The 56,402-nt window shown below is 69.3% G+C and carries 52 protein-coding genes (1 of these 52 running past the window's edge); 19 read left to right on the top strand and 33 right to left on the bottom strand.

The features are described 5' to 3' along the window. The 4 genes from FFS10_RS08425 to FFS10_RS08410 form a co-directional block, all read right to left on the bottom strand. Positions 1-688 carry the 5' portion of a branched-chain amino acid ABC transporter permease gene (locus tag FFS10_RS08425; protein WP_137893503.1) on the bottom strand. The gene continues 236 nt to the left of window position 1, outside the view, so 688 of the gene's 924 nt are visible here — the first part of the coding sequence; it begins with the start codon at positions 686-688; its stop codon lies beyond the left edge, outside the window. Positions 689-752: 64 nt separating this feature from the next. Continuing rightward, complete coding sequence (locus tag FFS10_RS08420; RefSeq protein ID WP_137893501.1) at positions 753-1,943, bottom strand: ABC transporter substrate-binding protein; 1,191 nt, start codon at positions 1,941-1,943, stop codon at positions 753-755. A 58-nt stretch (positions 1,944-2,001) separates the two neighbouring features. After that, positions 2,002-2,778, bottom strand: a complete 777-nt coding sequence (locus tag FFS10_RS08415) for an SDR family NAD(P)-dependent oxidoreductase (RefSeq protein ID WP_249931210.1) — start codon at positions 2,776-2,778, stop codon at positions 2,002-2,004. 25 nt (positions 2,779-2,803) lie between these two features. After that, complete coding sequence (locus tag FFS10_RS08410) at positions 2,804-4,558, bottom strand: FAD-dependent oxidoreductase (protein ID WP_283957655.1); 1,755 nt, start codon at positions 4,556-4,558, stop codon at positions 2,804-2,806. Positions 4,559-4,685: 127 nt separating this feature from the next. Here FFS10_RS08410 and FFS10_RS08405 point away from each other — a divergent pair, with 127 nt between their 5' ends. Together FFS10_RS08405 and FFS10_RS08400 are read left to right on the top strand one after the other, a co-directional pair. Further along, positions 4,686-5,504 (top strand): IclR family transcriptional regulator, encoded by an 819-nt coding sequence (locus tag FFS10_RS08405; RefSeq protein ID WP_171016114.1) that lies wholly within the window; start codon positions 4,686-4,688, stop codon positions 5,502-5,504. 206 nt (positions 5,505-5,710) lie between these two features. Beyond that, positions 5,711-6,856, top strand: a complete 1,146-nt coding sequence (locus FFS10_RS08400; protein WP_137893498.1) for an NAD(P)/FAD-dependent oxidoreductase — start codon at positions 5,711-5,713, stop codon at positions 6,854-6,856. Positions 6,857-6,879: 23 nt separating this feature from the next. On the opposite strand, the gene FFS10_RS08395 is transcribed toward FFS10_RS08400, so the two are convergent. From FFS10_RS08395 to FFS10_RS08385, 3 genes are all read right to left on the bottom strand, one after another. Beyond that, entirely contained in the window at positions 6,880-7,506 is a 627-nt protein-coding gene (locus FFS10_RS08395) for a Crp/Fnr family transcriptional regulator (protein WP_137893496.1), read from the bottom strand. 104 nt (positions 7,507-7,610) lie between these two features. Further along, positions 7,611-8,561 (bottom strand): tripartite tricarboxylate transporter substrate binding protein, encoded by a 951-nt coding sequence (locus tag FFS10_RS08390; protein ID WP_249931209.1) that lies wholly within the window; start codon positions 8,559-8,561, stop codon positions 7,611-7,613. 37 nt (positions 8,562-8,598) lie between these two features. Then, positions 8,599-9,690: a tartrate dehydrogenase gene (locus FFS10_RS08385; protein WP_137893494.1), complete on the bottom strand. Its 1,092-nt coding sequence runs from the start codon at positions 9,688-9,690 to the stop codon at positions 8,599-8,601. Positions 9,691-9,791: 101 nt separating this feature from the next. Between FFS10_RS08385 and FFS10_RS08380 the strand changes: the two genes are divergently transcribed. Beyond that, complete coding sequence (locus FFS10_RS08380) at positions 9,792-10,700, top strand: LysR family transcriptional regulator (RefSeq protein ID WP_137893492.1); 909 nt, start codon at positions 9,792-9,794, stop codon at positions 10,698-10,700. A 12-nt stretch (positions 10,701-10,712) separates the two neighbouring features. Here the strand turns inward: FFS10_RS08380 and FFS10_RS08375 are convergent, their stop codons facing one another. The 4 genes from FFS10_RS08375 to gcl form a co-directional block, all read right to left on the bottom strand. Beyond that, positions 10,713-12,047 carry a glycerate kinase type-2 family protein gene (locus tag FFS10_RS08375; protein WP_137893490.1) on the bottom strand — a complete coding sequence of 445 codons (1,335 nt, stop codon included), beginning with the start codon at positions 12,045-12,047 and terminating at the stop codon, positions 10,713-10,715. 91 nt (positions 12,048-12,138) lie between these two features. Further along, entirely contained in the window at positions 12,139-13,074 is a 936-nt protein-coding gene (locus FFS10_RS08370; RefSeq protein WP_212744106.1) for a 2-hydroxy-3-oxopropionate reductase, read from the bottom strand. Between the two features lie 24 nt (positions 13,075-13,098). Next, entirely contained in the window at positions 13,099-13,899 is an 801-nt protein-coding gene (hyi, locus tag FFS10_RS08365) for a hydroxypyruvate isomerase (protein WP_137893488.1), read from the bottom strand. 11 nt (positions 13,900-13,910) lie between these two features. Continuing rightward, on the bottom strand, positions 13,911-15,692 hold the full coding sequence (gene gcl, locus FFS10_RS08360; protein ID WP_137893486.1) for a glyoxylate carboligase: 1,782 nt from the start codon (positions 15,690-15,692) through the stop codon (positions 13,911-13,913). Between the two features lie 111 nt (positions 15,693-15,803). Between gcl and FFS10_RS08355 the strand changes: the two genes are divergently transcribed. Next, on the top strand, positions 15,804-16,718 hold the full coding sequence (locus tag FFS10_RS08355) for a LysR family transcriptional regulator (RefSeq protein WP_137893484.1): 915 nt from the start codon (positions 15,804-15,806) through the stop codon (positions 16,716-16,718). Positions 16,719-16,840: 122 nt separating this feature from the next. Further along, positions 16,841-18,097, top strand: a complete 1,257-nt coding sequence (locus tag FFS10_RS08350) for a putative Na+/H+ antiporter (RefSeq protein ID WP_137893482.1) — start codon at positions 16,841-16,843, stop codon at positions 18,095-18,097. A gap of 10 nt (positions 18,098-18,107) precedes the next feature. On the opposite strand, the gene FFS10_RS08345 is transcribed toward FFS10_RS08350, so the two are convergent. The 7 genes from FFS10_RS08345 to FFS10_RS08315 all read right to left on the bottom strand — a co-directional run bounded on the left by FFS10_RS08345 (position 18,108) and on the right by FFS10_RS08315 (position 26,029). Then, on the bottom strand, positions 18,108-19,112 hold the full coding sequence (locus FFS10_RS08345; RefSeq protein ID WP_137893480.1) for a sodium:calcium antiporter: 1,005 nt from the start codon (positions 19,110-19,112) through the stop codon (positions 18,108-18,110). Between the two features lie 59 nt (positions 19,113-19,171). Beyond that, entirely contained in the window at positions 19,172-20,206 is a 1,035-nt protein-coding gene (locus FFS10_RS08340) for a BMP family protein (protein ID WP_137893478.1), read from the bottom strand. Positions 20,207-20,244: 38 nt separating this feature from the next. Then, positions 20,245-21,747, bottom strand: coding sequence for a nucleobase:cation symporter-2 family protein (locus FFS10_RS08335; protein WP_137893476.1), 1,503 nt, complete (start codon positions 21,745-21,747; stop codon positions 20,245-20,247). 800 nt (positions 21,748-22,547) lie between these two features. After that, entirely contained in the window at positions 22,548-23,522 is a 975-nt protein-coding gene (locus FFS10_RS08330) for a Bug family tripartite tricarboxylate transporter substrate binding protein (protein ID WP_137893473.1), read from the bottom strand. A 28-nt stretch (positions 23,523-23,550) separates the two neighbouring features. Continuing rightward, the gene (locus FFS10_RS08325) at positions 23,551-24,528 is read right to left on the bottom strand and encodes a Bug family tripartite tricarboxylate transporter substrate binding protein (RefSeq protein WP_137893471.1); all 978 of its coding nucleotides are present in this window, start codon (positions 24,526-24,528) and stop codon (positions 23,551-23,553) included. Between the two features lie 26 nt (positions 24,529-24,554). Continuing rightward, the gene (gene catC / locus FFS10_RS08320; RefSeq protein ID WP_137893469.1) at positions 24,555-24,833 is read right to left on the bottom strand and encodes a muconolactone Delta-isomerase; all 279 of its coding nucleotides are present in this window, start codon (positions 24,831-24,833) and stop codon (positions 24,555-24,557) included. 11 nt (positions 24,834-24,844) lie between these two features. Next, a complete protein-coding gene (locus FFS10_RS08315; protein WP_137893467.1) occupies positions 24,845-26,029 on the bottom strand; it encodes a muconate cycloisomerase family protein in 1,185 nt (394 codons plus the stop codon). Positions 26,030-26,154: 125 nt separating this feature from the next. On the opposite strand from FFS10_RS08315, the gene cynR reads away from it, so the two are divergent. Then, complete coding sequence (cynR, locus tag FFS10_RS08310) at positions 26,155-27,033, top strand: transcriptional regulator CynR (protein ID WP_137893465.1); 879 nt, start codon at positions 26,155-26,157, stop codon at positions 27,031-27,033. Positions 27,034-27,056: 23 nt separating this feature from the next. On the opposite strand, the gene FFS10_RS08305 is transcribed toward cynR, so the two are convergent. Further along, on the bottom strand, positions 27,057-27,821 hold the full coding sequence (locus tag FFS10_RS08305; protein WP_137893463.1) for an alpha/beta fold hydrolase: 765 nt from the start codon (positions 27,819-27,821) through the stop codon (positions 27,057-27,059). Between the two features lie 81 nt (positions 27,822-27,902). Continuing rightward, the gene (locus tag FFS10_RS08300) at positions 27,903-28,814 is read right to left on the bottom strand and encodes a polysaccharide deacetylase family protein (RefSeq protein WP_137893461.1); all 912 of its coding nucleotides are present in this window, start codon (positions 28,812-28,814) and stop codon (positions 27,903-27,905) included. 87 nt (positions 28,815-28,901) lie between these two features. Here FFS10_RS08300 and FFS10_RS08295 point away from each other — a divergent pair, with 87 nt between their 5' ends. Next, complete coding sequence (locus FFS10_RS08295) at positions 28,902-29,672, top strand: fumarylacetoacetate hydrolase family protein (RefSeq protein WP_137893459.1); 771 nt, start codon at positions 28,902-28,904, stop codon at positions 29,670-29,672. 47 nt (positions 29,673-29,719) lie between these two features. Here FFS10_RS08295 and FFS10_RS08290 read toward each other — a convergent pair whose 3' ends face one another. The 12 genes from FFS10_RS08290 to hydA all read right to left on the bottom strand — a co-directional run bounded on the left by FFS10_RS08290 (position 29,720) and on the right by hydA (position 41,830). After that, positions 29,720-31,123, bottom strand: coding sequence for an amidase (locus tag FFS10_RS08290; RefSeq protein WP_137893457.1), 1,404 nt, complete (start codon positions 31,121-31,123; stop codon positions 29,720-29,722). 10 nt (positions 31,124-31,133) lie between these two features. Next, positions 31,134-32,426, bottom strand: coding sequence for a TRAP transporter large permease (locus tag FFS10_RS08285; protein ID WP_137893455.1), 1,293 nt, complete (start codon positions 32,424-32,426; stop codon positions 31,134-31,136). Next, on the bottom strand, positions 32,423-33,034 hold the full coding sequence (locus FFS10_RS08280) for a TRAP transporter small permease subunit (RefSeq protein ID WP_137893453.1): 612 nt from the start codon (positions 33,032-33,034) through the stop codon (positions 32,423-32,425). Before FFS10_RS08280 ends, FFS10_RS08285 begins: the two co-directional genes overlap by 4 nt. Positions 33,035-33,099: 65 nt before the next feature. Next, positions 33,100-34,146 (bottom strand): TRAP transporter substrate-binding protein, encoded by a 1,047-nt coding sequence (locus FFS10_RS08275; protein ID WP_137893451.1) that lies wholly within the window; start codon positions 34,144-34,146, stop codon positions 33,100-33,102. 173 nt (positions 34,147-34,319) lie between these two features. Next, positions 34,320-35,216 (bottom strand): IclR family transcriptional regulator, encoded by an 897-nt coding sequence (locus tag FFS10_RS08270; RefSeq protein ID WP_137893449.1) that lies wholly within the window; start codon positions 35,214-35,216, stop codon positions 34,320-34,322. A 13-nt stretch (positions 35,217-35,229) separates the two neighbouring features. Then, a complete protein-coding gene (locus tag FFS10_RS08265) occupies positions 35,230-36,210 on the bottom strand; it encodes a Bug family tripartite tricarboxylate transporter substrate binding protein (RefSeq protein WP_137893447.1) in 981 nt (326 codons plus the stop codon). A gap of 13 nt (positions 36,211-36,223) precedes the next feature. Then, the gene (locus tag FFS10_RS08260) at positions 36,224-36,730 is read right to left on the bottom strand and encodes a nucleoside deaminase (RefSeq protein WP_137893445.1); all 507 of its coding nucleotides are present in this window, start codon (positions 36,728-36,730) and stop codon (positions 36,224-36,226) included. A gap of 12 nt (positions 36,731-36,742) precedes the next feature. Beyond that, positions 36,743-38,023 carry a TRAP transporter large permease gene (locus tag FFS10_RS08255; protein ID WP_137893443.1) on the bottom strand — a complete coding sequence of 427 codons (1,281 nt, stop codon included), beginning with the start codon at positions 38,021-38,023 and terminating at the stop codon, positions 36,743-36,745. After that, a complete protein-coding gene (locus FFS10_RS08250) occupies positions 38,020-38,544 on the bottom strand; it encodes a TRAP transporter small permease (protein WP_137893441.1) in 525 nt (174 codons plus the stop codon). Before FFS10_RS08250 ends, FFS10_RS08255 begins: the two co-directional genes overlap by 4 nt. Positions 38,545-38,569: 25 nt before the next feature. Beyond that, positions 38,570-39,577, bottom strand: a complete 1,008-nt coding sequence (locus FFS10_RS08245; RefSeq protein ID WP_137893439.1) for a TRAP transporter substrate-binding protein — start codon at positions 39,575-39,577, stop codon at positions 38,570-38,572. Between the two features lie 49 nt (positions 39,578-39,626). Further along, positions 39,627-40,394, bottom strand: coding sequence for an aspartate/glutamate racemase family protein (locus FFS10_RS08240; RefSeq protein WP_137893437.1), 768 nt, complete (start codon positions 40,392-40,394; stop codon positions 39,627-39,629). Further along, positions 40,391-41,830 carry a dihydropyrimidinase gene (gene hydA, locus FFS10_RS08235; RefSeq protein WP_137893435.1) on the bottom strand — a complete coding sequence of 480 codons (1,440 nt, stop codon included), beginning with the start codon at positions 41,828-41,830 and terminating at the stop codon, positions 40,391-40,393. The genes FFS10_RS08240 and hydA overlap by 4 nt, the downstream gene beginning before the upstream one ends. A 367-nt stretch (positions 41,831-42,197) precedes the next feature. Between hydA and FFS10_RS08230 the strand changes: the two genes are divergently transcribed. Both FFS10_RS08230 and FFS10_RS08225 read left to right on the top strand, forming a co-directional pair. Then, entirely contained in the window at positions 42,198-42,917 is a 720-nt protein-coding gene (locus FFS10_RS08230; protein ID WP_137893432.1) for a GntR family transcriptional regulator, read from the top strand. Between the two features lies 1 nt (position 42,918). Next, a complete protein-coding gene (locus FFS10_RS08225) occupies positions 42,919-43,584 on the top strand; it encodes an aspartate/glutamate racemase family protein (RefSeq protein ID WP_137893430.1) in 666 nt (221 codons plus the stop codon). Positions 43,585-43,593: 9 nt separating this feature from the next. Here the strand turns inward: FFS10_RS08225 and xdhC are convergent, their stop codons facing one another. Further along, on the bottom strand, positions 43,594-44,391 hold the full coding sequence (gene xdhC / locus FFS10_RS08220) for a xanthine dehydrogenase accessory protein XdhC (protein WP_137893428.1): 798 nt from the start codon (positions 44,389-44,391) through the stop codon (positions 43,594-43,596). A gap of 144 nt (positions 44,392-44,535) precedes the next feature. Here xdhC and FFS10_RS08215 point away from each other — a divergent pair, with 144 nt between their 5' ends. The 10 genes from FFS10_RS08215 (at position 44,536) to FFS10_RS08170 (ending at position 56,245) form a co-directional block, all read left to right on the top strand. Beyond that, positions 44,536-45,066: a hypothetical protein gene (locus tag FFS10_RS08215; RefSeq protein WP_502702710.1), complete on the top strand. Its 531-nt coding sequence runs from the start codon at positions 44,536-44,538 to the stop codon at positions 45,064-45,066. A 186-nt stretch (positions 45,067-45,252) separates the two neighbouring features. Continuing rightward, a complete protein-coding gene (locus FFS10_RS08210) occupies positions 45,253-45,918 on the top strand; it encodes a GntR family transcriptional regulator (RefSeq protein ID WP_137893426.1) in 666 nt (221 codons plus the stop codon). Further along, positions 45,915-46,859 carry an allantoinase PuuE gene (gene puuE, locus FFS10_RS08205; protein ID WP_137893424.1) on the top strand — a complete coding sequence of 315 codons (945 nt, stop codon included), beginning with the start codon at positions 45,915-45,917 and terminating at the stop codon, positions 46,857-46,859. Before FFS10_RS08210 ends, puuE begins: the two co-directional genes overlap by 4 nt. An 8-nt stretch (positions 46,860-46,867) precedes the next feature. Next, positions 46,868-48,727, top strand: coding sequence for a 2-oxo-4-hydroxy-4-carboxy-5-ureidoimidazoline decarboxylase (gene uraD / locus FFS10_RS08200; RefSeq protein WP_137893422.1), 1,860 nt, complete (start codon positions 46,868-46,870; stop codon positions 48,725-48,727). Continuing rightward, complete coding sequence (locus tag FFS10_RS08195) at positions 48,724-49,971, top strand: M20 family metallopeptidase (RefSeq protein WP_137893420.1); 1,248 nt, start codon at positions 48,724-48,726, stop codon at positions 49,969-49,971. The genes uraD and FFS10_RS08195 overlap by 4 nt, the downstream gene beginning before the upstream one ends. A gap of 986 nt (positions 49,972-50,957) precedes the next feature. Beyond that, positions 50,958-52,448, top strand: a complete 1,491-nt coding sequence (locus FFS10_RS08190; protein ID WP_137893418.1) for an NCS1 family nucleobase:cation symporter-1 — start codon at positions 50,958-50,960, stop codon at positions 52,446-52,448. Between the two features lie 57 nt (positions 52,449-52,505). Next, positions 52,506-53,255 carry an aspartate/glutamate racemase family protein gene (locus FFS10_RS08185; protein ID WP_137893416.1) on the top strand — a complete coding sequence of 250 codons (750 nt, stop codon included), beginning with the start codon at positions 52,506-52,508 and terminating at the stop codon, positions 53,253-53,255. 37 nt (positions 53,256-53,292) lie between these two features. Then, positions 53,293-54,036 (top strand): GntR family transcriptional regulator, encoded by a 744-nt coding sequence (locus FFS10_RS08180; protein WP_137893414.1) that lies wholly within the window; start codon positions 53,293-53,295, stop codon positions 54,034-54,036. A 180-nt stretch (positions 54,037-54,216) separates the two neighbouring features. Beyond that, positions 54,217-55,539: a C4-dicarboxylate transporter DctA gene (locus FFS10_RS08175; protein ID WP_137893412.1), complete on the top strand. Its 1,323-nt coding sequence runs from the start codon at positions 54,217-54,219 to the stop codon at positions 55,537-55,539. A gap of 10 nt (positions 55,540-55,549) precedes the next feature. Beyond that, on the top strand, positions 55,550-56,245 hold the full coding sequence (locus FFS10_RS08170; RefSeq protein ID WP_137893410.1) for a GntR family transcriptional regulator: 696 nt from the start codon (positions 55,550-55,552) through the stop codon (positions 56,243-56,245). The last annotated feature ends 157 nt before the right edge of the window (positions 56,246-56,402 follow it).

The following is a 56,402-nucleotide window of genomic DNA, read 5'->3' as shown; positions in this document are numbered from 1 at the left end:
CCTGGGCGATCGGCGCCAGCATGAAGCCGGACAGGCCCGCCAGGGCGGAGCTGATCACGAACGCGCCTATCATCATCAGAGAAACGTTGATGCCCATGAGGCTGGCGACACCGGGGTTCTGGGCCACGGCGCGCATGGCCTTTCCCACCATGGTTCGGCGCATCACATGGTCGAAGGCGAACATGACGGCGATGGCTACGGCCAACATCAGCAGTTCCTGGGGTCGTACGCCGACGCCGAACAGGCGGATCACCTCATCGCCCACCGGGCTGGGCACCACCACCGGCTTGGGCCCCCAGATGGCCAGCCCCACGCTCTGCAGGATGACGCCGAAGCCCAGGGTGCTCATCACCCAGGCCATGCCGGGGCGGCGCGCAAAAGGCCTGACACCCAGCACGAACAGCAGCCAGCCGATCGCCCCCATGACGCCCAGGGCCGCGAGCAGCGCCAGCAACTGGGTCAGCGCGCCAGGCTGCACGCCGCCGAACGAGGTCGATGTCAGCGGCTTTCCGATGGCCAGGAACAGCACGCTCATGCCGATGAAAGCACCGGCAGAGACAAACTCGCCGTGCGAAAAGTTCAGGGTTTTGGTGGTGGTGAAGGTGACGCTGAAGCCCAGCGACACCAGCGCGTACGCACTTCCCACAGCCAGGCCACTCAGCAGGGCCTGAAACAGCGCAGTATCCATAACGTTTCCTCAGCGAGTGCCCGCAGGACAGGGGCGTCCCAGGGGCACTTGAATGCTCACTCGATCAGCGCTTGAAATCGGCCGCCGTCAGCGACTTGGTGATGCTGTCGCTGTGCGGCACCAGCTTGTCTTCGCTCCACCTCACAAAGGCCAGGTCGGCGGCCGTCAGGCCCTCGTGCTGGGTCTTGGAGAAGGGCTTGTCATAGGTCTTCCTGACACCGACGACGGGCGCGTTGAGGCTCTCCAGGGCCTGGCGGACTTTGTCGCCGTCGGTGCTGCCAGCCTGGCGGATCGCAGCGGCGACCAGCAGCGTCGCGTCATAGCCGTGGATCACGAACGGGAAGGCGCTGGGCGCCGCCAGTTTGGAGGCCGTGCGGTCGTAGAGCTTCTGCTGCGCCGGGGTGGAGGGATTCACCAGCGTGCGCATGAAGATCGGCTTGCTGGCCAGGTTCTTGCCAGCAGCGTCGAAGAAGGTGATGTTGTCGGCAGCCCAGGAGGACAGCAAGGTGGGGAAGTAGTTGATCTTCTCCATGCTTCGCACCAGCTGCCCGATAGGCGTGCCCTGGGCCCACACCAGAACGGTGTCCACGCCAGCGGCCTTCATCTTGTTCAGCTGCGAGCTCATGTCCGTGTCGCTGACGCCAAACTTCTCGGTGGCCAAGGGCGTGAGCCCATGCAGCTTGGTGATGTCCTCGAGGTCCTTCAGGCCGCCCTGCCCGTAGCCCGTGGTCTCGCCCATCAGGCCGATCTTCTTCGTGCCCATCTTGGCCGCGTAAGCCACGAGGACGGCGACCTGTTCCCGGTCCACCATGGAAACGCGGAACATGTAGTTGTCGGCCCCGGGGCTCATGGGCTTGGTGATGTCGGTGCCCGAGCCGATCATGCCCATGGAGACGACCTTCTTCTGGTTCGGAATGTGTTTCCAGGCCAGCGCGTTGCCCGAGTTGGTGGGGCCGAACACGGCCACCACCTTCTCGTTGTCGATCAGATCGCTCATATTCTGAATCGATTTGGGCGGCTGCGACTGGTCGTCGCGGATGACCAGGGTCAGCTTGCGGCCCAGCACCCCGCCGGCGGCGTTGATGTCGTCGATGGCGGCCTGGATGCCGATCACACCGGCCTTGCCGCTTTGCGCGGACGGTGACGCCGACAGGTCGCCGTTGAAGCCGAGCTTGATGTCCTGGGCCTGGGCCAGCGAGGCGACCACGAGGCCTGCGGCCAGGATGGTGCGCTTGAACAGGGATGAGATCTTCATGGTTGTCTCCTTCGGGGTTGTGCGAGCGTTTGCTCCGGGGGTGAAAGAATGGCCTAGCTCAGGCCGCAAGGAAGCCGCCATCGACGGGCAGGGTCACGCCCGTCACGTACGAGGCCATCGGCGAGGCCAGGAAGACCACGGGGCCTACCAGTTCCTCGGCCTGGCCGACGCGAGCCATCGGCGTGCGGCTCATGAACTTGTCCAGCTTCTCGGGGGCCTCGCGGGTGCTCGTCGTCATCGGCGTCTCGATCACGCCGGGCGCGATGGCGTTGACCCGAATGCCGTCCTTGGCCAAGTCCGCGGCCAGGGTCTGGGTCAGCAGCTTGACGGCCCCCTTGGAGGGCGAGTAACCCACCACGCCGGCGATGCCCGCGCTGGCAGCGATGGAAGCCACGTTGACCACGCAGCCCTTGGTGGCACGCAGGGCCGCAAGCCAGGCCTGCGTGGGCAGGAAGGTTCCCATCACGTTGACGTCCAGCGTCCGCTCCAGATTGGCGGCCGCCTTGGGGCTGTCGATGCCCTCGCGGATGATGATGCCTGCGTTGTTGACCAGCAGGTCGACTTCGCCGATCTCCTTCGCGACCTGCCCGGCCAGTGCGTTGCAGGCCTCCTCGGAGGTAACGTCGAGCCGGAACGACCACGCCTGGCCGCCTTCCGCGCGAATCTCGGCGGCGACCTGCTGCGCGGTCTCGCCATTGATGTCCGTCACGATGACGCGCGCGCCGGCCCGGGCCAGGCCGCGGGCAATGGCACGGCCATTGCCCTGGCCACCTCCGGTGACGAGGGCCAGGCGGCCACTCAGGACCTCGGGCGCCATGTTGGAAGTGATATCCATGTGCTGTCTTTCGCTCTTGTATGGGTCATGCGGCCAGCGGCATCGCGCGCTGGGTCTGGTTCTCTTCGGTCCGGACGAGGGCCATGCCGGCCACGTAGCCGAAAGTCAGGGCCGGGCCGAGCGTGATGCCGGCGCCTGGGTAGTTGCCGCCCATGACGCTGGCAGCATCGTTGCCCACCGCATACAGGCCAGGGACCACGCTGTTGTCCTGCGTGATGACGCGGCACGAGGCGTCGGTGGCGAGGCCGGCGAAGGTGCCGATTTCTCCGATCACGACTTTGAGCGCGTAGAACGGCCCCTTCGCGATGGGCGCCATGCAGGGATTGGGCTGGACCAACGAGTCACCCTGGTAGCGGTTGTAGGCCGTGCTGCCCTTGCCGAATCGGCTGTCCACGCCGGTCTCGGCATCACGGTTGAAGGTCGCGACCTGCTCCGACAGGTTGGCCGCCGGCACGCCGATCTTGCGGGCCAGTTCCGCGATGCTGGCGGCGCGCTTGAGGTAGCCCGAGCGCAGGTGCCGGCCAATAGGCAAGGGGAACGGCGCGACCGCGCCCAGGCCGTACTCGCGCAGGTGCTTGTGGTCACAGATCAGCCAAGCGCTGAACTCGCGCTGGCCGCTCGCCTTGCAGGCCTTGACCAGGTTCTGCACGAAATCGTGGTAGGACAGGGCCTCGTTGCCGAAGCGCTTGCCGTCTGCCGTCACAGCGATCAAGCCGGGCTTGGCGCGGTCGATGAAGTGCGGCATCACGCCCTGTGTGCCGTCCTTGCGCGGAACGACCGAAGTGGGGCACCACGCGGCCGCATTGGGAATGGTGGGATCGACCCATCCGCCCACGCTCTCGCCCAGGCGCAGGCCATCGCCGGTATTGGCCTCTGGCGACGGCGTGTAGTGCTCGCGGCCCGTGGGCGTATGGGGAAACAGCTGCTTGCGCCGCTCGACGTCGTGCGGGAAGCCCCCGCACGCCAGCACCACGCCACGACGAGCCCGCACCTCGATGCGCTGCCCCTCGCGCTCGACGACGGCGCCGGACACGCGGTCGCCCTCGACGATCAGCTTCTTGACCGGTGAGGACAGCCACACCGGGATGCCCAGGTCCATGCCGGCCTTGGCCAGGCGACCGGCCAGCGCGTTGCCGTTGGTCAGCGTCATGCCGCGGCCGTAGCGCAACACGTCCAGCAGATGCCCGCCGAAGCGCTTGGCGACGTAGAAGAAGGACTCGAACGACTTGAAGGCCCGCAGAAAGTGCCACAGCTCCTTGCCAGAGCCCAGCATCATGCCGAACACGGTCAGCTCGGGCACCGGCGGGGCCAACTGCGCGATGCGCTCACCCAGCTCGCGGCCATCGAACGGGCGGGTCACCATGGACCGTCCGCCCGGCAGCCCGCCTTGCGCCTCCGCATGGTAGTCAGGAAAGACCGGCGGCATGTCGAACTGCACGCAGGTCTTGCTGGTGAAGAAGTCAATGGCCTTGGGGCCGTTCTCGATGAAGGCGTCGACCCGCGCCGGATCGAAATGCGTGCCGGCTTCGTGCTGCAGATAGGCGCGTGCCGCGCCCTCGGGTTCCTGTATGCCTTGCTCGGAAGCCAGCTTCGTGCCGGGCACCCACAGCCACCCGCCCGACCGCGCGGTCGTTCCGCCGTAGACCGGCGCCTTTTCCACCACCAACACCTTCAGGCCCTGCGTTGCGGCCGTGACCGCCGCCGCCATGCCGGAGGCGCCGGTGCCCACCACCAGTACGTCGTACTCCGCCATCTCTATCGCCATTTCACTCTCCTGTATGAGGACTGCATTGCTTCCGATTGGCGTTAGTGTATGGCTAATACATTTTTTATTACCTAATGGTTAACCCCTATCGGATGCATTTGTTAAAATCTAACCATCAAAGGAGGCATCGGTGGCGACGCACATGGAAAACCAGTTCACCCTGGACACACTGGTGGAAAAGGAACGCAGAGGCATACAGTCGATCGAGGTCGGCGGGCAGTTGCTGCTGGCCCTGGGCTCGCACGGGCGGCCCATGCCGTTGCGCGACCTGGCCAAGGCAGCCGGCATGCCAGCGGGAAAAGCGCACCCCTACCTGGTCAGCTTCGGCAAGCTGGGGCTGGTGACCCAGGACGCCGCCACGGGGTATTACTGGCTGGGCCCGACGGCCATCCAGCTCGGTCTCGTGAGCCTGCAGATGCTGAATCCAGTGCGCGAGGCCACCCCCTACGGCGAGCAGTTGGCCGAAGCGACCGGGCACAGCGTGGCCTTGTCCGTGTGGGGTAACCACGGTCCGACGATCGTTCGCTTGGTCGATCCGATCTACCCACTGCACGTCAACCTGCGCACCGGAACCGTGATGTCGCTCGCCGGCACCGCCACGGGACGCCTCTTTGCGGCCTACCTGCCGAAGCAATTGATCGAGGAGTCGATGCGCGAGGACTACAAACGACTGGGACCTGACATTGCCACACCGCTGAAGGCCGACGAGGTCGAGAAACAGCTGGCGGAAGTGCGGCGTCATGGCCTGTCGCGCTCGGTCAGCAGACCTACCCCGGGCGTGAACTCTTTCGCGGCACCAGTGTTCGACTACTCGGGCAACATCGTTCTGGGGATCACCTTGATGGGGTCGGCGGGCATCTTCGACCCGGACTGGAACGGGCCGCAAGCCAAGGCGGTCAAAGACTGCGCCGCCGAAGTCTCAAAACGCCTTGGGCACCTGCCAGTTGCATCACCGAAGTAAGTTCCGAGGCCTGACGGATGGCTCTTGCTCGAGAGCAGATGCCGGTATGGCCGTCCCCTCACCCACCCCGCCATTTCATCCGCCACCCGCCCCGTAAGCGGACGTGGGCCAACCAAGTCACGGTGGCCTCCCGCAATGTCGACGTCGGGGAAGCGAATGCCGGCGAGCGGCAGGCAGGGCCAATTGCCGCATGTGAGAATTCTCGAATGCAAGAATTCGACGTGATCATCGTCGGCGCCGGCATCGCGGGCGCCTCCCTGGGCTGGCGCCTGGCCGCCATGTCGCGCGTGCTGCTGCTCGAGCGCGAGAGCCAGCCGGGCTACCACGCTACGGGGCGCTCGGCCGCCATGTTCATGGAGAGCTACGGCCCGCCCGCGGTGCGCGCCCTCACCCGCGCCAGCCGCGCCTTCTACGAACGGCCGCCCGAGGGCTTCACCAGCGTGCCGCTGCTGCACCCGCGCGGCGCGCTCTACCTGGCCACGCACGAGCAGGTGGCGCTGCTGGCCCAGCTGCGCGCCGAGCTCGCCGGCAGCTGCCCGGGCCTGCAGGAGCTCGACGCCGCCGCCACGCTGGCGCGCCTGCCCTGCCTGCGGCCCGAGCTGGTGCATGGCGCGCTGTACGACCCCGGCTCGCAGGACATCGACGTCAACGCCCTGCACCAGGGTTTTCTGCGCGGCCTGCGCCAGCACGGCGGCGAGCTGCGCTGCAACGCTGAACCCGTCCAGGCCAGCCACGACGGCCAGGCCTGGACCGTCACGCTGGCCGACGGCGAAACCCTGCGCGCGGCCACGGTGGTCGACGCCGCCGGCGCCTGGGCCGACGAGCTGGCCGCGCTGTTCGGCGCGGCGCCCATAGCCCTGGTTCCGCGCCGGCGCAGCGCCTTCACCTTCAAGGCCCCCGAGGGCATGGACGCCTCGGCCTGGCCGGCCGTGATCGGGGTCGACGAGAGCTACTACTTCAAGCCCGACGCCGGCCAGCTGCTGGGCTCGCCGGCCAACGCCGACCCCACCACGCCGCACGACGTGGTGCCCGAGGAGCTGGACATCGCCCTGGGCATCCACCAGATCGAGGAGGTCAGCACGCTGCAGATCCGCCGCCCGAGCAGCACCTGGGCCGGGCTGCGCAGCTTCGTGGCCGACGGCGAGATGGTGATCGGCTACGACGACGCCTGCCCCGGCTTCTTCTGGCTGGCCGCCCAGGGCGGCTACGGCATACAGAGCGCGGCCGGCGCCAGCGCCCTGGCCGCAGCGCTGTTGCGTGGCGAACCGCTGCCGCCCGAGCTGGCGCGCGAGGGCCTGGAGCCGGCCACGCTGTCGCCGGCGCGCCTGCGCCCGGCCGCGGCGGACCGCTGATGCGGGTATGAGGAAAGGCCGGCTCAGCTGCCGGCCAGCGCGCGCAGGCCGTTCGGGTCGTCGAGCCTGAGCACGCGGCCGGAGCCGCTGATCAGGCTGCGCTCGCGCAGGTGGCGCAGCACGCGCGACAGGGTTTCGGGGGCGATGCCGAGCTGGGCCGCGATCAGGCGCTTGCGCTCGCGCAGCAGCACAGCCAGCGAGCCGGACTCCTCGGCCGGCTCGGCATGGCGCAGCAGCCATTCGGCGCAGCGCGCCTCGGCGTCCTTGGCCAGGCGGCTGACGGCCAGCTCGGTCTGCTGGCGGTGGGCCTGGGCCACGTCGTGCAGCACGGCCTGGGCCGAGGGCGGCAAGGCCTTGAGGCTGCGCTCGAACAGTTCCACCGGTACGCGCCGCAGGCTGACCGAGGTCTCGGCCACCGCGTCCACGGCGCTGGGCAGGCCCAGCACGGCCGAGGTGGCCTCGAGCCAGAACGGCCCCTCGACCACGCCCAGCTGGTGCGCCAGCAAACCGTCTTCCATCAGGCCCAGGGCCACCCTCCCGCTGTCCAGGTGCAGCACGTCCTTCATGGCCACCGCGCGACGCAGCAGCGGGGTTCCGCAGGCCAGGGTCTGCGTCTCGGCCGGCAGATCGAATGACTTGGAGGGCAGCATGGAGGCGACTTTGCCCCAGCCCGCCGGGTCGGGCGTTGACCCACATCAAAGCGCGGCAGGAAAACCGCCCCGGCCCGTCTCCTCCGGGGCGCCGCCATCCCCGCCTACTTGCGGCCCAGGCCCAGGCGCTGCGCGCCCTCGGTGTACAGGCGCACGCGCTCCTTCATGAAGGCGTCCATCTGCTCGGTGCCCACGTTGACCAGCTCGAAGCCGTTCTTGGCCGCCAGCTCCTTCATCTGCGGGTCGTTGTTCAGCGCGGCCCAGAGCTCGGACAGGCGCTTGATGGCCTCGGGCGGGGTGCTCTTGGGCACGCCTATGCCGCGGTAGGCGCCGTCCACCCAGTCCACGCCGAGCTCGCGGAAGGTCGGCACCTCGGGCATCAGCGGATGGCGCTTGTCCATGGCGATGGCCAGCGGGCGCACCCGGCCCTTGTTGTTGATCGCGAACGGCGAGTAGGTGATGGCGCCGTCGACCTGGGCCCCCAGCACCGCGGTCGACATGTCGCCCGTGCCCTTGAACGGGATGTAGTTGGTCTTGACGCCGAAGGCCGCGTTCAGCCGCTCGTGCGCCGCGTGGTTGGCCGAGTTCAGCCCCGATCCGCCGAGCGAGAACTTGCCCGGCTCGGCCTTGGCCGCCTTGAGGAAGTCGGCGAAGCTCTTGATCGGGCTGTTCTCGGGAACGACCAGGATGTCGGGCGTGTAGTGGAACCAGAACACCGGCGTGATGTCGGCGGTCTTGTACTGCACCTGGCCCTCGATGGGCTGGAACACGATGTGCGGCAGGTTGATGCCGACCACGTTGAGGCCGTCGCCGGCCAGCTGGTTCATCTGGCTCCACATCAGGCCGCCGCCGGCGCCGGGCTTGTACTGGATGATGGTGTCGACCGCCGCGCAGCGCTTCTTGAGCACCATCTGCTGGTGGCGCGCCGAGAGGTCGGATTCGCCGCCCGGCGGAAAGGCCTGCCAGTACAGCAGGTTCTTCTCGGGACAGGCCTGGGCCAGGGCCAGGGGCGCCAGCAGGGCCAGGCCCAGGGTGCACAGCAGTCGCTTCATCATCGTTGTCTCCTCGTGGTTGGAATGGGAAGGCGCCGGCTCAGGCGGCCTTGCGCAGCGCCGCGCCGGCGCCCAGGCGCTCGCAGACGGCGCGCGTCACCTGCTCGGTCGTCGCGCTGCCGCCCAGGTCGCGCGTGTGCAGGGCCGGGTCGGCCGTGACCTGCTCCACCGCCTGCATGAGGGCTTGCGCGGCCTCGGACTCGCCCAGGTGCTCGAGCAGCATCACGCAGCTCCAGAAGGTGCCGACCGGATTGGCCAGGCCCTGGCCCATGATGTCGAAGGCCGAGCCGTGGATGGGCTCGAACATGCTGGGGTAGCGGCGCTCGGGGTCGATGTTGCCGGTCGGCGCGATACCCAGGCTGCCGGCCAGCGCCGCCGCCAGGTCGCTCAGGATGTCGGCATGCAGGTTGGTGGCGACTATGGTGTCGAGCGTCGCCGGCTTGTTGACCATGCGCGCGGTCATCGCGTCGACCAGTTCCTTGTCCCAGGCCACGTCGGGGAACTCGCGGCTGACCTCGAGCGCGATCTGGTCCCACATCACCATGGCGTGGCGCTGCGCGTTGCTCTTGGTGACGACGGTCAGCTGCTTGCGTGGGCGCGATTGCGCGAGGCGGAAGGCAAAGCGCAGGATGCGCTCGACGCCGACGCGCGTCATCATCGACACGTCGGTCGCGGCCTCGATCGGGTGGCCCTGGTGGACGCGGCCACCCACGCCCGAGTATTCGCCTTCGGAGTTCTCGCGCACGATGACCCAGTTCAGGTCCTCCGGCGCGCAGCGCTTGAGCGGTCCGTCGATGCCGGGCAGGATGCGCGTGGGCCGCACGTTGGCGTACTGATCGAAGCCCTGGCAGATCTTCAGGCGCAGACCCCAGAGCGTGACATGGTCGGGGATATGCGGGTCGCCGGCCGAGCCGAACAGGATGGCGTCCTTGCCGCGCAGCGCAGCCAGACCGTCGGCCGGCATCATCTCGCCGTGGGCCCGGAACCAGTCGCCGCCCCAGCCGAATTGCTCGAACTCGAAGCTGAAGCGGCCATAAGCGTCGGCCAGCGCCTGCAGCACGGTCTGGCCGGCCGGCACGACTTCCTTGCCGATGCCATCGCCGGGAATGCAGGCGATCTCGTAGGTCTTCATGGGATTCCTTGGGAGATACGGTTGCGGATGGCCCGACTGTAGGCCTTGCCTGGCCCAATGAATCGCCATAAAGTGTTTTCATTGTTCACTTTGATTCAACAATGTCGACACCCGCCTCCGCTCCCTCCGAAATGGCCTTCTTCAGCCTGCTCGCGCGCTGCGGCAGCTTTTCCGCCGCGGCACGCGAGCTCGGCCTGAGCCCCGCGGCCGTCAGCAAGCGCCTGGCGCAGCTCGAGGCCCGGCTGGGCGTGCCGCTGATGCAGCGCACCACGCGGCGCATCGCGCTGACGGCCGAGGGCGAGCTCTACCTGGCCCATGCGCGCCGCATCCTGGCCGAGATCGACGACATGGAGCAGCTGGTCAGCAGCAGCCGGGCCGACCCCAAGGGCCTGCTGCGTGTGAACGCCACGCTGGGCTTCGGCCGCAGCCAGGTCGCGCCACTGATTTCCGAGTTCGTGAAGAAATACCCCGAGGTTCAGGTGCAGCTGCAGCTGACGGTGAACCCGCCGCCGCTGCACGAGGACGCGTTCGACGTCTGCATACGCTTCGGCGAGCCGCCCGACGCGCGCGTGATCGCGCGCCGCATCGCGCCCAACCGCCGCCTGCTCTGCGCGGCGCCGGCCTACCTGGCGCGCCACGGCACGCCGCGCCAGCCGCACGAGTTGGCCCAGCACAACTGCATCACGATCCGCCAGGGCGACGAGGCCTACGGCCTGTGGCGCCTGGCCTCGGGCAAGCGCAGCGAGACCGTCAAGGTGCGCGGCAACCTCAGCACCAACGACGGCGAGATCGCTGTGAACTGGGCGCTGGCGGGGCAAGGCATCCTGATGCGCGCCGAATGGGACATCGCCAAGTACCTGCGCAGCGGCCGCCTGCGCGAGGTGCTCGAGCACTGGCAGACGCCGCCGGCCGACATCTACGCGGTCTATCCGCAGCGCCACCAGTTCGCGGCGCGCGTGCGCGGCTTCGTCGACTTCCTGGTCGAGGCCTTTGAGGAGCGTGCGAGTTGAGGGCCAGCGTCTTCAGAGCACCAGAATGGCCCGGAAATCGTTGACGTTGGTGTGGGTGGGCCCGGTGATCACCAGGTCGTCCAGCTTCTTGAAATAGCCGTAGGCGTCGTTGCGGTCCAGGTACTGGTCTATCTTCATGCCCAGCGACTGGGCGCGCGACAGGGTTTCGGGCGCGACCAGGGCGCCCGCGTTGTCCTCCACCCCGTCGATGCCGTCGGTGTCGGCCGCCAGCGCCCAGACACCCGGCTGGCCCTGCAGCGCCTGCGCCAGGCCCAGGCAGAACTCGCCGGCGCGCCCGCCGCGGCCGCGCGGCGTACCCTCGGGCTGGGGCCGCACCGTCACCGTGGTCTCGCCGCCCGAGAGGATCACGCAGGGCTTGGCAAAGGGCTGGCCGCGCTGCGCGACCGCGCGCGCCAGCGCCGCGTGGACCTTGCCGACCTCGCGCGACTCGCCTTCGATCTCGTCGCTCAGGATATGCGCCGCCATGCCGGCCGCGCGTGCGGCGGCCGCGGCCGCCTCCAGCGACTGCTGCGGCGTCGCGATCAGGTGGACCTGGTGGCCTTCGAACACCGCATCGCCCGGCTTGGGCGTCTCCAGCAGCCCCTGCTCGAGTTGGTGCGTCAGCGCCTCGGGGATGGCAATGCCGTAGCGCTTGAGGATGGCGATGGCCTCGGCACAGGTGCTGGCGTCCGGCACCGTGGGGCCGCTCGCGATCACCGAGGGGTCGTCGCCCGGCACGTCGCTGATGGTCAGCGTGACCACGCGCGCCGGCGCGCAGGCCGCGGCCAGGCGGCCGCCCTTGATGCGCGAGAGGTGCTTGCGCACGCAGTTCATCTCGCCGATGCTTGCGCCGCTGAGCAGCAGCTCGCGGTTGATGCGCTGCTTGTCGGCCAGCGTCAGCCCATCGGCCGGCAGCGTGAGCAGGGCCGAGCCGCCGCCCGAGATCAGGCACAGCACCAGGTCGTCGGCGGTCAGGCCCTCGGTCAGCGCCAGGATGCGCTCGGCCGCGGCCAGGCCGGCCGCGTCGGGCACCGGGTGGGCGGCCTCGACCACCTCGATACGCTGCGGCAGACCTTCGGGGCGCGGCGGTATGTGGTGGTAGCGCGTGACCACAAGGCCCGACAGCGGTGCGTCGGCCGGCCACAGCGCCTCCACGGCCTGGGCCATGGCGCCGCCGGCCTTGCCGGCGCCCAGCACCAGGGTGCGGCCCTTGGGCGGTGGGGGCAGGCAGGCAGCGGTGTTGTGCAGCGGCAGCGCGCGCTGCACGGCGGCGCGGTAGAGATGCTCGAGGAAGGCGTGGGGCTGAGTGGCGGGATCGGGTGCGGTGCTTGCGGTCGGTTCGGTCATTGGGGGTCTCCTGGACCGGATTGTGCCGTCGTAACCGGCTGGTAACCCGCCCCGGCGGCAAAACCGGGGGGCGGGATGGTCCTTCAGTGCCTCAGGCCGCGGGCGCCTGGGCGATCTCGTGGTCGGCCATCAGTTCCAGGCTGCGGCACAGGGCCGAATGGTCGAGGCCGGCCATGCCGTGGGCGGCGCAGCTTTGCATCAGCTGGGCCGCGCTCGCGGTGTGGGGCAGGCTCACACCCAGCTCGCGCGCGCCCTGCAGGGCCAGGTTCAGGTCCTTCTGGTGCAGAGCTATGCGGAAACCCGGGTTGAACGTGCGCTGGATCATGCGCTCGCCGTGCACCTCGAGGATGCGGCTGGCGGCAAAGCCGCCCATCAGGGCCTGGCGCACCTTGGCCGGGTCGGCGCCGGCCTTGCTGGCGAACAGCAGGGCCTCGGCCACGGCCTCGATGTTGAGCGCCACGATGATCTGGTTGGCCACCTTGGTGGTCTGGCCGTCGCCGTTGCCGCCGACCAGGGTGATGTTCTTGCCCATGGCCTCGAACAGGGGCCTGACGCGCTCGAAGGCCGCCTCGGGGCCGCCGACCATGATGGTCAGGCTGCCGGCCTTGGCGCCGACCTCGCCGCCGGAGACCGGCGCGTCCAGGTAGTCGCAGCCCAGGGCGTTGATCTTCCTGGCGAATTCCTTGGTGGCCATGGGCGAGATAGAGCTCATGTCGACCACCACCTTGCCCAGGCGGTCGTCGGCGCCGCGCTGGCATTCCTTCAGGCCCTGCGCCACGCCGCGCTCGCCGAACAGCGCGTCCTCCACATGGGGCGTGTCCGGCACCATGGTGATGATGATGTCGGCGCGCTTGGCCACTTCCTCGCTGCTGGTGCACAGGGTGGCGCCCTGCTCTGCGAATTCGCCGGGCACCTTGCCATGGCTGTAGAGATAGAGCACATGGCCCGCCTTCAGCAGGTTCAGCGCCATGGGCGCGCCCATGATGCCCAGTCCGATGAAGCCGACTTTCATTCCACTCTTGGTCATGATCCTTGTTCCTTGCAATTTGATTTACGAAAGCGCGAGCCCGTGCGCGGCAACCCAGCCCAGGCCGGCTTCGGTGCCGCCGGGGCCGGCCTGGCGCGGCTTGTATTCGCAGCCCACATGGCCGGCGTAGCCGAGCTCGTCGAGCAGCGCGAACAGGTAGCGGTAATTGATCTCGCCGGTGCCCGGCTCGTTGCGCCCCGGGTTGTCGGCCAGCTGCACATGGCCTATGCGCGCGAACTGGCTGCGCAGGGTCTGGCCCAGCTCGCCCTCCATGCGCTGGGCATGGTAGATGTCGTACTGCAGGAACAGGTTGTCCGAGCCCACCTCGTCGAGGATGGACAGGGCCTGGGCCGTGCGGTTGACCAGGAAGCCGGGGATGTCGAAGCTGTTGATCGGCTCCAGCAGCAGCGGGATGCCCTCGGCCTCGAGCGCCTGGGCCGCGTGGCGCAGGTTGGCCACCAGGGTGGCGCGCGCCTGGTCCGCCGACACGCCGGCCGGCAGGATGCCGGCCAGGCAGTTGATGCGCGGCGTGCCGAGCACCCGGGCGTACTCGACGGCGCGGCGCACGCCGGCCTGGAACTCCTCCACGCGGCCGGGGTGGCAGGCGATGCCGCGCTCACCGGCGGCCCAGTCGCCGGCCGGCAGGTTGTGCAGCACCAGTTGCAGGCCGTTGTCCTTGAGCCGGGCCGCGACCTCGGCAGCCGGGTGGTCGTAGGGGAACAGGAATTCCACCGCGCGGAAGCCCGCGCGGGCGGCGGCGGCGAAGCGGTCCAGGAAGGGCAGCTCGGTGAAGAGCATGCTCAGGTTGGCAGCCAGTTTGGGCATGTCGCGCTCCTTCAGTCCAGCAGCGCCACGGCGGTCGGCACGTCGGCGCGGTCGATGGCCAGGTCCTCGAACTCGGTCACCTTGTCGATCTCGGTGCCCATGGAGATGTTGGTCACGCGCTCGAGGATGACCTCGATCACCACCGGCACCTGGAACTCGGCCATCCAGGCCTCGGCCTGCTTGATCGCCGGCGCGATCTCTTCCTGGCGGTGCACGCGGATCGCCTTGCAGCCCAGGCCCTCGACCACCTTGACATGGTCGACGCCATAGCCCTCGACCTCGGGGGCATTGATGTTCTCGAAGCCCAGCTGCACGCAGTAGTCCATCGAGAAGCCGCGCTGCGACTGGCGGATCAGGCCCAGGTAGCTGTTGTTGACCACCATGTGGATGTAGGGCAGCTTGAACTGCGCGCCCACGGCCAGCTCCTCGATCATGAACTGGAAGTCGTAGTCACCCGACAGCGCGACGATCTTGCGCTGGGGGTCGGCGGCGCGCACGCCCAGGGCGGCCGGCACGGTCCAGCCCAGCGGGCCGGCCTGGCCGCAGTTGATCCAGTGGCGCGGCTTGTAGACATGCAGGAACTGGGCGCCCGCGATCTGCGACAGGCCGATGGTCGACACGTAGCACACGTCCTCGCCGAAGGCGCGGTTCATGCACTGGTAGACGCGCTGAGGCTTCATCGGCACGCTGTCGAAGTTGGTCTTGCGCAGGTACTCGACCGAGCCCTTGCGCTCCTGGCACTCGCCGGCCCAGCCCGACCAGTCGCGCAGGCGGCCGGCGGCCTTCCATTCGCGCGCCACCTCGACGAACAGCTGCAGCGCGGCACCGGCGTCGGAGACGATGCCGTAGTCGGGCGCGAACACGCGGCCGATCTGGGTGGGCTCGATGTCCACGTGGATGAACTTGCGGCCCTTGCAGTAGACCTCGGGCGAGCCGGTGTGGCGGTTGGCCCAGCGGTTGCCTATGCCCAGCACGAAGTCGCTGGCCAGCATGGTCGCGTTGCCGTAGCGGTGGCTGGTCTGCAGGCCGCACATGCCGGCCATCAGCGGGTGGTCGTCGGGGATGGTGCCCCAGCCCATCAGCGTGGGAATGACCGGGATGCCGGTGAGCTCGGCGAACTCCACCAGCAGGTCCGAGGCGTCGGCGTTGATGATGCCGCCGCCGGCGACGATCAGCGGGCGCTCGGCCGTGACCAGCATCTCCAGCGCCTTCTCGATCTGGCGGCGCGAGGCGGTGGGCTTGTAGACCGACAGCGGCTCGTAGGTGTCGGGGTCGAACTCGATCTCGGTGGTCTGCACGTCGAACGGCAGGTCGATCAGCACCGGGCCCGGGCGGCCCGAGCGCATCAGGTGGAAGGCCTGCTGGAAGGCGCGCGGCACCTGGGCCGGCTCGAGCACGGTGGTGGCCCACTTGGTCACGGGCTTGGCGATGCTGGCAATGTCCACCGCCTGGAAGTCCTCCTTGTGCAGGCGCGCGCGCGGCGCCTGGCCGGTGATGCAGAGAATGGGGATGCTGTCGGCCTGGGCCGAGTACAGACCGGTGATCATGTCGGTGCCGGCCGGGCCCGAGGTGCCTATGCACACGCCGATGTTGCCGGCGCGCGCCCGGGTGTAGCCCTCGGCCATGTGCGAGGCGCCCTCGACGTGGCGCGCGAGGATGTGGGCGACGGTGCCCTGCTCGCGCAGCGCCGCGTACAGCGGGTTGATCGCCGCGCCCGGCACGCCGAACGCCTGCGTGACGCCTTCCTTCTCCATGACCCAGACGGCGGCCTGGGCGGCGGTCATTCTTGCCATTGTGATCTCCTGGTGTGTGTATGAGTCACGACTGTAGGAACCATTGGGCAGTTGATGAAGACGGCGCAGGGCCATAAGATTTATTCGAATATGGAATAAACGAGGACGACGATGGACCGCTTGCTGGCAATGCAGATGTTCGTGCGCGTGGTGGAAACAGGCAGCTTCTCCAAGGCGGCCAAGGAGTTCGCCACCACCCAACCCACGGTGACCAAGCAGGTCGCTTCCCTCGAGTCCCAGCTCAAGGTGCGCCTGCTCAACCGCAACACGCGCGGCGCCAGCCTGACCGAGTCGGGCGCGCTCTACTACGAGAAGTGCAAGTCCATCGTGCACGAAGTCGAGGAGGCCGAGAGCGCGGTGCAGAGGCACCAGACGCAGGCGCAGGGCCTGCTGCGCATCGGCACCTCGGTGGCCTTCGGCCGCCGCGTGATCGTGCCGCTGACGCTGGAGTTCATGGCCAAGCATCCGCAGGTCGAGGTGGACCTGAGCTTCGAGGACCGCTACACCGACCTGGTGGCCATGGGGCTGGACGTGGCGGTGCGCATGGGCAAGCTGGCCGACTCCACGCTGGGCGCGCGCTTCCTGGGCATGAACCCCTGGGTCATGGTGGCCGCGCCCGAGTACCTGCGCAAGCACGGCATACCGCAGCGGCCCGAGGATCTCGCCGGCCACAACGCGCTGATCTACAGCAGCGTGCAGGGCGACGCGGTGTGGCGCATGTCCATGCCTGGTGGCGAGCATGTCACCGTGCCGGTCAGCGGCCGCCTGCGCTCGAACAACCTCTCGGCCGTGCTCGCAGCCGCACGCAGCGGCTTAGGTATCGCCGCCCTGCCCTGCTACGTGGCCGGCGACTCGCTGGCCACGGGCCAGGTGGTCGAGGTACTGCACGGGCACAGCCTGCCCGAGCAGGAGATCCACGCGGTCTACCCCTCGCCCAAGCTGGTGCCGGGCAAGGTCCAGGCCTTCATCGCCTTCCTGCAGGGCCGCTTCGGCGAGCGCTGGTGGGAGCGGCTGCCCAAGGGCTGAGCACACGCGGCGCGGGCAGCCGGCTCCGTTACACTGGCAGCGGGTGTCGACGCCGCATGCCGCGGCCGGCAGGTTCACGCGCTGGTCGGGCCGCCACGCGGCATGTCTGCGACCGTGACCCCATGCCCAGCCACACCCTGGAACTCATCGCCGCCATTGTTTTCGCAGTGGCCGTGCTCCACACCTTCTCGACCCGCTTCTTCGAACACTTGGCTCACACCCAGCCGCGCCATGCCGGCCTGTGGCACCTGCTGGGCGAGGTGGAGATCGTGTTCGGCTTCTGGGCCATGGTGCTGATGCTGCTCATGTTCGCCATCGCGGGCCCGCGAGACGCCATCGCCTACCTCGAGTCGCGCAACTTCACCGAGCCGATGTTCGTGTTCGCCATCATGGTGATCGCGGGCACGCGGCCTATCCTGGCGCTGGCCGGCGCCTCGGTGCGCTTCATCGCGCGCTGGCTGCCCCTGCCCGGCGGCATGGCGGTCTATTTCCTGGTGCTGGCCTTCGTGCCCCTGCTGGGCTCGTTCATCACCGAACCCGCGGCCATGACGCTGGCGGCGCTGATGCTGCGCGACACCCTGCTCTCCCGGAAAGTCTCCTCCAAGCTCAAGTACGCGACGGTGGGCGTGCTGTTCGTCAACGTCTCGATCGGCGGCACGCTCACGCCCTTCGCCGCGCCGCCGGTGCTGATGGTGGCCGCCAAGTGGGACTGGGACTTCTGGTTCATGGTCGCCAATTTCGGCTGGAAGGCCGCGATCGCCGTGCTGGTCAATGCCGCCTCGGCCATGCTGCTGTTCCGCCACGAGATCGGCCACATGGACCAGGACGAAGCCGCCGCCGCGGGGCCGGTGCCCGCATCGGTGGTCCTGGTGCACCTGGCCTTCCTGGCCATCGTGGTGGTGTTCGCCCACCACCCGGTGGTGTTCATCGGCCTGCTGCTGTTCTTCCTGGGCTTCGCCGCGGCCTACCAGCGCCACCAGAACCCGCTGATCCTGCGCGAGGCCCTGCTGGTCGCCTTCTTCCTCGCCGGCCTGGTGGTGCTGGGCGGACTGCAGCAATGGTGGCTGCAACCCCTGCTGATGGGCATGGACGCCAACGCCGTCTTCTTCGGCGCCACGGCCCTGACCGCGATCACCGACAACGCGGCGCTGACCTACCTTGGATCGCTGGTCGAAGGCCTGAGCGCCGAGTTCAAGACGGCCCTGGTGGCGGGTGCGGTCACCGGAGGCGGGCTGACCGTGATCGCCAACGCGCCCAATCCGGCCGGCGCCGCCATCCTCAAGGAGAAGTTCGCGGACAACGCCATCCACCCCGTCGGCCTGCTGATCTCGGCCCTGCCGCCGACCCTGGTCGCGGTGCTGGCGTTCCGCGTCCTCTGATGGGCGGCGCCTACCGGCCGTGCAGGAACTGGAGCACGGCGTTGAGCAGGTACAGGGCCAGCAGTGCAATGCTGGCCCAGCTGCCCAGGCGCCAAACGCGCGCGACCGGCCGGTAGGCCAGGGCGACCACCACCGCCCCGCTCATCAGGCAGGCCGTCACGGCCGACACCGTGTGCATGGGCGAGACCTGGGCGTAGAGGCTGCCCGGGCGGTAAGCCAGGTCGTCAATGGCCAGGATCAGCACGTCGAACAGGTTGCTGCCCAGCAGGTTGGCCATGGCCATGTCGACGGCGCCGATGCGCATGGCGCCCCAGGTGGTCGCCAGCTCGGGCACCGAGGTCGCCAGGGCCACGAACAGGGTCCCGACGAAGGAGTTCGACCAGCCCATGAGTCGGGCCAGCTCGACGCCGATCAGCGGCAGCCAGATGCCGCTGCCCACCACCACCGCCGCGGCCAGGACATAGCCCGTGAGCGCGGATTTCAGCGACATGACAGGCGCAGTCAGGCGCGGCGCCGGCGGCTGGCGCTGCTCGGCGAGGTAGATCGCACGCATCGCGAGGCCGTAGAGCATGAGAATCACTCCACTGCCCCAACTGATGTGTCCCAGGCTGGGCAATGCGCCCTGCGCGCTCAACAGCAGGATCAGCGCAGCGACGCCCAGCAGGACCACGCCGAAGCCCGCCGATAGCAGGTGGCCGTGGGCGGCCACCGCATAGACTGGCTCCTTGCGGTAGAAAACGTCGAGCAGCGCGAGGATGGCCAGGTTGAAGACGCAACTGCCCAGCGCGTCGCCGACCGCGATGTCGGGCGCGGCCACGAGCGTGACGGCGCTGAGCCCGGTCACCAGTTCCGGTAGCGAAGTCACGGTTGCGACCAGAATCAATCCGATCCAGTTGCGTGACAGGCCCGTCAGTTCGGCGATCGCGTCGCCGTAGCGGATCAGGCGCACACCCGCCAGCCCGATCAGCGCGAGGCAGAAGGCGAATTGCAACCAGATCAGCAAGGTAGCGGGCATGGAGAGACTCCGGCCCGCATCTTAGAGGGAGGCCCGCAGCCCCCGCCTGGCCGCGCAGCTCAGGCCGGCGTCGCGAACTCAGGCCCGTCGTAGCTCTCGGGCACGTGGATACGGCCTGCGACGATGTCCTCCGCCACGCGGGCGATGCGGGCACGCACCTCGGCCGGCACGTCGGGCGCCATGCTCAGGCGCACCGCCTGGGGGTTGGCCAGGCCCACCTTGCGGATCTTGCCGGCCGGGAAGCTGCCGGCCTGCAACTCGCGCACCGACTCGAACACGCCTATGCCCACGTCGGCCATGGCCGAGCCCACGAAGACCTTGGGGTCGGCCTGCACCCAGTCGATCACGTTGCCGATCTGGCGCCTGCCCTTTTCGCGGCAGGCCTCGGTCACGCCGTCGCGGCCGGCGTTGAGCATGGTGAAGATGACGTCGGCGCCGGCCGCGATCTGGGCCGAGGCGACGCGATGGGACAGGGGGTTGTCGTCCTGGTTGCCCGAGAAGTTGGTCAGCAGCTTCACATTGGGGTTGGTCGCGCGCACGCCGGCGGCGTAGGCCGCGCGGCCCTTGAGGCCGGGGCGCACGCGTATGCCCGACATATGGCCGACCACGCCGGTGCGCGTGCTCAGCGCCGCGAGCACGCCGGCCAGGTAGGCCGACTCCTCCTGCAGCACGTCGTAGCTGGCCAGGTTGGCCTCGGTCACGGCACCCTGGGTGACCACGAATTTCGCCCTGGGAAAGCGCGCCGCGACCTCGGCGCAGGCCTCGTTGTTCTGCCCGCCATGCGCCACCACCAGGTCCACGCCCGACTCGGCCAGGCGCGTGAGCGCCGCGGCCAGCAGTTCCTTGCGCGGCTGCACGCTGTCGATGTGGCTGGTCTTGACGCCGAGCTCGACCCGGGCGCGCTCCAGGCCGCGCCAGCCGGCCTCCATGAAGCCGCGGTCGTTGACATTGCCGGCGAACAGGGCGCCGACCGAGAGCGGCCGGCCGGCGGCCGGGCCGCCGGCACAGGCCGAGATCAGCGGCGCGCTGCACAGGGCGGCACCGGCCAGCGCGAAGCGCCGGCGCGAGGGGGAGGCGGGGAAGTTGGGATGCATGATGTCTGCTCCTGTCGGTTCGTCGTGGGGTGTGGAACTCAGTGGGCCTCGGCCGCCTTCGCGGCTTCGATGGCGGCACGCTGGTCGGCCTTGCCGCCGTTGAAGAACAGGTTCAGCAGCACGGCCGAGATCGCGGTCAGCAGGATGCCGCTCTCGAGCAGCGGATGCAGGCTGTGCGCCATGTGCTGGGTCCAGCGCGGCGCGACCAGCGGGATCAGGCCGGCGCCCAGCGAGATCGCGACGATGTAGAGGTTGTGGCGGTTGTGCTTGAAGTCCACGCCGGTGAGGATGCGTATGCCGGTCGCGGCCACCATGCCGAACATCACCAGGCCCGCGCCGCCCAGCACGAACTGGGGCACGGACTCGACCAGGGCCGCCATCTTGGGCAGCATGCCCAGCACGATCATGATCAGGCCGGCGGCCACGCAGACCCAGCGGCTCTTGACGCCGGTGACGCCGACCAGGCCCACGTTCTGCGAGAAGCTGGTGTAGGGGAAGGTGTTGAAGATGCCGCCGATCAGCGTGCCCAGGCCGTCGGTGCGCAGGCCGGCGCTCAGCGCGGGCTGGTCGATCTTCTTGCCCGTGATGTCCGACAGCGCTAGGAACATGCCGGTGGACTCGATCATCACCACGATCATCACCAGGGTCATGGTCAGCACCATCACGAGGTCGAAGCTCGGCATGCCGAAGGCGAACGGCGTGACCAGGTCGAACCAGTGCGCCTTGCCCACCTTGTCGAAGTTCATCTTGCCCATGCCGACCGCGACCACGCAGCCGATCACGATGCCCAGCAGTACCGCGATGTTGGCGACGAAGCCGCGCCCCAACTTGACCAGCAGCAGGATCGCGAGCAGCACGAAGCCGGCCACGGCCATGTTGTCCAGCGCGCCGTAGTTGGCGTTGTCGACCATGGGGATGGGCCCGGGCAGCTTGATCGCCGACGCGGCGGCACCGGCGGGCGCCGACGCGGCGGCGGCCGCCGCGGCCGCCTTGGCGCCGTCGACCATGGTCACCAGCTTGGGCATGTCCACGCTCTGCGCCAGGTTGGCCGGACCGCCCATGGCCCAGCCCACGCCCACGCGCATCAGGCTGATGCCGATGATGGCGATGATGGTGCCGGTGACCACCGGCGGGAAGAAGCGCAGCAGGCGGCTCATCAGCGGTGCGATCAACATCGACAGGATGCCAGCGCCGATGATGGCGCCGAAGATCGCGCGCGCGCCCTCGGGGCCGCTCTGCACGTTGGCCATGGCGACCATGGGGCCGACCGCGGCGAAGGTCACGCCCATCATCACCGGCAGCTTGATGCCGAAATGCCGGCCGAAGCCCAGCGACTGGATCAGCGTGACCAGGCCGCAGCAGAACAGGTCGGCCGAGATCAGCAGGGCCACCTGCTCGGGGCTGAGCTTGAGCGCACGGCCCACGATCAGCGGCACGGCCACGGCGCCGGCGTACATCACCAGCACATGCTGCAGGCCCAGGGCGGCGAGCTTGCCCGCGGGCAGGCGCTCGTCCACCGGATGGACGGTCGAATGACTCATGAGGGTCTCCTAGTGTTTGCGAGGAAAGGCAGGCAGGCGACGATGGCTTCAGCCGTGCCGAACGGGGGACGCGGGCCGCGAGGGGCCGGTGGGGAACGAAGTGGCGAGCGAGAGCCGGATCCCCGTGGCGGGGACGGCGGTCCGGTGGCGGGCCTGGTCGTGACAGTCAGTGTTCATCGCGTTCTCACATAAGGGGAAGATGCACCGGTTTGACGGTCCAACTTCCCCTCACAGCGGGCGCTGTGAGGGGCGAGCATCGCGACCACATGCGGTTCAAGGCTTGAACCGCCAGGGCTCCGCGGCGATGTGGAAAAAGTGTATGCAAAAACGAATACACGTTATATGCGGATTTACCCGCAGCCCCGGGGATAAACCTGCTAACGCCTGGCCGATCGCCCGCCCTTTCTCGGAGTCGCCATGACCGACCATCAGCAATTGCTGCGCGAGGCCGTGCGCGCCGCCTGCCGGCGCCTGGGCAGGCCGGCAGCGTGATGTGTGCGAGCGGCTACCCCTGCCCCATGTGCCTGGCCGCGATGCTGGGCACCGGCGTGCGGACCGTCTACCACGCATTTGGCATGTCGGCCGAGCCGGCCTACCGCGCCCCGGGCCTGCCGGTGCTGCCGCAGACCATGGTCCAGCTCGACACCGGCGTCACGGCGGCGCAGCTTTACGGCCGAGGATGGGAGCCTTGCTTCGCACTGGATCTTGCGCCGCTGCAGGCGGTACCCAGCAGGGGTTCATGCCGTCGCGGTCGGCGCTTCGCACCGACTCCGCTGCGCTGCACGGCCTGGGCGCGAGGTTCAGTCCAGTGTGGCCCCGGATGTCTTCACGCGCTCGGCCTGCAGCTGGGAGTCGCGCCGCAGGAAGTCCCGGTATTCGGCCGGGGTCGATCCCACCGCGACGTAGGAGTAGGCGTCGATCTGCGTCTTGCGGAAGTCGGGGGCCAACAGGACGCGCCGCACGTCGCGGGCAATCTGCTCGACCACCGTGGCCGGGGTGCCGGCAGGCGCCACGAGGCCGATGTTGAACACGGCATCGATCTCTTGCACCCCGGCTTCCTTGAACGTCGGCACATCGGGCAGCGCGACGCTGCGCCGATCCGCCGAGATCGCCAGTGCCTTGAGCTTGCCGGCCCTGACGTGCTGCTCGATGACCGACACGCCGAGCACCGCAGCGTCCACCTGTCCGGAGATCACCTCGGGGATCAGCGGGGCGGCACCCTTGTAGGGGACATGCACCAGCTCCAGTCCCTCCTGCTTGGCGAACATCGCCAGCGGCAGGTGCACGATCCCGCCCGCGCCGGAAGAGCCGTAGCTCATCGGTTTGTCCTTGGCCTGGCGCGCCAGTTGCACGAAGTCCTTCAGAGTGTTGGCCTTCGAGCTACGGGGCACGAAGAAGACCATCGGCACGCTGATCAGGCGCGAGACCGGGGTGAATTCTTTTTCCGGGTTGTAGGGCAGTTTCCGGTACAGGTGCGGGTTCATGGTCAGCGCCGCTTCGGTGGCGGCGAACAGGGTGTACCCGTCCGCCGGGCTCTTGGCGACGAACTCGGCCCCGATGATTTCATTGGCGCCGGATTTGTTGAGCACCAGCACCGGCTGGCCCCATTCCTTGTTCAGGCGGGTGCTCAGGGCCCGCGCCAGGTTGTCGACCGGGCCGCCCGCCGCGTAGGGTACGACGATCGTGACCGGCTTGGCCGGGAAGACCTGGGCGGCGGCCCCGTGGGCGGCGGCGGCGGCCCCGAGGGCCAGAATGAGCTTGAAGAGTTTGTGCATGGTACGAGGAAAGGGGATGTTGTAAATATCAGTCGAGCTTGATGCCGCGTTCGGCGATCAGCTTGCTCCAGCGGGCCGATTCGCGCGTCAGGTGGGCCGCCAGTTCGTCCGGGCTGGATCCGACCGGCTCGGCGCCGATGGTCTCGAAGCGTGCCGCCACGTCAGGCTGCTTCATGGCCTCGGTCAAAGCCGCATGCAGCTTGGCGATGACGGGTTTGGGCGTACCGGCCGGGGAGAACACGGCGAACCAGGGTGCGACGTCGTACCCCGCCACGCCGGCCTCGGCCAGGGTCGGCACCTGGGGCAGGGTGCGCGAACGCTTGGCGGTGGTCACGGCCAGGGCCCGCAGCTTGCCCGACTGCAGGTGCGGACGCGCCGAGGTGATGCTGTCGAACATGTAGTTGACCTGGCCGCCGAGCAGGTCGGCCACGGCCGGGCCGCTGCCCTTGTAGGGCACGTGCAGCATGTCGGTCTGGGTCAGCGAGGTGAACATCTCGCCGGCCAGGTGGATCGAGGTGCCGTTGCCCGCCGAGGCGTAGGTCAGCTTCCCCGGCGCCTTGCGCGCGGCGTCGATCACGTCGGCCACGGTCTTCACGTTCGGCTGCGTGGCGTTGGTGACCAGCACGTTGGGCACCACGGCCAGCAGGCTCACCGGCGCGAAGTCCTTGATCGGGTCGTAGTTGAGCTTGCCATAGAGCGGCTTGTTGGTGGCCATTCCGATCGAGGCGATCATGATCGTGTAGCCGTCGGCGGGTGCCTTGGCCACCAGCTCGGCGCCGATGTTGCCGCCGGCGCCCGGCTTGTTCTCTATCACGAGAGGCTGGCCCAGGGTCTTGCCGGCCTTCTCGCCCAGGGTGCGGGCGATGGCATCCATCGCGCCGCCGGGCGGGAAGGGCACCACCCAGCGGATGGGCTTGGCGGGCCAGTCGATGGCGGGTGCTTGCGCCAGGACGGCGGTGTTCAGGGTCAAGCCGGCGGCCAGCGCCGCCCACAGTTTCAGGGTCATGGTCTTGTCTCCAGGGGTGAGGGGGCTCAGGCGATGGCGGAGGGGTGCTGCGCCAGCGGGGTGACGTGGATCTTCATGTAGGGGAACAGCGGCAGCTGCGACAGCAGGGCGTGCAGCTCGTCGTTGGAGGCGACGTCGAACACGCTGTAGTTGGCGTATTCGCCGACCACGCGCCACAGGTGACGCCAGCGGCCGTCGCGCTGCAGCTCCTGCGCGTAGGCCTTCTCGCGCGCCTTGATCTCATTGGCCTGCGCCTCGGGCAGGTCATGGGGGATGTTCACATCCATGCGAACCAAAAACAGCATGGTCTTGCTCCTCAAGGAGTGCCGGCGCGTTGGCCGAAGTCGATGTGCACGGGCGTGAGGCCGGCGCGGGCGCGGTCGAATCGCTCCAGCTGGGCCCGGTCCACCTCCACACCGAAGCCGGGGCCGTCGGGCAGCTGCAGTTCGAAGTCCCGGATCGGCATGCGCTCGGTGACGATGTCGTCCACCAGAAGCTGGGGGCCGAACAACTCGCAGCCGTGGTGCTGCGGGCCCAAGGTCGAGAACACATGCGCCGATGCGGCGCTGCCGATCGAGGTTTCGAGCATGGTTCCGCCGTACCAGCCGATGTCGGCCGCCTCGGCGACCGCCGCCACCTGGCGCGTGCGCAGCAGGCCGCCGTGCTTGGCCACCTTGAGCGAGAACACATGGCTGGCCTGGGCGCGGGTCAGCGCCATCGCGTCCTGCAGCGTGCACACGGTCTCGTCGGCCATGATGCTGGCGCGGTCGCCCAGCGTGGCACTCAGGGTCTTGAGCGCCTCCACGTTCCACTTGGCCACCGGCTGCTCGATCAGGGAGACGCCGGCGTCGATGAGTTGTGGCAGGTAGCGGCGCGCGGTTGGGCCGTCCCAGGCCTGGTTCACGTCGACCGTCAGCGTGGCGCGGCCCGCGAGGCCGCGCGCGATCTGGGCGACATGCGCCACGTCCTGCTCGGGCGTGCGTGCGCCGATTTTCATCTTGAAGATGCGGTGGCGCCGCTGCTCCAGGCGCAATTGGGCCTCCTCCAGGTCACGCCCCACGTCGCCGCTGGCCAGGGTCCAGGCCAGGGGCAGGCTCTGGTGGCGCTTGCCGCCGAGCAGCTGCCAGGCCGGCAGGTTCAGACTGCGGGCCACGGCATCGATCAGCGCCATTTCCACCGCGCTCTTGGCGAAGGCGTTGCCCTTGCAGGCGGCATCCATGCGCGCCAGTGCGGCACCGAAGCCGCCGCCGTCCTGGCCCAGCAGCACCGGTGCCAGGTAGGCGTTGACGGCGTGCAGGATGCTCTCGGGCGACTCCTCGTTCCACGACGGACCGCCGATGGTGGCTGCCTCGCCGAAGCCGGTGGCGCCGTCCGCAAGCCAGAGCTGCACAATGACGGGGCTTTGGTGGTTGATGGTGCCGAACGACAGCTTGTGCGGACGGATGGTGGGGATGTCCAGAATGCGCGCTTCGATGCGCTCGATGGAAAAACGACCCGTCATGGGCTTGGCCTCGGTGCGTGCGAGTGAAAGAGGCGCCAAGCGTAAGCTGGGTGGCGACGCTTTTCCAATGATTTATTTCCCAGAAATCATTCGATGACATCGAATGAAAGCGCTAGGATCGGCGCATGGAAATCCGCCAACTGCGCTACTTTCTTGACTTGGCCGCTACCGAGCATCTGACGCAGTCCGCGCAGAACCTGTTCGTGACGCAGTCCACGCTGTCGCATGGGCTGCGTCAGCTGGAGGACGAACTGGGCGTGCCGCTGTTCCACCGCTTGGGGCGGGGCCTGAAGCTGTCCCAGGCGGGCGCCGAGTTCCGCGTGCATGCGATGCGGGCGCTGAAGGAAATCGAGGCCGGGCGCATGGCGCTAGCCGACTTGAGTGGCCTGCAGGCCGGCAAGCTGACCGTGGGCGCGTTCCCCACCTTCCTGAACACCGTGGTGCCGGCGACGGTTGCGGCGTTCAGCCAGCGTTATCCCAAGGTGACGGTCGAGGTGCGCGACCTGCGTGCCGGCCCGATCGAGGAGCAGCTGCTGCGCGGTGAACTCGACCTGGGCATCGCCTTCCATCCGGCCGCGCACGAGGAGATAGAAACCGAGCCGCTGTTCGACGAGCGCATGCTGTTGGTGGTGGGTCCGCCGCATGCGCTGGCGGGCCGGCGCAGCCTGCCACTGCGCCAGCTGGCGGGCGTGCCGCTGGCGCTGCTGTCGCGCAATTTCGCCACCCGGCGCCTGATCGACGACAGCCTGCGCCAGGCCGGCGTGGCGCCCTGGGTGAGGGTGGAGATGGAGTCGGTGGAGGCGCTGCTCGGCGTGTGCCGCTGCGGCGACCTGGCCAGCATCGTGCCCGAACGCGCGGCGCGGCAGGCGCCGGACTTGCGGGCGATCGCCCTGACCGCGCCGCAGATGGTGCGGCATGCCGGCCTGCTGTGGCGGCGCGGCGCCTCACGCAGCGCCGCTGCGCGCGAGTTCGCCGCCTTGCTGCGCGCCACGCCGCTGCGCTGAGCGCGACACGCCTTCCTTCTGTCCTACAGCGTGGCCCAGAACTCGGTGAGCAGGCGGGCGAAGGCTTCAGGCTGCTCCACCGCGCTCAGGTGGGCGGCGTCCAGGCTCCGCAGCCGGGCGTTCGGGATCGCCTGGGCGATGGTCTCGGACATCTCGGGCGGGGTAGCCTCGTCGCGGCTGCCGGCGATCACGAGCGCCGGCGTGCCGATGCGGGCGTTGTCGGCGTCGAGCGCGATTTGCGCGACCGCTGCGCAGGCGGCGGCGTAGGGCTGCGGCGCGGTGGCCTCCAGCACCGTGCGCAAAGCCGCCACCTGGGCCCGGCCCTGGACATCGCGGAACTCGGGCGTGAACCACCGCTGCATCGCGCCCTCGGAGATCGCGGCCATGCCCAGCGTCTGCACGGTGTCGATGCGTGCCTGCCACAAGGTGCGGGCAGCCGCGTCGTAGTGGCTGGCCGAGTTGGCGATGGTCAGGCTGCGCACCAGTTGCGGATGGCGCGCGCCGAGCGCCTGCGCGGTCATGCCGCCCAATGACAGGCCGACGAAATGCACCGGCTCCGTCGCTTGGGCGCGGATCAGCGCGGCGGCATCATCGGCCAAGTCCGCGATCGTGAAGGGGGCGTCATTGGATGGCGAGCGGCCGTGGCCGCGGTGGTCGTAGCGCAGCACGGTATAGCGGTCCTGCAGGACGGCGGCGAGGCCGTCCCACATGCTCAGGTCACAGCCGAGGGCATGGCTGAGTACAACGAGCGGGCCTTGGCCTTGGCGAACGAAATGCAATTGCGGCATGGAGGGGTTCCTGGAAGTAAGAAACGGGCGATATTGTGCCCGCGCCGCTCCGGCTCCAGTACCGCATGAAAGAAATGGTTCTCAGCCCGTCAGCGCCAGCCAGTGGCGCGCGATGTCCTCGCGCCGCGCGATCCAGACCCGCTGCCCCAGGCCGCGCAGCCGGGCCAGCACCGCATCGAGACCACCGATGCGCGCGGGCCGGCCGATGATGCGCGTGTGCAGGCCTATGGTCAGCATGCGCGGCGCCTGCTCGGATTCGACCAGCAGCTGATCGATGGCGTCGCCCACGTAGGCGGCGAAATCGGCGCCGCGCACGAAGGCGGGCTGATCGAAGAAGCGCATGTCGTTGGTGTCGAAGGCATAGGGCAGCACCACATGCTGCCCCCCGTCGGCGCGCGGCAGGCAGTAGGGCAGGTCGCCGCCGTAGTCGTCGCTGTCGTAGAGGAAGCCGCCATGCTCCTGTTGCAGGCTGCGCGTGTGGACCGAGCGCGAGGACTTGCTGTGCCAGCCCACCGGCGGTCGGCCCCACAGGCGCTCTATGGTCGCGACGGTGCGCGCGATCTGGGCGCGCTCGGTGGCCTCGTCCATGCCGGCAGGCGACTCCCAGCGCCAGCCGTGCGCGCAGATCTCGAAGCCGTGCCTGCGCGCATCGTCGGCGACCCAGGGCGTGGCCTCGAGCGCGCGCCCGCAGCAGTTGAGCGTCAGCGGCCAGCCCAGGTCGGCAAAGCGCTGCACCACGCGGCGGTAGCCGGCCCGCGGCCCGTATTCGAAATGGGTTTCCATACAGAAGTCGGGCACGCCCCGGATCTCGTGCCGCACCTCGTGCACAGCCTCGTTGCGCTCGTCGCCGGCCGAGAGCGAGAGTTCGGCGCCCTCCTCGATGTTGAGCACGAACGAGACCGCCAGGCCGGCTCCGCCCGGCCAGCGCAGGCCCTCGTGGTGGCTGCGGCCGTCGCCGAAGCGGCGGGTATGGATTGGCAAACTGAACGTCATGACAGTCCTCCAGCAAAATGAGCTTCTCCGCCCGCTATGGGGCGGCCAGAATCGAATGTTTCAACCACAGACACAGGACCTTCCTCCATGCCCACGCCCTCCCTCGATGCCCTCGTCTCGGCCCTTGTGCAGGCGCGCGCCGACGGCCCCGCCGCCGACGCTGAAGGCCTGGCCGGATCGCTGCCCGATGCCGAGACCGCGTACGCGGTGCAGCGCGCCTGCGGCGAGGCGTTGGGCTGGTTCGGCGGCGACGCGCCGCCGCACTGGAAGTCCGGCGGCCCGGGCCGCGATTCGGTCCTGACCCATGCGCCGCTGCCGACCGCGGGCGTGTGGCGCAGCCCGGCCGAGGCCAGCCGCTGGCCGTTCCGGCTGCGCGGCATCGAGGCCGAGATCGCGCTGCGCCTGGCCCGGCCCGTGGACCGCGAGCAGGCCGCAGCGCTCACGCCCGAGACGGCGGCTCAGCTGGTCGACGCGATGACGGTGGCTATCGAGATCGTGGATTCGCGCTGGGCCCAGGGCCTGGATGCGCCGGCCCTGTGCAAGCTGGCGGACCTGCAGTCGCACGGCGCGCTGGTGCTGGGCGACTGGCTGCCTTATGCGCCGCGGGACTGGTCGCAGCAGATCTGCCGCGTGCAGATCGGCACCCAGCCCGAGGTGGTGCGCCGCGGCAGCCATTCGCTGGGCGACCCGGCGTGGCTGCTGCCGCAATGGCTGCGCCACGCCACGCGCGAGGGCCAGACCCTGCCCGCAGGCAGCGTGGTCACCACCGGCACCTGGGTGGGCATCCTCGAGGCCCGTGCCGGCGACCTCGTCACGGCCCGCTTCGACGGCATAGGCGAAGCCGGCGTGCAGCTGTAGGGCAAGGAGAAAGGGAACGGGCGCCGCGGCGCCCGATCCGGCCCGGCTCACAGGGCTGGCCAGCGCACGGCCCAGGGTGCCTGCGCCTCGTAGGCCTCGCCCAGGTCCAGCAGCGCGTCGTCGCTGCCGTAGGGGCCGATGATCTGGATGCCGATCGGCAGCCCCTCGCGCGAGGGCGCAGCCGGCAGCGCCAGCCCCGGCAGGCCGGCGGCGTTGACCCAGCCGGTGTAGGCGGCATGGCCGCGCGGTCCGACCGGCTGGCCATCGATCACCGTGGGATAGGCGTCGTGAGCCGCCCAGGGCAGCGCGGCGGCGGCGGGCATCACGATCAGGTCGACGCGCTCGAACAGCGCGGCGCTTTCGCGGCGCAGGCGCCGCACCGCTTCCATGATCTGCCAGAGGCGCGCGCCCGAGACGCGGCGGCCGGCCTCGGCTGCCTCGCGGTACTTGGGGCTGGCCTGGGCTTCCCAGTCGGGGTGCTGGTCGAACATGGCGGCCAGGCCCACCTGGCCGATCTGCGGCCAGGCCTCCATCATGAAGCGCAGGTCCAGCGGCAGTTCACCAGGCTCGACACGGTGGCCCAGCCTGGCCAGCTGCTGCGCGGCGTGCAGGCAGCTGAGGGCGATCTGCGGGTCCAGCGGGTTTGCGTTCAGGCGCTCGACGTAGAGCACGCGCAGCGGACCCGTGCGCCGCGGCTGCGCCGCCGCCCAGGCCGCCGCCATCGAGGAACGGTCGACCCAGGAGGGGCCGCGCAGCGCCTGGAACAGCAGGCGCGCGTCGGCCACCGTGCGCGCCACCGGGCCTATGCAGTCGAAGTCGAGCAGCAGGCCGGGCAGCTGGTGCTCGCGCGGCCAGGCGCTGAGCGAGGGCTTGAGGCCCACCAGCCCGGTGTGCGAGGCCGGGCGGCGGATCGAGCCGCCGCCGTCCTGCGCGATCGCCAGCGGCCCCATGCCGGCTGCCACGGCCGCCACCGCGCCGCCGCTGGAGCCGCCAGGCGTGAGATCCGGGGCCCAGGGGTTGCCGGTGACGCCGAACAGCGGGTTGGCCGTGTAGCCGTCGTTGGCGAACTCGGGCACGTTGGTCTTGCCCACGATCAGGGCGCCGCCGGCGCGCGCCCGGCCGGCGGCCAGCTCGTCGTGGCCGGGATCGTGCTCGCGCAGCGCCGCCGTGCCGCAGGTGGTCGGCAGGTCGGCGCTGTACAGGCTGTCCTTCACCGTGAGCGGCACGCCGTCCAGCAGCGACAGCGGCCGGCCCTCGGCATGGCGCCGCGCCGACGCCTTGGCCTCGGCCAGCACCGCGTCGTCGCGCCGCGCCACCACGGCATTGATGCGCGGGTTCACCGCGTCCATGCGCGCCAACACGGCCTGCGTGACCGCCACCGGCGAGAGGCAGCCCTCGCGGTAGCGCCGCTGCAGCTCGCTGGCCGGCAGTTGCCAAAGGGTTTCGCTCATCGGCCGGGCCTCACATCTTTCCGGGCAACCAGGTGGCCAGGCCCGGCACGACGATCAGCAGGAGCGTGAACAGGATCATGATCACGACATAGGGAACGGCGCCGACCATGGCGTCGCGTATCCCGCCCTTGTCGGGCCGGATGCCGTGCACCACGAACAGGTTCATGCCCACCGGCGGCGTGATCAGGCCCAGCTCGCACATCAGCACGATGAAGATGCCGAACCAGACCGGATCGACGCCCAGCGCGGTGACGATGGGGAAAGTGATCGGGATGGTCGCCACCATCATCGACAGCACGTCCATGAACATGCCGAGGATGAAGTAGAAGACGATCAGCGCCAGGATCATCTGGGTGGCCGAAAGCCCGAAGCCCGTGACCCATTGCGTCATCGCCTCGGCCACGCCGGTCAGGCTGATCGCGAGATTGAGCACGAAGGCCGCGCTGATGATCAGCAGGATCATGCCGCTGGTCTTCGCGGTCTGCACGAAGCAGTGGGTCAGCAGCGTCCAGTTGAGCTTGCGGCTGTGCCAGGCGAAGAACAGCGAGGCGACCACGCCCAGGGCAGCCGACTCGGTGGTCGTGGCCAGGCCGGTGTAGAGGCTGCCCATCACGATGAAGAACACCACCGCCGGCGGGATCAGGTCCTTGAGCAGGCGCAGGCGCTGCGCGAGCGGCACATCCTCCTCCTTGATCGCGCTGCCGGTGATCAGCGCATGGCCCGCGATGAACAGCATGAAGCAGGCCGTCAGCAGCAGGCCGGGAATGATGCCGGCGATGAACAGCTTGCCGATCGAGGTGTCGGTCAGCGAGCCGTAGACGATCATGTTGACCGAGGGCGGGATCAGGATGCCCAGCGTGCCGCCGGCCGCGATCGAGCCCAGCGAAAGCTTCATCGAGTAGCCGCGCTTGTACAGCGACGGCAGCGCCACCGTGCCTATGGTCGCGGCGGTGGCCACCGACGAGCCCGAGGTCGCCGCGAACAGCGCGCTGCAGCCCACGTTGGTGTGCAGCAGGCCGCCCGGCAGCCGGCCCAGCCAGGCCGCGAGCGCGCCGAACATGCGGTCGGCGATGCCCGAGCGCAGCAGCAGCTCGCCCATCAGGATGAACAGCGGGATCGAGGTCAGCAGGTTGTCGTTGTGCACGCCCCAGAGCACCGGGGCGATCGAGTCGACGAAGGGCATGCCGTAGGCGATCAGGCCGCCGAGGATGCCGACCGCGGCCATGGCGACGGCGATGGGCATGCCCAGCAGCATCATGCCGAGCATGCCGGCGAAGCCGATCAGGATGTAGCTGACGTTCATGCTTGGGCTCCCGAAGCGGCGACGGACAGGGGGGACAGGGGGGCGTCGGACGAGCGGGCCTTGAGGTCTTCGAGCTCCTCGTCGACTTCGTCCTTGGTCGAGCGCGGACCGAACTCGCGGTTCAGCTGGTCGCGGCGGCCGCTGAACATCAGCAGGGTCGCACGCAGCGCGAAGCCGGCCGACACCAGCGCGAACATGATCAGGCCGAACAGCCACACGCCCTGCGGATAAACCAGCGGCGTGGCCCAGGGGGTCTGCGAGACGCTCTGGTACTGGCGCGAATCCTGGACCACGAACCAGGCCAGGTAGGCCATCAGGCCCGCGAACGCGGCCAGGCAGAGCACCGACAGCCAGTTCAGCACTTCCTGCAGCCACTTGGGCAGGTGGTCGTGGAAGACATCGACGCGGATGTGCGAGCGGCCCATCAACGCCAGACTGAACGCAATCGTGGCGCCCACGGCGAGCGAATAGCCGCCCAGCTCGTCGGCGCCCTGCAGGGACACGTTGAAAACCTTGCGGATCACGGTTTCCACCGCGACCAGGAACGACAAGGCGAGGAAGATGAGGCCGAACACGATGCCCAGCCAGCGTTCAATGGTGTCTTTCATGATTCTCTATCTCCTGCGACGTCGCGCGCCGGCCGCCGCGGTGGCCGGCGCGCGTTCGCCATGGGTTACTGCACGCCGATGGCCTTGCCGACGGTCTTCTTCCAGGCGTCGGAGCAGCCCGGGTTGGACTTGTCGCAGATCTCGGCCCAGGTCGGCACCGAGATCTTGGCCACCGCGTTGCGCACGGTCGCGATGTCGGCGGGCTTGACCGGCACGTCGACCAGCTTGAACTTCTTGCCGTTGGTGCAGGGGTCCTTGCCGGCGTTGCAGTTCAGCGCGTCCTGGGTCAGCTCCTTGGAGTAGACCCAGATGTCGTCGGTCAGCGTCGTGAAGGCGGCCTGCAGCTTCTTCTGCTCCTCGGGCTTGAGGCGGTTCCAGGCCTTCATGGTCATCGCGTAGCCGTTGAGCGCCATCTGGAAGCCCAGCGGGTACTGGTGGGTCGTCACCTCGGGCCAGTTCGACGAGTTGGCCGAGCTCGGGCCGGTGATCGCGCAGTCGACCACGCCCAGCGACAGCGACTGGTGCACCTCGGTGAAGGCCAGCGGCACCGGCGTGCCGCCCACGCTCTCGATGAACTTGGCCAGGTTCTGGTCGTAGACGCGCACCTTCATGCCCTTGAGGTCGGCCAGCTGGGTCAGCGGCTTCTTGCAGAACAGGATCTGCGGACCGAAGGGCCAGATGCCCAGCAGTTTGACCTGGAAGTTCTTCTGCAGGCGCTGGTCCAGGGTGTCGAAGTAGGCGTCGTAGACCTTGCGCGCGGTCTCGTAGTCGGGCGCGGCGCCGACCAGGTCCATGCCCAGCAGGGTGGGCTCGTCGCGCGAGTTCTGAGAGACGCGCAGCGAGACGATGTCGAACAGGCCGGCCTTCATCACGCGCAGCTGCTCGGTGTCCTTGATGCCGAGCTGGTCGATCGACTTGTAGTCGGCGTCGATGGCCAGGCCCGTGCGCTTGGCGAATTCGTCGAAGAAGGGCTTCTCCTTGTTCTTCTGCACCAGGCCGGTGGCGGCCGGCTGGCCGACCACCTTGAAGGTGATGCGCTCCTGTGCCTGGGCGGCGGACATCAGGCCGGCCGCCAGGGCCAGCGCGGTCAGAGTGGTGGTGAGGCGAGACATGGTGGGACTCCTTCGGGGTGGTGGTGAAAAGAAACGACTTGGCTTGCGGAAAACGGTGGGATCAACGGGCCCGAGCGCCGGAAGCTGGCTCGCATTGAAAGCCAATGCGCGGCCTTTGCGCAGACTTTTCCGGCGTATGGAAGAGGCTTGAAAACCCGAATGAATTCATGGACTTACAGAGCCATGGCGGTGGAAGGCGCGGGCTCGGGCAGGCAGCCGCCGAAGCCCGCCGAGATCTCGGCGCTGGCCGCGCGCAGGCGCTCGCCTATCGCGGCGAAGGCATGCGTGGGCAAGGCATGGCTGGGCCCGGCCACGGACAGGGCCGCGAAGGGCTGGCCATGCTCGTCGCGGATGGTGGCGGCGATGCAGCGCAGCCCCAGGGCGTTCTGCTCGTCGTCCACCGCGTAGCCGCTGCGGCGTATGTCGGCCAGCAGCTCGTGCAGCCGCGAGGGCCGGGCCACGGTGTGGGCCGTCAGGCGCGGCAGGCCGTGCCTGCGCAGGTACTCCGCCACCTCCTGCTCGGACCAGGCGGCCAGGATGGCCTGGCCCATGGCCGCACCGTGCAGCGGCACGCGCCGCCCGAGCTCGGCCACGGCCTCGCTGGACTCGGGCCCCTTGAGCTGGCCGACGAAGACCACGTCGCCCGCGTCGGCCAGGCCCAGGTTCACGCTGACCCTGGTCTGCTCGCGCAGCCGCCGCATCAGCGGCAGCGCCAGCTCCTGGATGCGGCGCCGGCGCGCGAAGGCCGCGCCGACCGAGAAGCAGCGCGCCCCCACATGCCAGAGGCTGGTGTCGCGGTCGAACTGGACGAAGCGACGCTGCTCCAGCGTGGTCAGCAGCCGGTGCGCGGTGGAGGCGGACAGGCCGCTGCAGGCGGCCAGGTCCACCAGGCGGTAGCCCTCGCTGTCCACGGCCAGCAGCTCCAGCAGCTGCAGGGCGCGGTCCAGCGCCTGCACCGTGCCGTCGCCCGCGGGCTCGGGGACCTGGGTCCTGGCGACGCGGCCGGGGCCAGCGGATTTCAGGGCATGCCCTGCGGACAGGGTGGGCAGTGGGCGCGGCGAGCGGTGCATGGCGGCGGGCCGGTCAGGCGTCGATCGAGACCTTGGCGTCCTTCGCCACCTTGGCCCATTTGACGAGCTCGGCGTGGGTGAACTGGGCGTAACGCTCGACCGAGCCGCCGCCGTCCTCGACGCCGAAGGTATCGAACTTCTCGTCCACGTCGGGCATGGCCAGCACCTTGTTCACGTCTTCGTTGATGCGCCGCGCCAGTGCCGCCGGCAGCTTGGCCGGGCCCGAGATGCCGTACCAGTTCATGGTCTCGAACTCGGGGAAGCCCTGCTCCTGCATGGTGGGCAGCTTGGGGTAGGCCTTGGAGCGCTTGGCGCGCGTCTGGGCCAGCGCCACCACCCGGCCGTTCTTCAGGTGCGGCGTGGCCGCGGTCATGGTCTCGAAGGTGAACTGGATCTGGCCGCCGATCAGGTCGGTCAGCAGCGGGCCGCTGCCCTTGTAGGGCACGTGCAGCGCGTCGACGCCGGCCTGCAGCTTGAACTTCTCGATCGCGAAATGCTGGATCGTGCCGGGGCCGGCCGAGCCGAAGCTGATCTTGCCGGGCTGGGCCTTGCACAGCGCGACCACTTCCTTGACCGTCTTGACGAGATTGGCCGCGCCGGTGATCAGCACGTTGGGCGTGACACCCAGCAGCACCACCGGCGTGAAGTCGCGCTCGGGGTGGTAGCGCAGCCTGGGCTGCACGGCCGGCGCCAGCGCGTGGCTGTTGATGGTGCTCAGGAACAGGGTGGTGCCGTCGCCGGGCTGGCCAGCCGCGTACTCGGCCGCCAGCATGCTCGAGGCGCCGGGCCGGTTCTCGACGATGACCTGCTGGTTCCACAGCGTGCCGAGCTTCTGCGCGACCACGCGGCCCAGCGCGTCGGCGCCGCCACCCGGCGGAAAGCCGACCACCAGGCGGATCGGACCGCTGGGCAGGTTCTGGGCCTGCAGGCTGGGCGCGCCCAGCGAGGCCACGCTGGCCGCGCCGGCGGCCTTCAGGAAATGACGTCTTTGCATGTTTGTCTCCGGTTTATGGATGGAAGGAAGAATTCAGTGGGCGCTGCGGCGCCGGCTCGACCCAGCGCGCCCAGCGCCTGCGCATGGCCTCGCATTCGGCCACGCGCACCCCGGTCGTGATGTCGAGCGAGGCGCGCGTGAGCGCGAGCAGCTTCTCGATCGCGTAGTCGCCGTAGTCGGTGCGCCGCATGCCGGCATGGCGCGCGCCCAGCACCAGGCGCGCGATGCCGGCCTCCTTCAGGGCCCAGCCGCACATCGGGCAGGGCTCCATGGCCGAGTACAGGGTGCAGCCGTCCAGGCGGCTCACGCCCAGGCGGCGGCAGGCGTCACGTATGGCCTCGGTCTCGGCATGGGCCGTGGCGTCCAAGCCGGTGGCGACGCGGTTGGAGCCCACGCCCACCACCACCCCGCCCTGCACCACGATGGCCGCGACCGGGCAGTCGCCGCGCGCCAGGGCGGTTTCGCAATGGGCCAGCACCTGGTCCATGAAGCGCTCGTCGCTGCTGCGGGCGTCGGTCATGGGGCCTGGTCCTCAGTAGCCCAGGGCGCGCGGGAGCGCGGTGACCAGCGGCGGGAACAGCATGCAGGCCAGCAGCACGCCGTACATCAGCGCAATGAAGGGCCAGGCGTTGGCCACCAGCTCGCGCATGCGCACGCCGGTGATGCCGCAGACCACGAACAGCACAACGCCGACCGGCGGCGTCAGCATGCCTATCACCAGGTTGAGCACGAACAGGAAGCCGAAGTGCAGCGGGTCGATGCCGTACTGCAGCGCGATCGGGTGCAGGAGCGGCACCAGCATGATGTAGGCCGCGTTCGACTCCAGGAACATGCCGACCACGAACAGCAGCATCGCGACCAGGCCCATGTAGACCAGCGGGTTGCTGGTGAAGCCGCGCAGCAGCTCGGACAGGGTCTGCGGCAGCAGGTCCACCGTCATCAGGTAAGTGATGATGGAGGCGAAGGCGATCAGCGCGCCGACCACGGCCGAGGTGATGGCCGCGCGCACCACCAGGCCCGGCAGGTCCTTCAGCTTGAGCGTGCGGGTCACGAAGAAGCCGAGCAGCATCGAGTACACCACCGCGATGGCCGAGCCCTCGGTGGCGGTGAAGGCGCCGCCCACGATGCCGCCGATCACGACCACCGGCATGGCCAGCACGATCAGCGAGCGGCGCAGCTCGGCCAGCACGCGCGAGATGCGGAAGGGCTCGCCGGTCGCGGCCCAGCCGCGCCGCGTCGCGATCCACGAGCACAGGCCCATGAAGCCGAAGCAGATGATCAGCCCCGGCAGCACGCCGGCCATGAACATGCCGCCCACCGAGACCGAGGAGCCGGCCATGAAGGCGTAGACGATCATCGCGCCCGAGGGCGGGATGATGGGGCCCAGGTTGGCGGCTGCGGCGACGATGGCGGTGGCGAAACCCTTGTCGTAGATCTTGGACAGCGAGGGCACCAGGATGGACGAGAGCGCGCTCGCGTCCGACACCGCCGCGCCCGACACCGTGGCCAGGCCGGCGCCCGACAGCATGGTCACATGGGCCATGCCGCCGCGCACCCGCCCCACAACCGTATTGGCCAGGGAGATCAGCCGCTCCACGATGCCGGCCTTGATCATCAGCTCGCCGGCGAGCATGAAGAAGGGAATCGACATCAGCGGGAAGGAGTTGACCGAGTGCATCATGCGCTGCGGCACCATGGACAGGTCCACCCCGCTCAGCCACAGGGCCAGCAAAGAGGCCACGCCCATGGCGAAGGCGATCGGCAGGCCCAGCAGGGCCAGCAGCATGAAGCCGAGGATGACCAGCGTGCTCATTCGGCCGCTCCCAGCTGGGCGGCGGGCGGCCCGACGACCACGATGCGCAGCAGGTGCAGCGCGGACAGCAGCGCACCTATGCCCACCGGCACGATGAACCAGCCCACGCTCCAGTCCAGCGTGGCCATCAGCTCGTCCCATTGTTCGCGCGCCACGCCCAGGGCGGCCCAGGCGATGGCGAACATCATCAGCGCGCAGACCGCGGCGCCGGCGCGCTTGAGCGCGCCGCGCCAGGCTTCGGGCAGCTTGTCGGAGACGATGTCGATGCCGATGTGGCCGCCCTGGCGCACGGCCAGCGGAATCGCCAGGAAGATGGACCAGACGAAGGCCAGGCGGCCGATCTCGTCGGCCCAGTCGATCGAGCGGTTGAAGCCGTAGCGCAGCGCGACCTGGGCCGACACCACGCCCACCATCGCGGCCACCGCGGCGAGCAGCAGGCCGGTGACCGCCTGGTCCAGCCCGCGCAGCACGCGGTCGGGCCAGGCCGGCGCGGGCGCCATGCTCATTGTGATTGCATTCATGGGATGTCCTGACGGCAGTCCGCGCTCAGCGCTTGGCCGCCTCGGCCAGCACCTGGTTCACCAGCTCGGCGCCGGCGCGCTTCTTGACCTCCTCGATCACCGGCGCCGTGGCCTTGCGCATCTCCTCGAGGGCGGTCGGCGCGATCTCGGTCAGGGTCATCTTGCCCTTGAGCTCGGCCAGGGCCTTGGCCTCGCTCTCGATGGCGAGCTTGCGCTGGTGGGCGATGGTGGCGGCCATGGCCTCGCGCACGGCCTTCTGGTACTCGGGCTTGAGCTGCTCGAAAGCCTTCTTGCTCGCCACGACGGCGATGAAGTCGAAGAAATGGCCGCTGTTGGACAGGTGCTTCTGCACCTCGCTGTAGCGGCTGGCGCTGATCACCGTGTAGGGGTTCTCCTGGGCGTCGACCACGCGCTGCTCGAGCGCCGAGTAGAGCTCCTTGACGTCCATGGCCACCGGGTTGGCGCCCAGGGCGCGGAACGAGGCCAGGTGGGTCTCGTTGGGCTGCAGGCGCAGCTTCAGGCCCTTGAGGTCGGCCATGGTCTTGATCGGGCCGCGGCTGTTGGTGATGTTGCGCGAGCCCAGCTCCATCCAGCCCAGCGAGACGAAGCCCTTGGCCTGCAGCTTCTGGTCGATGGCGTGGCCCACCGGGCCGTCGATGACGCGGAATGCTGCCTCCCGGTCGCGGAACACGAAGGGCAGGCTCACGGCCTCGAGCTCGGGCACGATGCGCGAGAGGAAGGCGCCGCCGACCCAGGTCAGAGCCAGGGTGCCGGAGCGCACGGCGTCGATGTTCTCCTTGGCGCCGCCGAGCTGCATGGCGGGAAACACGTCGACCTGCAGCTGGTTGTTGGTCAGGCGCGCGACCTCCTTCTTGAACACCTGGTCGACGGCGACGCTGCTGGGATGCTCGGTGGCGAAGTTGCCGGCGATCTGCAGCTTCTGCTGGGCGAATGCGGCCGGGGCAGCGGCCAGGGTCGCGGCGGCGCAGGCGGCGAGAGCGAAACGGCGGGAAACGGAGGACAGGCGGTTCATGGTGTGGATCCTTTCGTGGGTGGTCTGTGTCAGTGGTGAAGCGGGGTGATCAAGGCTGGGCGGCGCGGCGCTGCGCACCGGCGGCCAGCAGCGCGGCCAGGGCCGGCGGCAGGCCGCGGTTGGGCTTCTCGGGCGGGGGAGCGAAGCTGCCGCGCCGGGCCTGGCCGGGCTGCAGCGCGGCCAGGGTCTCGGCGTGGCGCACGGCGCTGGACACGCCGTCGACCACCGGCACCGGCAGCCGGCCCTTGAGCTGGCGCGCCAGGCCCGCCAGCGGCGCGCCGGCCAGCACGATGACCTCGGCGCCGTCCTCGTCGACGGCGCGCTCGGCCAGGGCCTGGAGCGCCTGGGCGTGCTCCTCCTGCACCCCGCCTATGCTGGCCAGAGGCCGGTCCAGCGCGCGTATGCTGGCCAGGCGCGGGCCGAATCCATAGGAAGTGATGACTTCGCGGTACCAGGCCTGGATGCGCTGCGAGATCGCGATCACCGAGATGCGGTTGCCCAGCAGGTGGGCGCTGGCCAGCGCCGCCTCGGTCAGCCCGGTCACCGGCACCGGCAGGGCCTCGCGCAGGCCCGTGAGGCCCGGGTCGCCGAAGGCCGCCACCACCACCGCGTCGTAGCCCGCATGGTGCTCGGCCGCCAGCTGGGCGGTGGCGTAGGCGCCGATCAGCGATTCGAAGCGGGTCTCGATGTAGGCCACGCCGAAGGGCGCGGTGAGCACCTCGATCTCGGTGCCGGGCGCGGCGCTGCGCTGGGCCTCGGCACGGATCAGGTCCGACACGCTGTCCGAAATGTTGGGATTGATCAGCAGCAGCTTCATGCGGCGCTCCCCGTTGCCCCACCGACCCTGGGCAGCAGCGTGGGCGCGCCGCAGGCCAGGAACTGCCCGGGCCGGGACGGCGGCCGGAAGTCCTGGCCGTCCCAGACGACCTCGCCGCGCGCGATCGTGAGGCCCGGCCAGGCGCGCAGGCGCTGGCCCTCGTAGGGCGTGTGGTCCACCGCGTGGTGTAGATCGGCGTTGCGTATGGTGCGCTCGCCCTCGTCCCAGACCACCAGGTCGGCGTCGGCCCCCACGGCGATGGTGCCCTTCCTCGGGTGCAGGCCATAGGCCTTGGCCGGGTTGGTGGCGGTGAGCTCGACGAAGCGGTTCAGGGTGATGCGCCCGCCCAGCACGCCCTCGGAGTACAAGAGCGCCATGCGCGTCTCTATGCCGGGGATGCCGTTGGGGATGTGGCGGAAGGCCACCTCCTGGCCGCCGGGCTTCTTGCCCTCGGGGCTGTCGTAGTTGAAGGGCGCGTGGTCGGAGGAGAAGACGGTGAACAGGCCGTCGGCCAGGCCGTCCCAGATCACCTGCTGGTTGGCCTTGTCGCGCGGCGGCGGGCTGCAGACGCAGCGCGCGCCCAGGTAGCTGTTGTCTATGCCCAGATCCTCGGCGGAGAGGAACAGGTACTGGGGGCAGGTCTCGGCGAAGACCTTGAGGCCCTGGGCGCGCGCCCAGCGGATCTGCTCCACCGCCTCGCGTCCCGAGACATGGACGACCAGGATGGGCGTGTCCACCAGCTCGGCCAGGGCGATGGCACGGTGGGTGGCCTCGCGCTCGACCAGCATGGGGCGGCTCAGGCCATGAAAGCGCGGCGCGGTCTGGCCGGCCGCTTCCAGGCGCTTGGTCAGCCAGGCGATGCAGTCGGCGTTCTCGGCATGGACCATGGCCATGGCGCCGTGCTGGCGCGCGACGGCCAGCACGTCGAGGATCTGGCCGTCGTCGAGCTTGAGCTCGTCGTAGGTCATGTAGATCTTGAACGAGCTGTAGCCCTCGCGGATCAGGGCGGGCAATTCCTCGCCCAGGACCTGGGGCGTGGGGTCGCTGACGATCAGGTGGAAGGCGTAGTCCACATGGGCACGGCCTTCGGCGCGGCGGTGGTAGTCGGCGACGGCGGCGCGCAGCGACTGGCCCTTTTCCTGGGCGGCGAAGGGAATCACGGTGGTGGTGCCGCCGCAGGCGGCGGCGCGGGTGCCGCTGTCGAAGTCGTCGGCCATGCGCACCGGCGGAGCCATGGGCTGGTCCAGGTGGCAATGGGCGTCGACGCCGCCGGGGGTGACGACGCGGCCGGCCGCGTCGATCTCGCGCGCGCCGGCGGGCAGCTGGGTGCCGATCTGCACGATGCGGCCGTCGCGTATGCCGAGGTCGGCCTCGAAGGTATCGCTGGCGGTGGCCACGCGGGCGTGGCGCACGACCAGGTCGAAGGCCTCAGACATGGCCGCCTCCACGCAGAGACCGGCTCGACGAGTCCGACACATTGTCAGCAATATGATTTACAAACATGAGAAAAATATTCATCAAAACTCCCAACAACTTGCAATTCCTGTGCCATGGATTTCGCACCAAGTTGGACGATTTCCGGCGCGCAAACGAATAATCATCGAAAACTTCAATGTCACATCTAGTGTTTACACTGATGTCAACAAAAACGCTGCGCCGCATCATTGCCGCACGGCCAGCCAGCGCCGACGCTGCCCCCAACTTCCTGGAGTCCCTCGTCCGAGCCACTGCCATGCGCCCAAGGCATCGCCCGCACCATGCAGGGGCGTTGCGCCGGCACCCGCCCCACCGAAGCACGCCCCCATGCCGCACCAAGCCAGAGCCAAGCCCCCCGCCCCCCGCAACGAGCGCGAGGCCGCAAGCGACGAGATCTACGAAAAGATTTACGCGGCCATCCTCGAGCACCGCCTGCACCCGGGCACCAAGCTGGGCGAGGACCGGCTGGCCAACATCTTCAACGTCAGCCGCACGCGGGTGCGCGAGGTGCTGGCGCGGCTGGCGCACGAGCAGGTGGTCGACCTGTACCCCCAGCGCGGCGCCTTCGTGGCCAAGCCCACGCCCGAGCGCGCCATGGACGTGTTCGAGGCCCGGCGCGTGATCGAGCCCGCGGTGCTGCAGCGCCTGGTCAAGACCCTCACGCCCGAAAAAGTGGAGCGCCTGCGCCAGCACCAGGAGATCGAGCTCGAGGCCCGCCGCCGCGACGACCGGCGCGCCGTGATCCGGCTGTCGGGCGAGTTCCACCGCCTGCTGGCCGACCTGGCGGGGAATTTCGCCTACGTGCGCTCGATGCGCGAGCTCAGCACCCTGACCTGCCTCATCATCCTGCTGTTCGACGCGCCCACGGCCGCCAGCTGCCGCGCCGACGAGCACACCGACATCATCGACGCCATCGCGCGGCGCGACCTGGCGCACGCGCAGCAGCTGATGCTGGCCCACCTGGACCACATCGAGCATGGCGTCTCGCTCGACGACGCGGCGGTGGAGGCCGACCTCGAGGCGGTGTTTCTGGACATGGAGTCTTGAATTGCAGCTGCTGCTGATCAATCCCAACAGTTCGGAAAACATCACCGAGCGGCTCGCGGCCTCGGCGCGGCCGCTGCTGGGCCCCGCCGATCATCTGACGGCGCTCACGGCCAGCGAAGGCCCGCGCGCCGTGACCCAGTCCGACCAGCTGCCGGCGGCGGCCGAGCAGGTGCTCGCGATGGCACGCCGGCATGGCCCTGAGCACGACGCGGTGCTGATCGCCATCTCGCTCGACTGCGGCCTGGCCGAAACGCGCGCCGCGCTCAGCCCCCGGCCGGTGATCGGCATGACCGAGGCGGCCTGCCTGATGGCCCTGCTGCACGGCCCCCGCTTCGGCCTGCTGACCCTGGGGCCGCAGATGGCGCCGCTCTACGAAGCCCATGTGGCATCACTGGGCCTGGCCTCGCGCCTGGCGGGCCTGGCCGCGCCCGAGCTGCCCCAGGCCTACGGTGCGCCTCCCGGCGCGCCCGATCCGGCCGTGCTCGAGGCCCTGGCGGCCGCGGCGCAGGGACTGTTGGCCGCCGGCGCGGACAGCCTGGTGCTGGCCGGGGCCGTGCTGTGCGGCTACGCGCCGGCGCTGACGGCCCGCGTGGGCCGCCCGGTGCTGGACGGCATCGCCTGCGGCGTGCTGCTGGCCCGCGCGCGGCTCACGCTCGACCTCAACTGAGAGGGCCCCTCAGAGCGTCTGCAACAGCTGCGCCGCGACCGAGACCGCGATCACCTCGGGCTGCTTGCCGCCGATGCCGGGCAGGCCGATCGGGCAGGTCACGCGCGCGCATTCGGCCTCGCTGAAGCCGCGCTCGCGCAAGCGGTGGCGGAAGGCGGCCCATTTGGTCTTGCTGCCGATCAGGCCTATGAAGGGCAGGTCGGCCCGCTCGCGCAGGCGCTGCAGGCAGGCCGCCACCACGTCCAGGTCCTCGGCATGGCTGAAGCTCATGATCAGCACGCGGCTGCCGGGGGCCAGGTCACGCACCGCCGCCTGCACCGGTTCCGAATGCTCGCAGCGCACGTTGTCGGGCAGCTGGTCCGGAAAGATGTCGTCGCGGCTGTCGACCCAGAGCAGCTCGAACGGCAGCCGGCCCAGCACCTCGATCAGGGCCCGGCCCACATGGCCGCCGCCGAACAGCGCCAGCGGCGCGCGCGCAGCGGCCAGCCGCGTGTGCAGCGAGGCCGCGTCCGCCGGCCCCACTTGCTCGAAGCGCAGATGCACCACCCCACCACAGCATTGGCCCAGGCTGGGGCCCAGCGCGAAGCGCCGCAGCGGAACCAGCGCCTCGCCACGCAGGCCCTCACGGGCCTGCTGCTGCGCCTGAAACTCCAGATGCCCGCCGCCTATGGTGCCGACCTCGCCCTGCGCGAACACCGCCATCCAGGCCCCGACCTCGCGCGGGCCCGAGCCCTGGACGCTGTCCATGGTGACCAGCACGGCCGGCTCCCGCGCCAGCCGGGTCAGGAATTCTTGCGCCAGGTTCACAAGCCGATACCTTTATCTCTGCGTTCCAACATTTGCACCGGAGAATTTCGGGCAAAGTATGCTCCGAACGAGAGCGGCCAAGCTGCCACGATTCGCATACGCCCGATACAGAGACACGGATACCGCCGGACCCCAGGAGTCCTCATGCAACGCCCCGCCCCCCTCCCCATCCAGAACCGCCAGCGCCGTGAGTTGATGCTGGCCGCCGCCGCAGCCGGCGCCGCCGCCCTCGTGGCGGGCTGCGTGAGCCGCCCCGAAGCGCCGGCCCCGGCCGCACCCGCCGCCCCGGCAGAGCCGACGCCGGCACCCGCCGCCGCGGCCCCGCCGGGCCGCCAATCCGCCGCCGCGTCGGCGCGCGAGTACCGGCGCGACGCCGCCGGCCACCTCTACGGGCTCAACGCCCAACGCATCTACAAGGGCCGCCTGCCGCCGCTGCTCTACGCCGTGGGCGTGCTGCAGGTGGATCTGGACCCCCAGGGCCGGGTGCAGGCCACGCGCTGGATGCGCGCGCCGCGCCACGCGCCCGAGGTCATGGCCGAGATCGAGCGCACCGTGCGCCAGGCCTCGCCCTTCCCCGCCCCGGCCCGCCTGGGCCGCGTGACCTACACCGACACCTGGCTGTGGCACAAGAGCGGGCGCTTCCAGCTCGACACGCTGACCGAGGGCCAGGACTGATCCCGCGCCTGCGCGCCTCGCCGACCCCATCCCCTTCCCGCTGCGTCATGCACCGCGCCACCGCTTGAGCGGGTCGGCGCTGCTGGCGTTCGCCCAAGCGATGCTGCGCCCCATCGCACCTAGGTAGAAACCATAACTGTCTTCAAAAGTGTATACACTTTTCGAAGTTCGGACTATGATTCCTGCATGGAGACATCCACCACCCATACCATCGTCGAGGCCCTGACCCGGGCCATCGTCGAGCACCGGCTGCTGCCCGGCGCCAAGCTGGCCGAGCAGAAGCTGGCTGACCATTTCGGCGTCTCGCGCACCCTGGTGCGCCAGGCCCTGTTCCAGCTTTCGCAGAACCGCCTGATCCGGCTCGAGCCGGCACGCGGCGCCTTCGTCGCGGCCCCCTCGGTCCAAGAGGCGCGCCAGGTGTTCGCCGTGCGCCGCATGCTCGAGACCGAGATGGTGCGCGCCTTCGTGCGCGAGGTCACTGCGCCCAAGCTCAAGGCCCTCAAGGCCCACGTGGCCGAGGAAAAGCTCGCCGTCGAGCGCGAGGACGTGCCGGGCCGCACCGAGCTGCTGGGCGACTTCCACGTGCGCATGGCCGAGCTGATGGGCAACGAGGTGCTGGCCCAGATGCTGGGCGAGCTGATCTCGCGCTGCGCCCTGATCACGCTGATGTACCAGAGCCAGGTCGCGGCCCAGCACTCGAGCGAAGAGCATGACGCGATCGTGGCCGCCCTGGCCGCGCGCGACGAGGCGCTGGCCGTGCGCCTGATGAACGAGCACCTGACCCATGTCGAGGCCAGCCTGACCTTCGACCGCAAGCTTCCCTCCCACGACATTTCCCTCGCCCTGTCATGACTCAAGCCATCTACGACGCCACCCTGCCCTACCCGCGCGACCTGGTCGGCTACGGCCGCAATCCGCCGCACGCGCGCTGGCCCGGCAATGCCCGCATCGCCGTGCAGTTCGTGCTCAACTACGAGGAGGGCGGCGAGAACGCCACCCTGCACGGCGACGCCGGCTCCGAGCAATTCCTCTCCGAGATGTTCAACCCGGCCAGCTACCCCGGGCGCCACATCAGCATGGAGGGCATCTACGAGTACGGCTCGCGCGCGGGCGTGTGGCGCCTGCTGCGCGAGTTCGAGCAGCGCGGCCTGCCGCTGACGGTGTTCGGCGTCGGCATGGCGCTGCAGCGCCATCCCGAGCTCACCGCTGCGTTCAAGGAACTGGGCCACGAGATCGCCTGCCACGGCTGGCGCTGGATCCACTACCAGAACCTGGACGAGGCCACCGAGCGCGAGCACATGCGCCTCGGGATGGAAGCGATCGAGCAGCTGACCGGCGAGCGCGCCCTGGGCTGGTACACCGGCCGCGACAGCCCCAACACGCGCCGCCTGGTCGCCGACTACGGCGGCTTCGAGTACGACAGCGACTACTACGGCGACGACCTGCCGTTCTGGATGAAGGTCAGGAAGACCGACGGCGAGGTCGTGCCCCAGCTCATCGTGCCCTACACGCTGGACTGCAACGACATGCGCTTCGCCCTGCCCCAGGGCTACTCGCACGCCGACCCCTTCTTCCAGTACATGAAGGACAGCTTCGACGCGCTCTACGCCGAGGGCGACGAGGCACCCAAGATGATGAGCATAGGCATGCACTGCCGCCTGCTCGGCCGCCCCGGCCGCATCGTGGCGCTGCAGCGCTTCCTCGACCATATCGCCAAGCACGACCGCGTCTGGATCTGCCGCCGCATCGAGATCGCGCGCCACTGGAAGCAGACCCACCCCTTCACCGCCTGAGGCCCGCCATGCCCATCACCCTGGAACAAGTCAACGCCGCCACGCCCGAGCAGGCCGCCCAGCTGCTCGACGGCCTGTACGAGCACTCGCCATGGATCGCCGAGCGCGCGCTGGCGCAGCGCCCCTTCCACTCGCTGGCCCAGCTCAAGCACGCGATGACGCGCGTGCTCGAGGAGGCCGGGCGCGAGGCGCAGATCGGCCTGATCCGCGCCCACCCCGAGCTGGCCGGCAAGGCCATGGTCAGCAAGACGCTGACCGCCGAATCGACCAACGAGCAGACCAAGGCCGGCCTGACCGACTGCACGCCCGAGGAGTTCGCCACGATCCAGCGCCTGAACGCCGACTACAACGCCAAGTTCGGCTGGCCCTTCATCCTGGCCGTGCGCGGGCCGCGCGGCGCGGGCCTCTCCAAGCAGCAGATCATCGAGGCCTTCGAGCGCCGTCTGGACAACCACCCGGATTTCGAGCTGCAGGAATGCCTGCGCAACATCCACCGCGTGGTCGAGCTGCGCCTGAACGACAAGTTCGGCGTCGAGCCCGGCCTGGGCAACGACTGCTGGGACTGGCACGAGAGGCTGGCCCAGCACAGCGACCCGGGCTACGCCGAGCGCGGCGAGCTCACCGTCACCTACCTGACCGACGCGCACCGCGCCTGCGCCCAGCGCATCAGCCACTGGATGCGCGACTGCGGCTTCGACGAGGTCGAGATCGACGCGGTCGGCAACGTGGTGGGCCGCTACCATGCGGCCCAGCCGGGGGCCATCGCCGCCGCGACGGGCCGCCCCGAGCAAGGCACGGCCCCCTCGGGGGGCAGCGCAGTACGCGAAGCGACAAGCGTGGGGGCCCGCTGGCTGCTTACAGGCTCGCATTACGACACGGTGCGCAACGGCGGCAAGTACGACGGGCGCCTGGGCATCTTCGTGCCCATGGCCTGCGTGCGCGAGCTCTCGCGCCAGGGCCGGCGCCTGCCCTTCGGCATCGAGGTCGTGGGCTTCGCCGAGGAGGAAGGCCAGCGCTACAAGGCCACCTTCCTGGGCTCGGGCGCGCTGACCGGCCATTTCCAGCCCGAGTGGCTGGACCAGCAGGACGCCGACGGCGTCACCATGCGCGAGGCCATGCAGCACGCGGGCCTGTGCATCGCCGACATCCCCAAGCTGCAGCGCGACCCGGCGCGCTACCTCGGCTTCGTCGAGGTCCACATCGAGCAGGGACCGGTGCTCAACGAGCTCAACCTGCCGCTGGGCATCGTGAGCTCGATCAACGGCAGCGTGCGCTACCTGGGCGAGGTGATCGGCATGGCCAGCCACGCCGGCACCACGCCCATGGACCGGCGCCGCGACGCCGCCGCCGCCGTGGCCGAGCTGGTGCTGTACGCCGAGCGGCGCGCGGCGCAGGACGGCGACTCGGTCGCCACCGTGGGCCAGCTGCAGGTGCCCAATGGCTCGATCAACGTGGTGCCGGGACGCTGCCAGTTCTCGCTGGACATGCGCGCGCCCACCGACGCGCAGCGCGACGCGCTGGCGCGCGACGTGCTGGCCGAGCTCGCCGCGATCTGCGAGCGCCGCGGCCTGCACCACCGCCTGGAGGAAACCATGTGCGCCGCCGCCGCACCTAGCGCACCGGCCTGGCAGGCGCGCTGGGAGCGCGCCGTGCAGGCCCTGGGCGTGCCGCTGTACCGCATGCCCAGCGGCGCCGGCCACGACGCGATGAAGCTGCACGAGATCATGCCCCAGGCCATGCTGTTCGTGCGCGGCGAGAACGCCGGCATCAGCCACAACCCGCTGGAGAGCAGCACCAGCGACGACATGCAACTGGCGATAGACGCCTTCTCCCTTCTTCTGGACCAACTTGCCACGGAACAGCCATGAGCGACCACGACCGACTCGACCAATGGATAGACGCGCACTTCGACGAGGAGGTGCGCTTTCTGCAGGAACTGATCCGCGTTCCCACCGACACCCCGCCCGGCAACAACGCGCCGCATGCCGAGCGCACGGCCGAGTTGCTGCAGGGCTTCGGCCTGCAGGCCGAGCGCCATGCCGTGCCGCAGGCCGAGGTTGAGGCCCAGGGCCTCGAGAGCATCACCAACCTGATCGTGCGCCGGCGCTACGGCGACGGCGGCCGCACCGTGGCGCTGAACGCCCACGGCGACGTGGTGCCGCCCGGCGAGGGCTGGACGCATGACCCCTACGGCGCCGAGATCGTGGACGGCAAGCTCTACGGCCGCGCCGCGGCCGTCAGCAAGTGCGACTTCGCGACCTTCACCTTCGCGCTGCGCGCGCTCGAGTCGCTGGGCGCGCCGCTCAAGGGCGGCGTGGAGCTGCACTTCACCTACGACGAGGAGTTCGGCGGCCTCATGGGCCCGGGCTGGCTGCTAGCGCAGGGCCTGACCAAGCCCGACCTGATGATCGCGGCCGGCTTCAGCTACCAAGTGGTGACGGCGCACAACGGCTGCCTGCAGATGGAGGTCACGGTGAACGGCAAGATGGCCCATGCCGCCATCCCCGACACCGGCGTCGACGCGCTGCAGGGCGCGGTGCAAGTCCTCAATGCCCTCTACGCGCAGAACCAGCTCTACCAGCAGCTCAGCTCCAAGGTCGAGGGCATCAAGCACCCCTACCTCAACGTGGGCCAGATCGAGGGTGGCACCAACACCAACGTGGTGCCCGGCAAGGTGGTGTTCAAGCTCGACCGCCGCATGATCCCCGAGGAGAACCCGGCCGAGGTCGAGGCCAGCCTGCGCGAGGTCATCGCCGCGGCCGTGGCCGGCTTCAACCGCGGCAGGCCGGCGGACGCCCAGATCCAGGTCGAGATCCGGCGCATGCTGCTGGCCAATTCGATGAAGCCCCTGCCCGGCAACCAGCCCCTGGTCCAGGCCATCCAGAAGCATGGCGAGACCCTGTTCGGCGAGCCCATCCCCGCCATGGGCACGCCGCTCTACACCGACGTGCGCCTGTACGCCGAGCGCGGCATCCCCGGCGTGATCTACGGCGCCGGCCCGCGCACCGTGCTCGAGTCGCACGCCAAGCGCGCCGACGAGCGCCTGGACCTCGAGGACCTGCGCCGCGCCACCAAGGTGATCGCGCGCACGCTGCGCGATCTGCTGGGCTGACGGTCCCTCCGGCGGGGAGCGCAATAGCTCCTTCCGCGCATCGCTGCAGGAGGTAAGGCTCTCGCAGCAGCGCGCGGCAAAGGCGTGCGCGGGCAGGCCGCAGCGCTTCAATGAGGGCGGTCGACGCCCTGCGTCGACTCCCCTGCGATGCTCGCTCTGACGGCCCGTCGCGCAACTCGCTTTGTTCGCTTCGCTCACGCCGCTCAAACAAGCGCGACGAGTCAGTTCACGAAGCGCGCTGCGCGCGCGGCCGCCAGCCCTGCGCTTCTCGGCGCCCTCAAGGCGCGCTGCAGCCTGCCCGCACACGCCTTTGCAGAGACGATGTTGGCGCGCCACCGGCAGCGAGCGCCACTTTGTCACTTCGCCGCGGCAGGCGGTGCCCGGCGGGGGCGATTTCTGTGGCGGCGACAACGCAGTTGCAGCGTAGGGTCATATGTGCGAAGCACATGTGAGCCGGAGCTAAAAGCGCAGCGCCGGGGTCGGCGCGCGCAGCGCGCATCGTGATCTGACTCGCCGCTGCTGTTTGAGCGAAGTGAGCGCAGCGAACGCAGCGAGTTCTGCGGCGCGACCCCGGTGCGAGCATCGCAGCGCAGTCGGCGAATGCCGACCGCCACGGTATGAGCCCCCGCCGGGCACCGCCTGCCGCGGTGCGAGGTGCGATACATGGGCCCAGCAGAAGGGCATGCCGACCGCAAGGCCAGCACGGCGCAGCTGATGGCGCGCGCCAAGGCCTGACCCGGGGCCGACCGGCCCTGCCCGCTCTCCCGCCCGGCCGACCCTCGTGTCGGCCGGGCTTTCTTGAGCCTGCGCGCGCCCCGCCGCGCCGAGGCAACCCGGGAAAACCCTCATCGAAATCGCACCACCGGTACTTGATTGCACGCGTTTTTTGTATACAAATAACGTATCCCGCAACGCCGCGGGAAAAAGCCAGCGAAAACCCTCCTCCGGGCTTTCGTCCAAGCCTCAATCGCAGACCAGGAGACCTTATGACCAACGCAGCCACCCTGGGCGCCCCCGCCCTGCCGGAGAATCCGGCGACGGGCCACGCGCCCTCGCACGCCCTGATCAAGCCCGGCTACCACCCGCGCCTGACCAACGAAGACCTCGCCCCGCTTCGCCACCAGACCTGGGGCCAGTACAACATCTTCGCGTTCTGGATGTCCGACGTGCACAGCGTGGGCGGCTACATCACGGCCGGCAGCCTGTTCGCGCTGGGCCTGTCGAGCTGGCAGGTGCTGGTGGCCCTGCTGGTCGGCATCTGCATCGTGCAGTTCTTCTGCAACCTGGTGGCCAAGCCCAGCCAGATGACGGGCACGCCCTACCCGGTGATCTGCCGCGCCTCGTTCGGCGTGCTGGGCGCCAACATCCCGGCCATCATCCGCGGCCTGATCGCGGTCGCCTGGTACGGCATCCAGACCTACCTGGCCTCGGCCGCCTTCATGGTCGTGGCCCTGCACTTCTTCCCGCATTGGGCGCCCTACGCCGACGTGGCGCAGCACGGCTTCGCCGGCCTGTCCACGCTGGGCTGGGTGGCCTTCATGGTGATGTGGGTGCTGCAGGCCATCGTGTTCTGGCACGGCATGGAGTCGATCCGCAAGTTCATCGACTGGGCCGGCCCCGCGGTCTACGTGGTGATGGGCCTGCTGTGCGGCTGGCTGGTCTGGAAGGCCGGCTGGAGCAACATCAACATGAACCTGGGCGGTGTCAAGTTCGAGGGCTGGGACGCGGTGCCGGTGATGCTGTCGGCGATCGCCCTGGTGGTCAGCTACTTCAGCGGCCCCATGCTGAACTTCGGCGACTTCTCGCGCTACGCCAAGAAATTCGACGCGGTCAAGAAGGGCAACTTCTGGGGCCTGCCGGTCAACTTCCTGTTCTTCTCGCTGCTGACCGTGATCACCACCGCCGCCACGCTGCCGGTGTTCGGCGAGCTGATCACCGACCCGGTGCACACCGTGAGCAAGATCGACAGCACCACCGCCGTCGTGCTGGGCGCGCTGACCTTCATGGTCGCCACCATAGGCATCAACATCGTGGCCAACTTCGTCTCGCCGGCCTTCGACTTCTCCAACGTCGCGCCCCAGCACATCAGCTGGCGCACCGGCGGCATGATCGCGGCTGTGGGCTCGATCTTCATCACGCCCTGGAACCTCTACAACAACCCCGAGGTCATCCACTACACGCTGGACGTGCTGGGCTCCTTCATCGGCCCGCTGTTCGGCATCCTGATCGCCGACTACTACCTGGTGCGCAAGCAGCATGTGGACGTGGACGCGCTCTACAGCATGGACCCGCGCGGCGCCTACTGGTACACCAACGGCTACAACCGCAAGGCGGTCTGGGCCATGGTGCCGGGCGCCCTGGTGCCCATGCTCTGCGTCTTCGTCCCCACCCTGCACGGCGCCGCCAACTATGCCTGGTTCATCGGCACGGCCGTGGGCTTCGTGGCCTACGCCCTGCTGAACAAGAACCGGCGCTGAACGCACCGGGGCCCGCGCGGCGGGCCCCTTCCCTGTTTCTCCAATGCCCCCACTGCCATGCGCATCAAGATCATCAACCCCAACACCACCCAGAGCATGACCGCCAAGATCGGCGCCAGCGCGCGCGCCGCGGCGGGTGCCGGCACCGAGATCCTGGCCGTCAGCCCGGCCATGGGTCCGGTGTCCATAGAAAGCCATTACGACGAGGCCCTGGCCGTGCCCGGCCTGCTGCAGGAGATCGCGCGCGGCGAGCGCGAGGGCGTGGACGGCTACGTGATCGCCTGCTTCGGCGACCCCGGCCTCAAGGCGGCGCGCGAGCTCGCGCGCGGCCCCGTGGTCGGCATCGCCGAGGCCGCGATGCACCTGGCCAGCATGGTGGGCAGCCGCTTCAGCGTGGTCACCACACTGGAGCGCACCGTGGGCCAGGCCTGGCACCTGGCCGAGGCCTACGGCATGGCGCGCTTTTGCGCCAAGGTGCGCGCCTGCGAGCTGCCGGTGCTCGAACTCGAGCAGCCGGGCTCGGCCGCGCGCGAGCGCATCGTCGCCGAATGCCGGCGCGCGCTCGAGCAGGACGGCTCGGACGTGATCGTGCTGGGCTGCGCCGGCATGGCCGACCTCTGCGACGCGATCTCCGAAACCTTGGGCGTGCCGGTGGTCGACGGCGTGGCCGCGGCCACGCGCCTGGTCGAGTCCCTGGTGGCGCTCGGCCTCAAGACGAGCAAGCGCGGCGAGCTCGCCCAGCCCCTGGCCAAGCCCATGCTGGGACTGCTGACCGGCTTCAGCCTGGAGGCGCTGCAGCTGCAGTAAGCGACGGCCAGGCGCAGCAAGCGCCTAGAATTTCCCCATGGCCCGCCCCAGAAAAACCCCCGTCGACATCGCCGCCCCGCCCGAACTGGCCGTGGCGGTGGAGAACGGCAGCTCGATCGAGGACATCGCGCACGACATCGCCACCGCCATCATCGAGAAGCGCCTGCCGCCCGGCACCTGGCTGCGCGAGGAGGCCCTGGGGCGCGTCTACAAGGTCAGCCGCACCAAGGTGCGCGCCGCGCTGCTGACCCTGTCCAAGGACAAGCTGATCGAGATGATTCCCGACAAGGGCGCCTTCGTCAGCAAGCCCAGCGTGGAGGAGGCGCGCGAGGTGTTCGCCGTGCGGCGCATCCTCGAGACCGAGGTGGTGCGCCTGTTCGTGGCGCGCGCCAAGCCGCGCGACTACCAGCTGCTGGAGCAGCACATCCGCTTCGAGCGCCAGGCGCTGCAGGCCACGACCACCACCGGCACGGTGCGCGAGAAGCTGCTGGGCGACTTCCACGTCGAGCTGGCAAGGGCCGCGGGCAACCAGACGCTGGCCGAGCTGGTGCGCGAGCTGGCGGCGCGCTGCTCTCTGATCTCCATGCTCTACCACTCTTCCAACGACCCGCATTGCTCGTCCGACGAGCACGCGGACTTCCTGCGCGTGTGCCGCAGCGGCGACGCCGAGGCCGCCGTGGCCCAGATGATGGAGCACCTACAGCGCATAGAGAACAGCCTGCAGTTCGGCCAGGACCGGCCCGACCGTCACCTGGACCTGGTCAAGGCCCTGCTCACCTGAGCGCACCTGCCTGGCCCGGGGCAGTGACTTTGCCCCACAGAATCCGATAACAGTTTTTACCTGGGGTGCCGAATCCCTGGTGATAACCCTCAGGCAATCCTCGGGGATTTTGCCTACATTGCTTGTATGCAAGATTGACAGGCAAATGTGGTCTTGCAGACAACCCCTATGGAGACCTACATGCCCAAGTTTTTCAAGTCCCTGTTCGGCCAGGTGGTCCTGGCCCTGCTGCTCGGCGTCGCCGTCGGCATGGTCTGGCCCGAGACCGCCGTCAAGCTCAAGCCGCTCGGCGACGCCTTCATCAAGCTGATCAAGATGATCATCCCGGTGCTGGTGTTCTGCGTGGTGGTGCACGGCATCGCCGGCGCCGGCGACCTCAAGCGCGTCGGCCGCGTCGGCGTCAAGTCGCTGATCTACTTCGAGCTGGTCACCACCGTCGCGCTGGGCCTGGGCCTGCTGCTGGCCTTCGTGTTCGAGCCCGGCGTGGGCATGAACGTGGACCCCAAGATGCTGGATGCCAAGGCCATGGGCGCCTACGCCGAGAACGCCAGCAAGCTGACCGGCGGCGGCACGGTGGAGTTCCTGATGAAGCTGATCCCGACCACCGTGGTCAGCGCCTTCGCCACCGGCGACGTGCTGCAGGTGCTGCTGTTCGCCGTGCTGTTCGGCTGCGCCCTGGCCCTGCTGGGCGAGCGCGGCGCGCCGGTCTCGAACTTCATCGACACGCTGTCGCACGTGCTGTTCAAGACCATGGGCATCATCATCAAGCTGGCGCCTTTCGGCGTGCTCGGCGCGATCGCCTTCACCGTGGGCAAGTACGGCATAGGCTCGCTCAAGCAGCTGGGCATGCTGGTGGTGCTGTTCTACGCCGCCGTGGCGATCTTCGTCGTGGTGGTGCTGGGCACCATCATGCGCCTGTCGGGCTTCAGCCTGTTCAAGCTGCTGCGCTACCTGCGCGAGGAGCTGGCCGTGGTGTTCGCCACCACCTCGTCGGACAGCGTGCTGCCGCAGATCATGGCCAAGCTCAAGCACATGGGCGTGCGCGACTCCACCGTGGGCCTGGTGATCCCCACCGGCTACTCGTTCAACCTCGACGCCTTCTCGATCTACATCACGCTGGCGGCCGTGTTCATCGCCCAGGCCACCAACACGCCGATCACGATGACCGACCTGCTGACCATCCTGGCGATCTCGCTGGTCACCTCCAAGGGCGCGCACGGCGTGCCGGGCTCGGCGATCGTGGTGCTGGCCGCCACGCTGCAGGCCATCCCCGCGATTCCCGCCATCGGCCTGGTGCTGGTGCTCTCGGTCGACTGGTTCATGGGCATCGCCCGCGCCCTGGGCAACCTGATCGGCAACTGCGTGGCCACCGTGGCCGTGGCCGCCTGGGAGGGCGACATCGACCGCGAACGCGCCCATGCCGTGCTCAACGGCGAGCCGCACGAGGTGCTCGACATCGAAGAGGAAGAGCCGGTCGTGGCCGTCGCCGTGCAGGCCCGCTAAGATCGCAGCCATGTCCACGCCGTCCAACCAGACCCAGATCGCGCAACAGGTGGTAGAGGCCATCCTGGCCCAGAAGCTCGCCCCCGGCGAGCGCCTGGGCGAGCAGGAGCTGGCCGAGCTGTTCGGCGTGAGCCGCACCCTGGTGCGCGAGGCGCTGATGCAGCTGCAGGCGCGCGGCTTCGTCGAGGTGCGCTCGCGCAAGGGCTGGTACGTCGTGGAGCCCTCGGTGGAGGAGGCGCGCGACGCCTTTTCCGCGCGCCGCATCATCGAGTCCGGCATCCTGGCCGAGGCCGGCCGGCCCCTGCAGGCCGTGATCCGGCGCCTGCGCAGCCACATCGAGCAGGAGCAGCAGGCGATCGCCCAGGCCGACGCGGCCACGCGCACCTTCCTGCTTGCCGACTTCCATGTCTGCCTGGCCGAGGCCATGGGCCAGCGCGCCCTGTCCGACGTGCTGCGCGACCTCACGGCGCGCACCACGCTGGCCGCCACGCTGTACCAGTCGGCGCACGACGCCGGCGAGTCCTGCGCCGAGCACGAGGCCATCGTCCAGGCCCTGGAGGCCGGCGACTGCGAGCTCGCGCGCAGCCGCATGCTGGACCATATCGGCCATGTGGAAGAGGCGCTGAACCCCGCCGCCCCGGCGCGCGACCGCCTGCGCGACACCCTGGCGCCGCTGGCCCTGCCGCGCGCACGCGCCGCAGCCTGAGCACCTGTGCTCCTGCGCCAAGCCCCGCACGCGGGGCTTTTTACTGTGCGCCCGGCACGGGCGCACTCTTGGAGGTGCAAGTCCTCCCGTGAGTTGATCACAGCGAACGAAGCGAAGCGCAACTGCATGAGGGTGACCGAGTGTGGGGAGGAAGCGT

It is taken from the genome of Ramlibacter sp. 2FC (genome assembly GCF_005503345.1).
In the GTDB taxonomy this organism is placed as follows: domain Bacteria; phylum Pseudomonadota; class Gammaproteobacteria; order Burkholderiales; family Burkholderiaceae_C; genus SCMQ01.
Note: the sequence above shows the minus strand (reverse complement) of the source record. Positions and strands in the feature narration are given on the sequence as shown.

Coding starts and splice junctions, on each gene's coding strand:
- FFS10_RS08420 (WP_137893501.1), bottom strand. CDS start 1,943: ATGAAGATCTCATCCCTGTTCAAGCGCACCATCCTGGCCGCAGGCCTC.
- FFS10_RS08415 (WP_249931210.1), bottom strand. CDS start 2,778: ATGGATATCACTTCCAACATGGCGCCCGAGGTCCTGAGTGGCCGCCTG.
- FFS10_RS08405 (WP_171016114.1), top strand. CDS start 4,686: ATGGAAAACCAGTTCACCCTGGACACACTGGTGGAAAAGGAACGCAGA.
- FFS10_RS08400 (WP_137893498.1), top strand. CDS start 5,711: ATGCAAGAATTCGACGTGATCATCGTCGGCGCCGGCATCGCGGGCGCC.
- FFS10_RS08395 (WP_137893496.1), bottom strand. CDS start 7,506: ATGCTGCCCTCCAAGTCATTCGATCTGCCGGCCGAGACGCAGACCCTG.
- FFS10_RS08390 (WP_249931209.1), bottom strand. CDS start 8,561: ATGATGAAGCGACTGCTGTGCACCCTGGGCCTGGCCCTGCTGGCGCCC.
- FFS10_RS08385 (WP_137893494.1), bottom strand. CDS start 9,690: ATGAAGACCTACGAGATCGCCTGCATTCCCGGCGATGGCATCGGCAAG.
- FFS10_RS08380 (WP_137893492.1), top strand. CDS start 9,792: ATGTCGACACCCGCCTCCGCTCCCTCCGAAATGGCCTTCTTCAGCCTG.
- FFS10_RS08375 (WP_137893490.1), bottom strand. CDS start 12,047: ATGACCGAACCGACCGCAAGCACCGCACCCGATCCCGCCACTCAGCCC.
- FFS10_RS08370 (WP_212744106.1), bottom strand. CDS start 13,074: ATGACCAAGAGTGGAATGAAAGTCGGCTTCATCGGACTGGGCATCATG.
- hyi (WP_137893488.1), bottom strand. CDS start 13,899: ATGCCCAAACTGGCTGCCAACCTGAGCATGCTCTTCACCGAGCTGCCC.
- gcl (WP_137893486.1), bottom strand. CDS start 15,692: ATGGCAAGAATGACCGCCGCCCAGGCCGCCGTCTGGGTCATGGAGAAG.
- FFS10_RS08355 (WP_137893484.1), top strand. CDS start 15,804: ATGGACCGCTTGCTGGCAATGCAGATGTTCGTGCGCGTGGTGGAAACA.
- FFS10_RS08350 (WP_137893482.1), top strand. CDS start 16,841: ATGCCCAGCCACACCCTGGAACTCATCGCCGCCATTGTTTTCGCAGTG.
- FFS10_RS08345 (WP_137893480.1), bottom strand. CDS start 19,112: ATGCCCGCTACCTTGCTGATCTGGTTGCAATTCGCCTTCTGCCTCGCG.
- FFS10_RS08340 (WP_137893478.1), bottom strand. CDS start 20,206: ATGCATCCCAACTTCCCCGCCTCCCCCTCGCGCCGGCGCTTCGCGCTG.
- FFS10_RS08335 (WP_137893476.1), bottom strand. CDS start 21,747: ATGAGTCATTCGACCGTCCATCCGGTGGACGAGCGCCTGCCCGCGGGC.
- FFS10_RS08330 (WP_137893473.1), bottom strand. CDS start 23,522: ATGCACAAACTCTTCAAGCTCATTCTGGCCCTCGGGGCCGCCGCCGCC.
- FFS10_RS08325 (WP_137893471.1), bottom strand. CDS start 24,528: ATGACCCTGAAACTGTGGGCGGCGCTGGCCGCCGGCTTGACCCTGAAC.
- catC (WP_137893469.1), bottom strand. CDS start 24,833: ATGCTGTTTTTGGTTCGCATGGATGTGAACATCCCCCATGACCTGCCC.
- FFS10_RS08315 (WP_137893467.1), bottom strand. CDS start 26,029: ATGACGGGTCGTTTTTCCATCGAGCGCATCGAAGCGCGCATTCTGGAC.
- cynR (WP_137893465.1), top strand. CDS start 26,155: ATGGAAATCCGCCAACTGCGCTACTTTCTTGACTTGGCCGCTACCGAG.
- FFS10_RS08305 (WP_137893463.1), bottom strand. CDS start 27,821: ATGCCGCAATTGCATTTCGTTCGCCAAGGCCAAGGCCCGCTCGTTGTA.
- FFS10_RS08300 (WP_137893461.1), bottom strand. CDS start 28,814: ATGACGTTCAGTTTGCCAATCCATACCCGCCGCTTCGGCGACGGCCGC.
- FFS10_RS08295 (WP_137893459.1), top strand. CDS start 28,902: ATGCCCACGCCCTCCCTCGATGCCCTCGTCTCGGCCCTTGTGCAGGCG.
- FFS10_RS08290 (WP_137893457.1), bottom strand. CDS start 31,123: ATGAGCGAAACCCTTTGGCAACTGCCGGCCAGCGAGCTGCAGCGGCGC.
- FFS10_RS08285 (WP_137893455.1), bottom strand. CDS start 32,426: ATGAACGTCAGCTACATCCTGATCGGCTTCGCCGGCATGCTCGGCATG.
- FFS10_RS08280 (WP_137893453.1), bottom strand. CDS start 33,034: ATGAAAGACACCATTGAACGCTGGCTGGGCATCGTGTTCGGCCTCATC.
- FFS10_RS08275 (WP_137893451.1), bottom strand. CDS start 34,146: ATGTCTCGCCTCACCACCACTCTGACCGCGCTGGCCCTGGCGGCCGGC.
- FFS10_RS08270 (WP_137893449.1), bottom strand. CDS start 35,216: ATGCACCGCTCGCCGCGCCCACTGCCCACCCTGTCCGCAGGGCATGCC.
- FFS10_RS08265 (WP_137893447.1), bottom strand. CDS start 36,210: ATGCAAAGACGTCATTTCCTGAAGGCCGCCGGCGCGGCCAGCGTGGCC.
- FFS10_RS08260 (WP_137893445.1), bottom strand. CDS start 36,730: ATGACCGACGCCCGCAGCAGCGACGAGCGCTTCATGGACCAGGTGCTG.
- FFS10_RS08255 (WP_137893443.1), bottom strand. CDS start 38,023: ATGAGCACGCTGGTCATCCTCGGCTTCATGCTGCTGGCCCTGCTGGGC.
- FFS10_RS08250 (WP_137893441.1), bottom strand. CDS start 38,544: ATGAATGCAATCACAATGAGCATGGCGCCCGCGCCGGCCTGGCCCGAC.
- FFS10_RS08245 (WP_137893439.1), bottom strand. CDS start 39,577: ATGAACCGCCTGTCCTCCGTTTCCCGCCGTTTCGCTCTCGCCGCCTGC.
- FFS10_RS08240 (WP_137893437.1), bottom strand. CDS start 40,394: ATGAAGCTGCTGCTGATCAATCCCAACATTTCGGACAGCGTGTCGGAC.
- hydA (WP_137893435.1), bottom strand. CDS start 41,830: ATGTCTGAGGCCTTCGACCTGGTCGTGCGCCACGCCCGCGTGGCCACC.
- FFS10_RS08230 (WP_137893432.1), top strand. CDS start 42,198: ATGCCGCACCAAGCCAGAGCCAAGCCCCCCGCCCCCCGCAACGAGCGC.
- FFS10_RS08215 (WP_502702710.1), top strand. CDS start 44,536: ATGCAACGCCCCGCCCCCCTCCCCATCCAGAACCGCCAGCGCCGTGAG.
- FFS10_RS08210 (WP_137893426.1), top strand. CDS start 45,253: ATGGAGACATCCACCACCCATACCATCGTCGAGGCCCTGACCCGGGCC.
- puuE (WP_137893424.1), top strand. CDS start 45,915: ATGACTCAAGCCATCTACGACGCCACCCTGCCCTACCCGCGCGACCTG.
- uraD (WP_137893422.1), top strand. CDS start 46,868: ATGCCCATCACCCTGGAACAAGTCAACGCCGCCACGCCCGAGCAGGCC.
- FFS10_RS08195 (WP_137893420.1), top strand. CDS start 48,724: ATGAGCGACCACGACCGACTCGACCAATGGATAGACGCGCACTTCGAC.
- FFS10_RS08190 (WP_137893418.1), top strand. CDS start 50,958: ATGACCAACGCAGCCACCCTGGGCGCCCCCGCCCTGCCGGAGAATCCG.
- FFS10_RS08185 (WP_137893416.1), top strand. CDS start 52,506: ATGCGCATCAAGATCATCAACCCCAACACCACCCAGAGCATGACCGCC.
- FFS10_RS08180 (WP_137893414.1), top strand. CDS start 53,293: ATGGCCCGCCCCAGAAAAACCCCCGTCGACATCGCCGCCCCGCCCGAA.
- FFS10_RS08175 (WP_137893412.1), top strand. CDS start 54,217: ATGCCCAAGTTTTTCAAGTCCCTGTTCGGCCAGGTGGTCCTGGCCCTG.
- FFS10_RS08170 (WP_137893410.1), top strand. CDS start 55,550: ATGTCCACGCCGTCCAACCAGACCCAGATCGCGCAACAGGTGGTAGAG.